At 44.0% G+C, this 50,066-nt stretch carries 41 protein-coding genes, 2 tRNA genes and 1 pseudogene; 24 read left to right on the top strand and 20 right to left on the bottom strand.

Annotation, left to right across the window (positions count from 1 at the left end; translation table 11 throughout):
- Nucleotides 1-49: 49 nt before the first annotated feature.
- Nucleotides 50-1,072: pseudogene (locus RT084_RS10500) on the bottom strand (D-amino acid dehydrogenase); the annotation flags it as partial.
- A 150-nt stretch (nt 1,073-1,222) separates the two neighbouring features.
- Between RT084_RS10500 and RT084_RS10495 the strand changes: the two are divergent.
- Nucleotides 1,223-1,693 (top strand): winged helix-turn-helix transcriptional regulator, encoded by a 471-nt coding sequence (locus RT084_RS10495; RefSeq protein WP_060996073.1) that lies wholly within the window; start codon nt 1,223-1,225, stop codon nt 1,691-1,693.
- A gap of 141 nt (nt 1,694-1,834) precedes the next feature.
- Here RT084_RS10495 and RT084_RS10490 read toward each other — a convergent pair whose 3' ends face one another.
- A complete protein-coding gene (locus tag RT084_RS10490; RefSeq protein WP_175405743.1) occupies nt 1,835-3,481 on the bottom strand; it encodes an NAD+ synthase in 1,647 nt (548 codons plus the stop codon).
- A 547-nt stretch (nt 3,482-4,028) separates the two neighbouring features.
- On the opposite strand from RT084_RS10490, the gene RT084_RS10485 reads away from it, so the two are divergent.
- Entirely contained in the window at nt 4,029-4,283 is a 255-nt protein-coding gene (locus RT084_RS10485; protein ID WP_312385976.1) for a hypothetical protein, read from the top strand.
- Nucleotides 4,284-4,309: 26 nt separating this feature from the next.
- Here the strand turns inward: RT084_RS10485 and RT084_RS10480 are convergent, their stop codons facing one another.
- Nucleotides 4,310-4,603, bottom strand: coding sequence for a cell division protein ZapA (locus RT084_RS10480; protein ID WP_060996063.1), 294 nt, complete (start codon nt 4,601-4,603; stop codon nt 4,310-4,312).
- A gap of 63 nt (nt 4,604-4,666) precedes the next feature.
- Nucleotides 4,667-5,071 (bottom strand): hypothetical protein, encoded by a 405-nt coding sequence (locus RT084_RS10475; RefSeq protein ID WP_312385974.1) that lies wholly within the window; start codon nt 5,069-5,071, stop codon nt 4,667-4,669.
- Between the two features lie 248 nt (nt 5,072-5,319).
- Here RT084_RS10475 and RT084_RS10470 point away from each other — a divergent pair, with 248 nt between their 5' ends.
- The 3 genes from RT084_RS10470 (at nt 5,320) to RT084_RS10460 (ending at nt 8,697) form a co-directional block, all read left to right on the top strand.
- Complete coding sequence (locus tag RT084_RS10470; RefSeq protein ID WP_282842265.1) at nt 5,320-6,060, top strand: UPF0149 family protein; 741 nt, start codon at nt 5,320-5,322, stop codon at nt 6,058-6,060.
- A gap of 77 nt (nt 6,061-6,137) precedes the next feature.
- Nucleotides 6,138-7,331, top strand: a complete 1,194-nt coding sequence (gene argE / locus RT084_RS10465) for an acetylornithine deacetylase (RefSeq protein WP_312385970.1) — start codon at nt 6,138-6,140, stop codon at nt 7,329-7,331.
- Nucleotides 7,332-7,347: 16 nt separating this feature from the next.
- Nucleotides 7,348-8,697, top strand: coding sequence for an aminopeptidase P N-terminal domain-containing protein (locus RT084_RS10460; protein WP_312385968.1), 1,350 nt, complete (start codon nt 7,348-7,350; stop codon nt 8,695-8,697).
- 105 nt (nt 8,698-8,802) lie between these two features.
- Here the strand turns inward: RT084_RS10460 and RT084_RS10455 are convergent, their stop codons facing one another.
- Entirely contained in the window at nt 8,803-9,276 is a 474-nt protein-coding gene (locus RT084_RS10455) for an arsenate reductase ArsC (protein WP_282842262.1), read from the bottom strand.
- 436 nt (nt 9,277-9,712) lie between these two features.
- On the opposite strand from RT084_RS10455, the gene RT084_RS10450 reads away from it, so the two are divergent.
- Nucleotides 9,713-11,107, top strand: coding sequence for a sodium-dependent transporter (locus tag RT084_RS10450; RefSeq protein WP_099807647.1), 1,395 nt, complete (start codon nt 9,713-9,715; stop codon nt 11,105-11,107).
- Nucleotides 11,108-11,197: 90 nt separating this feature from the next.
- Here RT084_RS10450 and RT084_RS10445 read toward each other — a convergent pair whose 3' ends face one another.
- Nucleotides 11,198-12,871 (bottom strand): aminotransferase class I/II-fold pyridoxal phosphate-dependent enzyme, encoded by a 1,674-nt coding sequence (locus tag RT084_RS10445; RefSeq protein WP_312536799.1) that lies wholly within the window; start codon nt 12,869-12,871, stop codon nt 11,198-11,200.
- Nucleotides 12,872-13,058: 187 nt separating this feature from the next.
- Between RT084_RS10445 and RT084_RS10440 the strand changes: the two genes are divergently transcribed.
- The 3 genes from RT084_RS10440 (at nt 13,059) to RT084_RS10430 (ending at nt 14,002) form a co-directional block, all read left to right on the top strand.
- A complete protein-coding gene (locus RT084_RS10440; RefSeq protein ID WP_159675923.1) occupies nt 13,059-13,550 on the top strand; it encodes a glutathione peroxidase in 492 nt (163 codons plus the stop codon).
- A gap of 263 nt (nt 13,551-13,813) precedes the next feature.
- A tRNA-Val gene (locus RT084_RS10435) sits at nt 13,814-13,889 on the top strand.
- Nucleotides 13,890-13,925: 36 nt separating this feature from the next.
- Nucleotides 13,926-14,002, top strand: a tRNA-Asp gene (locus RT084_RS10430).
- 535 nt (nt 14,003-14,537) lie between these two features.
- On the opposite strand, the gene RT084_RS10425 is transcribed toward RT084_RS10430, so the two are convergent.
- The 10 genes from RT084_RS10425 to RT084_RS10380 all read right to left on the bottom strand — a co-directional run bounded on the left by RT084_RS10425 (nt 14,538) and on the right by RT084_RS10380 (nt 28,332).
- A complete protein-coding gene (locus RT084_RS10425; protein WP_313099852.1) occupies nt 14,538-19,460 on the bottom strand; it encodes an NAD-glutamate dehydrogenase in 4,923 nt (1,640 codons plus the stop codon).
- A 25-nt stretch (nt 19,461-19,485) separates the two neighbouring features.
- Nucleotides 19,486-20,373, bottom strand: coding sequence for a universal stress protein (locus RT084_RS10420; protein ID WP_313099850.1), 888 nt, complete (start codon nt 20,371-20,373; stop codon nt 19,486-19,488).
- Complete coding sequence (locus RT084_RS10415; protein WP_313099848.1) at nt 20,370-20,708, bottom strand: amino acid permease C-terminal domain-containing protein; 339 nt, start codon at nt 20,706-20,708, stop codon at nt 20,370-20,372. Before RT084_RS10415 ends, RT084_RS10420 begins: the two co-directional genes overlap by 4 nt.
- A complete protein-coding gene (locus tag RT084_RS10410; protein ID WP_313099846.1) occupies nt 20,659-21,321 on the bottom strand; it encodes an amino acid permease in 663 nt (220 codons plus the stop codon). Before RT084_RS10410 ends, RT084_RS10415 begins: the two co-directional genes overlap by 50 nt.
- Complete coding sequence (locus RT084_RS10405; RefSeq protein WP_257619556.1) at nt 21,279-21,845, bottom strand: APC family permease; 567 nt, start codon at nt 21,843-21,845, stop codon at nt 21,279-21,281. Before RT084_RS10405 ends, RT084_RS10410 begins: the two co-directional genes overlap by 43 nt.
- Nucleotides 21,846-21,955: 110 nt before the next feature.
- Nucleotides 21,956-22,942, bottom strand: a complete 987-nt coding sequence (gene astE / locus RT084_RS10400; RefSeq protein WP_219330841.1) for a succinylglutamate desuccinylase — start codon at nt 22,940-22,942, stop codon at nt 21,956-21,958.
- Nucleotides 22,943-22,976: 34 nt separating this feature from the next.
- A complete protein-coding gene (gene astB / locus RT084_RS10395) occupies nt 22,977-24,323 on the bottom strand; it encodes an N-succinylarginine dihydrolase (protein WP_313099843.1) in 1,347 nt (448 codons plus the stop codon).
- A gap of 54 nt (nt 24,324-24,377) precedes the next feature.
- Nucleotides 24,378-25,892: a succinylglutamate-semialdehyde dehydrogenase gene (gene astD, locus RT084_RS10390; protein ID WP_409455605.1), complete on the bottom strand. Its 1,515-nt coding sequence runs from the start codon at nt 25,890-25,892 to the stop codon at nt 24,378-24,380.
- Between the two features lie 149 nt (nt 25,893-26,041).
- A complete protein-coding gene (astA, locus tag RT084_RS10385) occupies nt 26,042-27,079 on the bottom strand; it encodes an arginine N-succinyltransferase (RefSeq protein ID WP_313099841.1) in 1,038 nt (345 codons plus the stop codon).
- Between the two features lie 17 nt (nt 27,080-27,096).
- Nucleotides 27,097-28,332 carry a bifunctional succinylornithine transaminase/acetylornithine transaminase gene (locus RT084_RS10380; protein ID WP_312385954.1) on the bottom strand — a complete coding sequence of 412 codons (1,236 nt, stop codon included), beginning with the start codon at nt 28,330-28,332 and terminating at the stop codon, nt 27,097-27,099.
- Nucleotides 28,333-28,530: 198 nt separating this feature from the next.
- Between RT084_RS10380 and RT084_RS10375 the strand changes: the two genes are divergently transcribed.
- The 5 genes from RT084_RS10375 to cobA all read left to right on the top strand — a co-directional run bounded on the left by RT084_RS10375 (nt 28,531) and on the right by cobA (nt 33,530).
- On the top strand, nt 28,531-28,953 hold the full coding sequence (locus RT084_RS10375) for an Lrp/AsnC family transcriptional regulator (protein ID WP_219330845.1): 423 nt from the start codon (nt 28,531-28,533) through the stop codon (nt 28,951-28,953).
- 594 nt (nt 28,954-29,547) lie between these two features.
- Nucleotides 29,548-31,176, top strand: coding sequence for a BCCT family transporter (locus RT084_RS10370; protein WP_313099838.1), 1,629 nt, complete (start codon nt 29,548-29,550; stop codon nt 31,174-31,176).
- A gap of 207 nt (nt 31,177-31,383) precedes the next feature.
- Nucleotides 31,384-31,917 carry a molybdenum cofactor biosynthesis protein B gene (moaB, locus tag RT084_RS10365; RefSeq protein WP_312385952.1) on the top strand — a complete coding sequence of 178 codons (534 nt, stop codon included), beginning with the start codon at nt 31,384-31,386 and terminating at the stop codon, nt 31,915-31,917.
- 42 nt (nt 31,918-31,959) lie between these two features.
- Nucleotides 31,960-32,517, top strand: a complete 558-nt coding sequence (mobA, locus tag RT084_RS10360; protein ID WP_312385951.1) for a molybdenum cofactor guanylyltransferase — start codon at nt 31,960-31,962, stop codon at nt 32,515-32,517.
- A gap of 146 nt (nt 32,518-32,663) precedes the next feature.
- Nucleotides 32,664-33,530: a uroporphyrinogen-III C-methyltransferase gene (cobA, locus tag RT084_RS10355; protein WP_099807652.1), complete on the top strand. Its 867-nt coding sequence runs from the start codon at nt 32,664-32,666 to the stop codon at nt 33,528-33,530.
- Between the two features lie 64 nt (nt 33,531-33,594).
- On the opposite strand, the gene nirD is transcribed toward cobA, so the two are convergent.
- From nirD to RT084_RS10340, 3 genes are all read right to left on the bottom strand, one after another.
- Nucleotides 33,595-33,915 carry a nitrite reductase small subunit NirD gene (gene nirD / locus RT084_RS10350; protein WP_224053449.1) on the bottom strand — a complete coding sequence of 107 codons (321 nt, stop codon included), beginning with the start codon at nt 33,913-33,915 and terminating at the stop codon, nt 33,595-33,597.
- Nucleotides 33,916-33,982: 67 nt separating this feature from the next.
- The gene (gene nirB, locus RT084_RS10345) at nt 33,983-36,547 is read right to left on the bottom strand and encodes a nitrite reductase large subunit NirB (RefSeq protein ID WP_312385947.1); all 2,565 of its coding nucleotides are present in this window, start codon (nt 36,545-36,547) and stop codon (nt 33,983-33,985) included.
- Between the two features lie 195 nt (nt 36,548-36,742).
- Nucleotides 36,743-37,603 carry a formate/nitrite transporter family protein gene (locus tag RT084_RS10340; protein ID WP_313099831.1) on the bottom strand — a complete coding sequence of 287 codons (861 nt, stop codon included), beginning with the start codon at nt 37,601-37,603 and terminating at the stop codon, nt 36,743-36,745.
- A gap of 483 nt (nt 37,604-38,086) precedes the next feature.
- On the opposite strand from RT084_RS10340, the gene cynS reads away from it, so the two are divergent.
- The 9 genes from cynS to bfr (RT084_RS10295) all read left to right on the top strand — a co-directional run bounded on the left by cynS (nt 38,087) and on the right by bfr (RT084_RS10295) (nt 47,606).
- Nucleotides 38,087-38,536, top strand: a complete 450-nt coding sequence (gene cynS, locus RT084_RS10335) for a cyanase (protein ID WP_007116985.1) — start codon at nt 38,087-38,089, stop codon at nt 38,534-38,536.
- A gap of 127 nt (nt 38,537-38,663) precedes the next feature.
- Nucleotides 38,664-39,479, top strand: a complete 816-nt coding sequence (locus RT084_RS10330; protein WP_313099862.1) for an NAD(P)/FAD-dependent oxidoreductase — start codon at nt 38,664-38,666, stop codon at nt 39,477-39,479.
- A 39-nt stretch (nt 39,480-39,518) separates the two neighbouring features.
- Complete coding sequence (locus tag RT084_RS10325; protein ID WP_313099828.1) at nt 39,519-42,290, top strand: molybdopterin-dependent oxidoreductase; 2,772 nt, start codon at nt 39,519-39,521, stop codon at nt 42,288-42,290.
- A gap of 219 nt (nt 42,291-42,509) precedes the next feature.
- On the top strand, nt 42,510-44,534 hold the full coding sequence (locus RT084_RS10320) for a TonB-dependent receptor domain-containing protein (protein WP_313099826.1): 2,025 nt from the start codon (nt 42,510-42,512) through the stop codon (nt 44,532-44,534).
- Between the two features lie 506 nt (nt 44,535-45,040).
- Complete coding sequence (locus RT084_RS10315; RefSeq protein ID WP_282841459.1) at nt 45,041-45,706, top strand: MotA/TolQ/ExbB proton channel family protein; 666 nt, start codon at nt 45,041-45,043, stop codon at nt 45,704-45,706.
- Nucleotides 45,707-45,753: 47 nt separating this feature from the next.
- Nucleotides 45,754-46,155, top strand: a complete 402-nt coding sequence (locus RT084_RS10310; protein WP_099833573.1) for an ExbD/TolR family protein — start codon at nt 45,754-45,756, stop codon at nt 46,153-46,155.
- 76 nt (nt 46,156-46,231) lie between these two features.
- The gene (locus tag RT084_RS10305) at nt 46,232-46,435 is read left to right on the top strand and encodes a (2Fe-2S)-binding protein (protein ID WP_007116452.1); all 204 of its coding nucleotides are present in this window, start codon (nt 46,232-46,234) and stop codon (nt 46,433-46,435) included.
- 185 nt (nt 46,436-46,620) lie between these two features.
- On the top strand, nt 46,621-47,100 hold the full coding sequence (gene bfr / locus RT084_RS10300; RefSeq protein ID WP_007116451.1) for a bacterioferritin: 480 nt from the start codon (nt 46,621-46,623) through the stop codon (nt 47,098-47,100).
- A 35-nt stretch (nt 47,101-47,135) separates the two neighbouring features.
- Nucleotides 47,136-47,606 carry a bacterioferritin gene (gene bfr / locus RT084_RS10295; RefSeq protein ID WP_099833574.1) on the top strand — a complete coding sequence of 157 codons (471 nt, stop codon included), beginning with the start codon at nt 47,136-47,138 and terminating at the stop codon, nt 47,604-47,606.
- Nucleotides 47,607-47,881: 275 nt separating this feature from the next.
- On the opposite strand, the gene RT084_RS10290 is transcribed toward bfr (RT084_RS10295), so the two are convergent.
- The gene (locus RT084_RS10290) at nt 47,882-48,880 is read right to left on the bottom strand and encodes a zinc-binding alcohol dehydrogenase family protein (RefSeq protein ID WP_313099815.1); all 999 of its coding nucleotides are present in this window, start codon (nt 48,878-48,880) and stop codon (nt 47,882-47,884) included.
- Nucleotides 48,881-49,438: 558 nt separating this feature from the next.
- Between RT084_RS10290 and RT084_RS10285 the strand changes: the two genes are divergently transcribed.
- Complete coding sequence (locus RT084_RS10285) at nt 49,439-49,741, top strand: putative quinol monooxygenase (protein ID WP_312385932.1); 303 nt, start codon at nt 49,439-49,441, stop codon at nt 49,739-49,741.
- The last annotated feature ends 325 nt before the right edge of the window (nt 49,742-50,066 follow it).

Raw genomic sequence — 50,066 nt, 5'->3', positions numbered from 1 at the left:
TTGGGTTTGATTCTTTCATATAGCTATAATACTATATTTTATGGGTTTGGTATAAGTCCTGCGTGACCATTTCGAGTGTGGCACGGCGCTGGGGGTTTAGACTTACATCAACACCACTTAATTCTGCCATACCGCCTACGCGAATGCGGTTGTCAAAGCGAGTAATGGCGATTTTATAGGTTTCATCAAGCACCGTTGATTGGGGCGCTAAATCAGCATTGATAATCGGCACAGTCAGTGAGTAGCCTTTGACAGGGTACACAGGCAGATTAAGCTGCAGCGGTTGCAAAAGCGCCCGCGAATAACTGCCCAACGCCAATACATACTGGTCTGCCGTTAATAACTCACCATTTACCAGCACCCCTTTAATCGCCCCAGCATCGACTACCAGCTTTTCGATGGTTTGATTGTATAAAAATTTCACCCCTAGCGCTTTGGCTTGTTGCGCTAATGCTTGGCAAAACAAAAAGCAATCGCCTGTTTCATCATGCGGCAAATGCAATCCGCCAACCAGCTTATCAGTAGCATTTACTAACGCAGGCTCAATATCAGCCAACGCCTTGCTGTTATCAATCAGCTTAAAAGGCACGCCTGAATCTTGTAACACCTTAATATCTTGCTGTACAGCCTCTAGTTGGGCGGGTTTGCGAAAAACTTGTAATGTGCCTTGTGAGCGGTTTTCGTAGTGAATGCCGGTGTCTTGACGCAACTGTTGCAGACAGTCGCGGCTGTATTCTGCCACTCGTACCATACGCTCTTTGTTGATGGCATAGCGCTTGGTATTGCAGTTTTTGAGCATTTGTAGCATCCATTGTAACTGCCACAGACTACCATCTAATTTGATGGCTAAAGGGGCGTGTTGTTGGAATAACCATTTAACCGCCTTCAATGGAATACCAGGCGCTGCCCAAGGGGTAGAGTAGCCAGGGGAGATTTGCCCAGCATTGCCAAAACTGGTTTCTTGTGCGGCACCCGCTTGGCGGTCAATCACCGTGACTTCTACGCCTTGCTTGGCTAAATAATAGGCACTTGTCACCCCGATTACGCCACTACCCAATACCAATACGCGCATACCCACCCCCAAATATCTGCTTAATTATCAGTTGATTTCGCTAGTATAAGCAAAGTTTTGCAGTGAATTTTGCTGTTTTTATGCTAGAATTTTGCTGATATTATCGGTTTTATCATGCCAATCATCAAAAAACAGGGTTTTCATTTTGCTATGCGCACTTTAGACCGTACCGACCGTTTAATCCTTGAAATCTTGCAACAACAAGCCCGAATTTCTATCAGCGAATTGGCCGCCAGAGTTAACCTATCAACCACCCCTTGCTCAGACCGAGTTAAACGGCTGGAGCGTGAAGGTATTATCACAGGTTATCATGCGCGGTTAAATCCAAATTTGGTCAATAAAAGCTTGTTGGTGTTTCTGGAGATAAAGCTATCTACCAAGTCGGGCGATGTCTTTGAGCAAGTGAGCAAAAAACTGTCAGAAATTCCAGAGATACTGGAATGTCATTTGATTTCGGGTGAGTTTGATTTTTTGGTCAAAGCGCGGCTAAAAGAGATGAGTTCTTACCGCAAGTTACTGGGCAATATCTTAAAACAATTGCCAGCGGCGGTGGAAACCCACAGTTTGATTGTGATGGAAGAGATTAAAGAAAGCTTGCATTTGGATGTGACAATGACCTAACTGTCGTGCAAGCTTTACGATATATGCTTTGTGATACATAATTTCCGATACATGCTTTGCGACAGATAAAAAAAAGACTGCCAAATCGCAGTCTTTTTGTGTTGTGCCGCCTTAGAATTTTGGAAATTAGAGCTTTGGAAGTTAGAGTTTTGGAAACTCTAGCGACCAGTGATTGACGAGTGGGTAGCGACGCTCACGCCCAAAGGCGCGGTGGGTAATCTTGGTGCCAATCGCCGCTTGACGACGTTTGTATTCATTGCGGTCTACCATGCTGAGTACTTTTTTCACCACATCTTTATCATAACCGGCTTCTACAATCGCATCATACCCAAAGTCGCGATCGATATACAGCTCCAGCATTTTATCGAGGGTATCATAATCGGGCAGACTGTCTTGGTCCTTTTGGTCGGGTCGAAGCTCGGCAGAAGGCGGACGCGTAATCACACGCTCAGGAATCACCGGCGTTTCTTCTAGGCGGTTGCGATAGTTGGCGAGGGCATATACTTGGGTTTTATACACATCTTTTAAGACATCAAATCCGCCTGCCATATCCCCATACAATGTCGCATAGCCCACGGCCATCTCTGACTTGTTGCCTGTGGTGATGACTAGATGACCAAATTTGTTGGACAATGCCATCAGAATCATGCCGCGCGCACGGGCTTGGATATTTTCTTCCGTGGTGTCGGCGGTGGTGTTGCTAAACATCGGCTCTAGTGTATGACGCATGCCTTCAACGGCGGCATGAATCGGGCACACGGTGTAAGACACGTTGAGCCGGTGTGCCTGCGCCTGCGCGTCTTGCAGGCTGATTTGCGAGGTGTACTCATAGGGCATCATAACCGCATAAACTTTGTCCGCACCTAAGGCATCAACGGCGATACATAGCGTGAGCGCCGAGTCTATCCCGCCTGACAACCCAACCAATACGCCTTTAAAGCCAGAATGATTGACATAATCACGCAAGCCGACAACCAGCGCTTGATAAGTTTCAGCGATTTGGCTAAGTGCAAGCGGTGATTTGCGCTGTTCTGATAATATCACTTGACCGCTTTGGGCATCGTGACGAGCAACCACATACAGGGTATGCTGCAAAAATCTTGGCGCTTCTTGCACGATTTTACCTTGAGCGTTGACCACCATCGAGCCGCCATCAAACACCAAGTCATCCTGACCGCCCACGCTATTGGCATACACAATCGGGATATTGTGCTCAGTGGCACGGCTTTTTAATAAAGCCTTACGTTGTTCTTGCTTGTTTTGCTCAAAGGGCGAGGCATTGAGGCTGATGATGATTTCTGCACCTTTTTCTTTGAGTGCGCGAATGGGAGCGTCTTGCCATAAGTCTTCACAGATAAGTAGTCCAATGGTGAGTCCTTGATAGTCAAACAACACTTGGTTGTGACCGGTATTAAAATAGCGGCGTTCATCAAACACGCCATAGTTTGGCAAACATTGTTTGTGATAAAAGCCTTTTTGCTGACCATTGTGAATGATAGCCACTGAGTTAAACGTGCCATTGGGGTCAATGTGCGGATAACCCACTAGCATTACGATATCTTTGACCGTGTAGAGCAATTCAAAAGCAAGTTTCACACGTGAGGCAAGACTTGGACGTAATAACAAATCTTCAGGCGGATAACCCAGCAGTGATAACTCAGGAAAGACAATAATATTGGCACCCTTGTCACGGGCATCTTTAGCCAGTTCTACCATTTTTTTGGCATTATTGATGACATCGCCGACAATAAATTGCTGCTGTGCCACCGCAATTTTTAGCCCCACCATAGAATCTGCTTGGCTAGTCGATTGGCTTGATGACTGAGTGGTTGACTGAGAAACTGATTGAGAAGTTGGCTGAGCAGGTTTTTGAGAAACTGGCTGTGGGTTTGCTGGTTGGTTTGGCGTAGTAGCTTCGACGGTCATTGACTCACTCGGCAGCTGCGTTGCTACGCTATCATCTGGGGTTAAATCAAGGTGTGACATGAAAAATCCTTCAGTAAAAATTTGTTATGGGGTCGTCCCTTTAGTCATATCCGTCTAAAACGGTATGCAAGCATGATGCCGCTATTATAATTATGGGTGGCAACAGCGATGGCATTACAAGATAAAATTATTCTACATTATATCGCTTTATGATATGTTTACAATTGCAATCTTTAGACGCTACGACCGAAAGACGCTGCAACTGGTAAAATTAGCTTAAACATAGCATGAATAACCCATCAATGCGCGATTTTTTGCAGTATAATCAAACCTTACAATACTAATTAACAAGCAGTCATAATTCTTAATTGGCAACGATGATTCGTTCATTAGACAATGAGGTGAAGCGATGTTTACCGCAATTTTTGTAGTTTTGGTGATTATGGGGCTTAGCTGGGTTGGGATGAAATGGATGTATCCGCGACCACCGAAAGGCTATTTACAACCGCAGCCGGGCGAGAGTACCGAGCCACGTGCGTGTGATTTTTGCCATCATACGTTAGCAGAGTGGCGAGGGATTGTAGAAGGGGATAAGTTCTTTTGTAATCAAGAACACCAAGCGGATTTTCATGCTGGCAAACAATACCAGCGCGCTCAAAATTAGTCGAATTTTATTTTACACTACAGACATCAGGCAAAACGCACAACGTCTTCTAACATTTTACCCACCAGGTCTTGCGCTTGGCTTTCGTTTTCTTGATAGCGTTGTAAGTTTTCTGATTTTTCAAACAAGGTCAACGCGCATAGTACCAATAATTCTTCTTGGGGTAGCTGAGGCGCTTGGCGGCGTACCTCTTGCATAAACTGGTTAATATAGCTTGCCGCACGCTGCAACGCAGGCTCTTCCGATTCTGGGCAGTTAATGGTATAGCTACGACCATTGATCAGGATATCAACTTTTTTAATGCTTTGGGCAGATGCCATAAGATTTTCCTAACGTATTCAAATGTTTTAAACATCACTAAGGCTGGCTTAAATAGGGGCGGGTTAGTTTTCGCTGTCAATTTTTGCCAAGCGCTCTAACACAAGCTTGGTATGCTCTGCCGCAACGCGATTTTTTTCAATCAGTTTTTGATTTTGTGTGGTAAAAATCTGTAATTGGTTTTGGGTTTGTTCGTATTCGGTACTTAGCATGTTGTGAGATTCGGCAAGTGACTGATAGCGCTGCTCGAGGGCTTGATACTCTTCGGCTTGTCTGGCAAGTTGTTGTTCCAAATTTTGCTGCAGTTCTTTGCTGGCATCGAGCTTAGCTTGTACCGCTTGCAGTTGATCTGCGGTAACAGTTGGCTGTGCTTTAATACGGGTTAGCTCGCTACTGGCGAATTGATATTTATCGCGAAGCTTAGTCAATGCGGTTTGTAGCTGGGTCAGTTGGTCAATTAGGGTGCTCATGATATGATGTCTAGTCAGTAATCGAGTGAATAATCGAGTGAATAATCAAGTAAATCATCAAGAGCGACGTGATGGGCGCTCATTGACATGAATAGCAAAAGGCTTTTTTGGTATAGCTATAGCGTGAAGGCTTAAAATTTGAGTGATACTTATATTATTTTACCACTTTAATAATGCCATAGTTGACCGCATTAAGGCTAGTATTATCTCAATGTTGATATAATTTTTTGTGAAAAAAGGGTAAAGCGATGGATGATTATATTTCAGGTTGGCAGGATTGGACACAAGCATTTGAGGATTGGCATGACGTCACAATTAGTGAGTTACATGGGCTAATCTCAGGGGTGCTAAGTGTATGTGATGCGCCAACCGAGCAAGAGTGGCAACTGCTACTGACTGAGCTGAGTTTTACCGAGCTTGAGCCAAAAGCGTTAGAGATAGTGACTGAAGAGGGCGAGGATATGGTGGCGGTGTTAACCGATGATGCTGATAGCTACCAGTTTATGCCGTTGTTGCCTGATGACGACCATCCACTCTATGAGCGTTTGATGGCACTTAAGAACTGGGCAAATGGCTTTTTGACAGGCTTTGGTGTCACCGATAGTGCGCTACGTCCGGAAGAAAATAGCCTATTTAATGACTTGGCAAAAATCGGCGCGCTGCGGATTGATGCGTATGATGAGGCACTGCAAGGGACAGACAATGCTGAAGGTGAAGTTGAATATATGGAGCTACTTGAGTTTGTGCGCATGATTCCTGTGAGTGTGTCACAAGGGCGAGTGCGTAAATCAGTCGCCAAGTTGCCGCTCATCGCAGGATTTGCCATGAATCGCCCTGTGGGCAAAGCCCAAGAGATTGATGAGGAGCATTTGGATTTTATTGAGCAGCTACGTGATGATGAACTCGATTGGGAAGCAGAAAAAGATACTAATGATGATTTTGTTACCCATATGGTCATAGATGCCATGACCGGTAAAAAGCCGAATTGATGCTAACAGCCTATTTCGACTAAATTTACCCTGATAGGGTGTTTTAATGGTTTAAAATTTATAAAAATGGAACGACTATGGGCTATCCATCCAACGCCGTAGACTGGTTAACAAAACTGATTGGTTTTAATACTGTCAGTCGCTACTCCAATTTGCAATTGATTGAGTATGTGGCGGGCTATTGTGAGCAGTTGGGGTTGTCGCCACGTTTGACCTTTAATGCCGATAATACCAAAGCCAACCTCTTTGTGACTGTACCTGCAATGGGTAAGGGTGATACTGTAACGACAGGGGGTTTTGTGTTTTCGGGGCATACGGATGTGGTGCCCGTTGATGGGCAGGCATGGGATACCGATCCGTTTGTGGCGACCATTATGGAAGATAAGCTATACGGGCGTGGGGCTTGTGATATGAAAGGCTTTATTGCTTGTGCCTTAACCCTGTTGCCATCTGTGGTGCAAGCAAGCCGCAATAGGATGCTCAACAAACCGATTCATCTGGCACTGTCGTATGACGAAGAAGTGGGTTGTTTGGGTGCGCCATTACTGCTTGCAGATTTAAAAGCGCAAGGGATTAAGCCAGACTACTGTATCGTCGGTGAGCCGACCATGATGAAAATGGTCACCGCGCATAAAGGCATCCAAGTGTATCGCTGCCGCGTGCATGGCAAATCGGTGCATTCATCGCTGACCCCGCAAGGCGTCAATGCCATCAGCTATGCTAGTAAAATTATCAATTTTATTGATAAACTTGCCGAACAATTGCAACAACGTAACGACCAAGACATGGCGTTTGACGTACCATTTTCGACCTTGTCAGTGGGCACTATTACCGGCGGCACAGCAACCAATATCGTGCCCAACCTGTGCGAATTCACCTTTGATTATCGCAATTTGCCGCATATGAATGAAAGCCAAGTGATTGAGCCGATTCGCGCCTTTATCAAAACCCTTGAGCCTAAGATGCACGCCATTGACAGCGACACAGGGATTGAACTAACTCGCAACGAAAATGTCCCTGCGATGACCGATATAGATAGCCAAGCCTTGCAACAGCTCATAGAAAATTTGGTAGATGAACAGCAGCGCCATAAAGTAGCGTATGCCACCGAAGGCGGGCAGTTTACCAATGCAGGTATTCCGACGGTGATTTGCGGACCTGGCGATATTGGCAATGCCCATAAAGCCAATGAGTTTGTCAGTCTAAACCAATTAGCAAAATGCGAAAGCTTCTTACAGCAAATTCTTCAACAATGCTGTGACAGCCATTAAATTTTCTGGAAATATCATGTCAAATCAATTAACCATACAGTTGTTGCCAAAGCTTCCCCAAAGCCAATTTGCCAAACGCCGTGCCAAACTTGCTGAAGCCTTGCCAAACAATAGCATTGCGATTTTGCAAACGGCACCCGCTCATATCCGCAACAACGATGCTGAGTATAAATACCGCGCCGACAGCAGTTTTTTCTACCTGACTGGCTTTGCCGAGCCAGAATCCGTCATGGTTTTGGAAAAAACTGACCATGCTGTCAACTACACGTTATTTTTACGTGAAAAAGACAAACTACGTGAGATTTGGGATGGTAAGCGCGTAGGGCTTGAAGGTGCAACTGCAGATTTTGGCGTGGATAAAGCGATTGCCATTGGCAAAATTGATGAGGTGATGCCAACCCTGATTTTTGGTAAAAAACACGTGTTTGCCCGCTTTAATAATGAGCTGATTGACTGGCTTAATCAAGCCAAGCAACTGCAGCGCGGGGAAGGTATGGTCGATACCATCACCAATATTGATAGCCTTATCAATGAAATGCGGCTGATAAAAGATGAGTCTGAAATTGCACGCATGAAAGTCGCCGCCCAAATCAGTGCTTATGGGCATATTCGCGCCATGCAAAGCGTGGCACCCTTGATGCAGAAAAATCAAGGGAATGAAAGTAGACTGGAAGCTGAAGTTAATTATGCTTTTGCCCAATACGGCTGCGTACCCTCTTATAATAGTATCGTTGCTGGCGGGGACAATGCCAATATTTTGCACTATGTCGAAAACGACCAACCGCTGCACGACGGCGACTTGGTGATGATAGATGCGGGCGCCGAATACCAACATTATGCCGGTGATATCAGCCGTACTTTTCCTGTGAGTGGCAAGTTCAGCGACGTGCAAAAACAGGTGTATGACATTGTGCTAAATGCCAATATCGCCGCCATCAATAGCCTAAAAGCAGGCGAACATGGCAAAATCCATCATGAAACTGCGCTTAAAGTACTGACCCAAGGCTTGATTGAGTTGGGAATTTTGACAGGCGATGTCGAGGAGTTGATTGCTGATAAAGCCTACTTACCGTTTTATATGCATGGCACAGGGCATTGGCTTGGCTTAGATGTGCACGATGCAGGGCGCTACACTGGCGACGATGGTAAACCCAGAAAGCTTGAAAAAGGCATGGTGATTACCGTTGAGCCAGGCTTGTATTTTGCGCATGACAATGCATTGGTACCCAAGAAATATCGGGGTATTGGCATTCGGATTGAGGATGATGTGGTTATTACCGACGGTGAGCCGCTGGTTCTTACCCGTGATGTGCCAAAAACAACGGACGCGATTGAATCATTAATGCAGCAAAAAGTTGATTCATAGATAGATTGATAGAGGCACATCTACATATAGAGGCAAAGAAAAAAATAGAAAAAAGAAAAGCCCAAGACAGTTGGGCTTTTTTAGGGTCAATCGTTTACCGGGATGTTAGGCATCCGCTGATGGATGTGCCAAATGCTCGATTTTATCTTCGGGCAAGTTTGTCAATAAATGAATGCGCTGAGAAAGTTGGCGTAATACTTGGCTAAATGCGGCTCTTTCCATATCACTATCGGCTGATACACTGTCGGTATCATTGATATGCCAATGTGCGGTTAGTAGGAATTTACCATCAATGTCGGCATGTTGCTGTAAAGAATTGCACAGCCCAATCACCAAATCAATCTTTGGCGCGCTGTCTTGTAAAAACTGATTGACGGATTTGGGCGCTAAGCCTGTGACGTCATAACCTTCTTGTTTTAATACCTCAAGCGTGAATGGATGCGCGCTAGGGGATGGCTCAACGCCTGCGCTATAGGCTACAAAACGGTCACCACCAATTTTATTCAAAATGGCTTCTGCCATTAGGCTACGGCTAGCATTGTGCTTGCACAAGAACAACACGTTATAAGGCTGCGTCATCAATAAGTCCCTTGTCATCATTCTGCGAATGGTCAGCACGTTTGGGCGTGCAATTTTTGAAAATGAAATTTTACCTTTAATGGCAAAAAATTGCTATCAAAATCCCCACAATTGTGCGAGTTTAAACCGTTTACATTAACCGCTAAGTTTTGCCAGTAATTCGCCATCAAATAGGTGCAAAAATTATTGATTCCAAAAAGTAATATTTAGTATAAAAATAATTTGCGTTTAATGAATTTTAAAAATAACCATTATAAATATTTGATTTTATTGTGTTTTATATAAATTAAAAAAAATAATAACTTACTTGTATAACTTTTGGTTAGGTTTTATGAAAAGAAAGTTTGACATTAACTATTGATTCATGAAAAATCTACATACTGCAAGATTCTCGTTGCAATTTTTTCATTTATTTACATTCAATTAGGGAGGGATTATGAGCACTAATCACAAGTCGTCTCATTCCCAGTGGAGCTCAAAGATTGGGTTTTTAATGGCTGCCGTGGGTTCTGCGGTCGGTCTCGGTAGTATTTGGAAGTTTCCTTACATGACAGGCGATAGCGGTGGCTCGGCATTTGTTATCGTGTTTATTATCAGTATCGCGCTTATTGGTTTTCCAGTGTTGGTCACTGAATGGCTGATTGGTCGCCGTGGTCAAAGTAACCCAGCAGCAAGTTTTCGCAAAGCGGCGGTAGCCAATAACACCTCACCTGCTTGGAGTCTGCTTGGCTACTTTGGTATTTTAGCTGCTTTTATGATTTTGTCATTTTATAGTGTGATTGGCGGTTGGTCGCTTAATTACACCTTAAAAGCCGGTATCAATGCATTTGGTGGTCTCAATGCCGACGCCACTGGCAAAATTTTTGAGACGATGTTGGCAAATCCAACCGAAATGACGTTGTGGCACACGGCGTTTATGGGATTGACGGCGCTAATTGTGGCTGGCGGTGTATCAGCAGGTATTGAGAAAGCATCAAAAATCATGATGCCTGCGTTGGCTTTTATCCTATTATTTATCGTGGGATATAACGCGATTAATATGGATTTTGCCAAAGGCGCCGAGTTTTTGTTTAAGTTTGACTTGCAGCGTATGCAGGAAGTTGGTGTGGGTAAAGTGCTGATGGCGGCACTGGGACATGCGTTCTTCTGTCTGTCACTGGGTATGGCGATCATGGTGAGTTATGGTTCATACCTAAAACAAGATGTGGATTTATTGGCAACCGCGCGCACGGTGATTATTTGGGATATTATCTTTTCACTGGCGGCAGGTCTTGCGATTTTCCCAATTTTATTTAGCAATCATCTTGATCCAGCGGCAGGTCCCGGTTTGGTGTTTGTGACCTTGCCAATCGCCTTTGGTCAAATGAGCCTAGGTGTGGTGGTGGGTACTTTATTCTTCTTGTTATTGACTTTTGCGGCATTGACGTCGTCGATTTCAATTCTTGAGCCCATTGTCGAATTCTTGGAAGAAAAAACCCCGATGAGCCGTAAACTCTGCACGATAGTAGGGGCAGTGGCAACGTGGGCAGTCGGTGTACTTGCGTTATTGTCATTCAATAAATTGTCTGATTTTGCGGTATTTACTATCCACAAAAACGGTAAAGACATCCCACAAGGTATCTTTGACGCGCTCGATTATACTTCTAGTAAAATCATGCTACCTTTGATTGGTTTGGGTACCATTATCCTCATTGGCTGGTTTATCAACCAAGAATCGGTAAAACGTGAATTGGGGCTCGATGGCATGAAATGGACTATTTGGCAAATTGTGGTAAAATTTGTCGCACCGATTGGTATCATCGCTGTATTTTTAACGGAGTTACTGGGTTAATTCCAATGGCTTTATCTCAATAGCTTTAGTTAATTAATTGCTCACAATAAAAAACCCCGACGATTCGGGGTTTTTTGTTTCAATGAAACATTAATCAGTGCCATATTCTTGGCGTTTTGTGGCAAAAAAGCGCTCAAGTCGATCCATCGCTTCATGCAAATCTGATGCATTGGGCAAAAATACCACGCGAAAATGGTCAGGTGCATGCCAGTTAAAGCCCGTACCTTGTACCATCAAGACTTTTTCTTGCAGTAATAATTCCATCATAAACTGCATATCATCTTCGATTGGATAAATCTCACGGTCAATTTTTGGGAAACAATAAAACGCCCCTTGTGGCATGGTACATGAGATACCTTTAATGGCGTTTAGGCGCTCGATAGCGATGTTGCGCTGCTGATACAGGCGACCGGTTGGTGCGGTCAAGGCTTGCATACTTTGATAGCCACCCATCGCCGTTTGAATCGCGTATTGTGAAGGGACATTGGCACACAGCCGCATCGATGATAGCATGGTTAACCCTTCAATAAAATCAGCCGCATGGTGTTTTTTACCCGATAACATCATCCAGCCTGAACGAAAACCTGCGATACGGTGCGACTTTGACAAGCCATTGTACGAGATAACCAAGCAGTTTTTGGCAAGGGTGCACATCGGTACATGCACGGCATCATCATACAGCACGCGGTCATAAATCTCATCCGCCATCAGTACAAGCCCGTGTTTTTCTGCTAGTGCCACGATTTTTTTTAAATTTTCGGTAGAATAAAGCGCGCCTGTTGGGTTGTTTGGGTTGATGACCACAATGCCTTTGGTGCGCTCATTGATTTTGCTTTCGATATCGGCAATATCTGGCTGCCAGTTGTCGGCTTCATTACACAGATAATGAACCGCTTTACCCCCTGCCAAATTCGTCGCCGCTGTCCAAAGCGGGTAGTCAGGCATAGGAATCAGCACTTCATCGCCGTCATCCAGTAACGCTTGCATGGTCATCACAATCAGTTCAGAGACACCATTGCCCAAATACACATCGGCAACGTCTACCGCTTCTAACAATCCTTTGGCTTGGTAATACTGCAAAATCGCTTTACGCGCGGCAAAAATCCCTTGAGAGTCTGAATAGCCAATCGCATTGGGCAAATTCATCGCCACATCTGATAAAATCTCTTGCGGCGCTTCAAACCCAAATGGGGCAGGGTTGCCAACATTGAGTTTGATGATTTTATGACCTTGTGTCTCCATGCGGTTGGCAGTTTGTAGCAAAGGACCGCGAATGTCATAGCACACGTTTTGCAGTTTGTTGGATTTGTTCAAAGTTTTCATGGTAGATACATCACTACTAGGTTTGGGATTGGGTTTGGGATTAGGTTTAGAATGGTTGGGTTGAAAATTGGTAGCAGCAGGCGTCGTCGGTTGAGCCGTTTGACCCTGCCACGGATTCGCTTGATTGGCATCGCTTGATGCTTGTGCTACAGTAGTATCATTGACCGTATTCGCCGCTAACGCTTGGGTGCTGACGCTTTGACTTTCCACCCCAGTACCCGATAGCAAATAGCTTTCGCTGCACCCTAACAGACTGGCAAGCACAGGCAGTTTATTGGACACGATGCCATTGGAGCCGCGCTCCCAATTAGAAATCGCGGCACGGCTAACTTTAGCACCAGCTTGGGTCATTAAATCGGCAAGTTCGGCAGTGGTCAAACCTTTGCTTTTACGCAGCTGCGTCAAGCGTTGTCCAGCCGATAGTTTAGCGTCAGTGAGCATAGCGGGGGAGTTCCGTTTGAGTATTAATAAATCATATCAGACTTTTGTCAGAAATACTGACATTTTTAGGCGTAAGTGAGGCTGAATAACTGCCAATAGATAAACTACGCTTGTCAGCATAATAATGCAAGAAAAACTTACAATTTTTTAACTAACAACTTTTTAACTAACAATAAGGAGATTTGCTATGGAAGATTTTTACCAATTGTCCGCGACCGATATTCGAGGTCAGCTATTTGATTTTGACACCCTTAGAGGTAAAGTCGTATTGATTGTGAATACCGCAAGCAAATGCGGCTTTACCCCACAGTTTCAGGGCTTAGAAAAGCTATACCAAGCTTACAAAGACCAAGGGTTGGTGGTGTTGGGGTTTCCCTGCAACCAATTTGGTCAGCAAGATCCTGGCAGTGAAGCGCAAATTAGTGAGTTTTGCCAAATCAATTATGGCGTGACCTTTCCGATGATGGCAAAAGTTGACGTCAATGGTAAAGATACCCATCCTGTTTATCAGTTTTTAAAATCACAGCCACAGGGCAAGGGTATGTTGGGTGACGCCATCAAATGGAACTTTACCAAGTTTTTAGTTGATGCACACGGCAGAGTCGTAGATCGTTTTGCACCGACCAAAGCCCCCCAAGACCTTGAGGTGGATATCAAAACACTACTGGCACAACAGTGAGAAAAGGCGGGAGAGAAAAAAATAAAAAGGATTTAATTGGGGGAATTAAATCCTTTGGGTGACAAGCGATAGAGACATTGTTATTATTGTTATCTTATTATTTTTATTGTTAGCTATGACCTTGCTGGCCATGTAGGTATGATAGGGTTTTTATGTGACAACCACATGACATGCTCAGCAAAATTTTTTAAAAATTTTAATATTTGCCAAAAAAAATCATTGACAGCAAAAATAAATTCTCTATAATACCCACCACAGACGATGGGTCGTTAGCTCAGTTGGTAGAGCGTCTGCCTTACACGCAGAATGTCGGCGGTTCGAATCCGTCACGACCCACCAATTTGACAAGTTTGGGTCGTCGTCATCAGCTACCGTGCAGTGGTAGTTCAGTTGGTTAGAATACCGGCCTGTCACGCCGGGGGTCGCGGGTTCGAGTCCCGTCCGCTGCGCCACTTATTTTAGTGGATTTAAAAACGAAATTTTTAAAGTTTTATGCCTCAAATCTCCCCTGATTTGAGGTTTTTTTTGGCTTGAAATAAATGATAAGTTATTGATTTTAAAAAATTTATTATTTTACGTATTTCTCTCTTAATGTGATTAGGAAAATTGGTTTTAATTGCTAAGTTCAAAAGATATCTATTTTTAATATTTAAGTAAAACTAACGTGAGCGAACGCTTGTGACCAAAAATTTTGGCTTACGGCTTTCAAGGTTACAAGCCGTTACCTGTCAGGAGGTAATGTTATCTTACTTGAACTTAGCAATTTTAAGATAACGCACACTCACGTATGCCCAATGTCGAGACTAAATTCTCATAAAATTAACATAGAACTAGGTTGATACATTTGAGCACTAGCAAAAAAGCTTAAAAAAACAAAAAAGCCTAAAAAACTGATAAAACCGAAGAATGTATATACAGCTAATTCTCAGTATGCCAGTTTTTTAAGGCTCTTGTTTTATGCCTCTTTAGTGTTGAGAGATTACAAGTTTAGTCAGTAATGCCTTCTTTTAACTGATTCACTAACACTGACAAAATGGCGAAGGTAATGGGTAAATCGCCTTCTTTGGCTTGTACCAATTCTGCCAAGGTATCGCCACGTTGGCTAGCAAACGCCTCAATCGCTGAAAGTGGGTCAGGCTGTGCTAAAAACTGACTGACATAACGGCGAAACGTGGTCATGATATCTTCACGCAGGGCATGAGCGGCGCGGCGTTCCCAGTAGCTAGTCTGTGGTAAGGATTCAACTTGCATCAATAGCCAATCTATATGCAGTAGCTCATATGCCTTAAAGTAAACTTTCGTGACTTGCTCGACATCTTGGCTATTTTTCTTGGCAAACCATACCGCATCTAGCACCTGTGGTGAGACAGGCAAGGTTGCAGAATGCGACTGCAATAACGAGATATCGCTGTATTGGGCGGTGAGTTTATCGAGATAATCCCTAAAGTAACTGGTACGAGGCTGATTGTCAAAGGTTTGACGGGTCAAGCTTGCCATGCCATCGGACAACTGGGTCGATACCGCAGTCACATCAAAGTCTTCCCCAAACTGCTGAATCAGCCAGTACATACTTTGGGTCAAGTCCTGACGTAAGCATAACTCAAGGGTTAGCTGGTGCTGTGAGTCGATTTGATTGTCTAGGGCTTCAAACAACTGCCAATACTGCGAAATATCAAACACATCTCGCATCACGCTATAGGATTTGACCACACTAGAAATCGATACACCTAACTCATCGACCATGCGATAGATATCTTCGATACCTAAGCGATTGACCAAGCTGTTAGTCAAATAAGTGCTGATAATCTCTCGGTGTAATGGATTTTGCTGCATTTGCTCAAAGTATCGCTCAGACAACACCGTGGGGAAATATTTTCGCATTTCTTGAATAAAGTAACCATCATCAGGGACATCGGATTCTAACAGATGGTCATACACCCACATTTTGCCATACGCCAACAACACTGACAGCTCAGGATTGGTTAAGCCTTGTCCCGCTTTTTGACGGCGAGCGATTTCCTCATCACTTGGCAAAAATTCAATCGCTCTATCTAAGCGCTCTTCGCTTTCAAGATACTGCATGAATTTTTGTTGTAAGCTAAGATTGGCGGTTGCCTGCATGGCGGATAGTTCGATGGCTTGCGGTTGAAGATAATTTTGACGCAACACCAGCTTTGCGACATCATCGGTCATACTGGCAAGCAGTTCGTTGCGTTGTTTGACGGTCATGTCGCCTTGTGCCACGATACCATCGAGTAAGATTTTAATGTTTACTTCGTGGTCAGAGCAATTAACCCCTGCTGAGTTGTCGATAGCATCGGTGTAAAGTCGTCCGCCTGCTTGAGCAAACTCAATGCGCCCACGTTGGGTCATGCCCAAATTACCGCCTTCACCAATCACTTTGGCTTGCAGTTCATGCCCATCAATCCGCACCGCATCGTTGGCGCGGTCACCAACATCGGCGTGGCTTTCTTGGGTGCTTTTGACATACGTGCCGATACCACCATTCCAAATTAAATCAACAGGCGATTTTAGTAAGGCGTGAATTAATTCATCAGGAGTAAGGCTGTCGGCTTCGATGGTAAATGCTTGTTTCATAGCAGAACTAATGGCGATTGCTTTGTCTTGACGAGAGAACACACCGCCGCCTTGGCTAATCAAGGCTTTGTTGTAATCGTCCCATGTTGAGCGGGGCAAATTAAACAGACGTTCACGCTCGCTTAAGGCTGCCGCCACGTCAGGGGTTGGGTCGATAAAAATATGCAGGTGGTTAAAGGCTGCCAACAACTTGATATTGGGCGATAGCAACATCCCATTGCCAAACACATCGCCACCCATATCACCAATACCGACCACGGTGAATTGATTATTAGGATTGTTTGGGTTTTGGATGTCTTTGCCCATCATTCGGAAGTGACGTTTTACCGATTCCCACGCCCCTCTTGCTGTGATACCCATCGCCTTATGGTCGTAACCGACTGAACCACCTGAGGCAAAGGCATCCCCTAGCCAAAAGCCGTATTCAGCCGATAAGGCATTGGCAATATCGGAGAACGTCGCTGTGCCTTTATCAGCGGCAACGACCAAATATGGGTCATCACCATCATGACGCAGGGTATTGGCAGGTGGTAAGACATGACCATCAACCAAGTTATCGGTGATATCAAGTAGCCCGCGGATAAAGGTCTGGTAACAACGCACACCTTCTGCCATATAGGTTTCTCGTCCGTCTTTCATCGACTTGGTTTTGACGATAAAAGCACCCTTTGAACCCACAGGCACAATCACGGCATTTTTGACCATTTGGGCTTTGACCAACCCCAACACTTCGGTGCGGAAATCTTCCATGCGATCTGACCAGCGCAGTCCGCCCCGAGCTACTTTGCCACCTCGCAAGTGCACGGCTTCAACTTTTGGCGAATACACAAAAATCTCAAACATCGGCTTGGGTTTTGGTAAGTTTGGAATGTCTTTGGCAGAGAATTTAAACGACAAGCGGTCTTTACGCTCGCCTTGTTCGTCACGCTGATAATAGTTGGTACGAAGTAAAGCATGCAGTAAATCAAGTATCCAACGCAAAATACGGTCTTCATCGAGCGTTTGCACGGATTTGAGCGTGTCTTGAATGGTTGCTTCAATATTTTCCACGGTTAAAGTGGGGTCAGACATCACTTCACTTGCCAATATCACGTCTTGTGGGCACATTTTGACGTGAAACAGTTGTACAAAGCTGATACACAATTGTGGGTATTTAATCAAGGTTTGCTTAATATAAGGCAATGAAAATGGGGCTTTTGCCTGTAACATATAATGGCTCAAGGCTCGCAGAAGCACCACTTCATGAGCATCGAGTGGGGTGGTCAGAATCAGTTGGTTTAGGCTGTCATTTTCGATAGCGCCTTGCCAAATCAAACCAAGCCCTTCTTCAACCTGTTTTGCCACCACTGCCATATCAACATTGGCGGCATCGGTGCTGTGTTTCAGTTGCAAGGCATACGCCTGCATCCACAAGTCCAAATTTTCTAATTCATAACTTTGAGAACTGATGACATTTAGGCCAAAGTTTTCCAAAATTGGCAAAATGTGTGACAAGGTGGCAGGTTGCGATTTGCCATACACTTTGAGGTGCAGGTTTTGGGCAGGCTCGTTGGTCTTTTGATACAGATACCAGCGCATCGGTAGGGCTTGCTGGGTAGCGATGCTATCGAGTCGTTTGAGGTCTTGTAAAGCGACACGGGGCGTGTAATCTTCTTGATACGCCAAAGGGATACTTCTTAGATAGTTATCCGCCAGCTGCGTGCCTTGAGCCTCGCCTAGTTCATCGGCAAACACTTGTCTTGCTTCGTCTTCCCATCCTTGCATGGACTTGTTGAGTTGCTCCTCAAGGCTCGGTAGTAGGCTATCTATGTCGATGTGATTGAGGTTTTCTGGCTGAGTGCGAACGTGTACGTGCAGACGTACATGATGCAACTCATCAAAATCGACCTTAAACTGTGACGATTCACCGCCAAAAGCGTCAAGCAAAATTTGTTGAATCGCCCTACGCAGTTGGGTGTTAAATTTATCCCGTGGCACAAAAATAAGGCACGACACGAAGCGTTGATAATGGTCAATACGGGCAAACAACCTTAAACGGTGTTTGTTGTGCAAATTGGCGATGCCCATCACCATCGGATACAAGGCTTCGCTACTGGCTTGAAACAGGTCATCGCGCGGCAAAGTGTTCAAAATATGCTGAAACTTGTGATAAGCGTGCCCATTGGTCGGCAAATGAGCCATTGCAAGTACACTGGCGACTTTTTGACGAAGCATGGGGATTTGGGTGACACTTAATTGATAGGCGTTGGCGGTAAGCAAGCCAACAAAACGGTGTTCGCCAATCACTTTGCGGTTATCATCAAATTGCTGAATCCCCAAAAAATCCATGTACGCAGGGCGATGCACAGGCGATAAGTGACGAGATTTTGACAATAACAGCACTTGCGGTTCATTCACCAACGCTCGCAACGTTTTTGGCAATTGGTTAAAACTCTCAGACGGTTTTTCATGATCCAGGTTTTGGGTGCTAACAGCTGGAATATTAGAGGTTTTGCTATCATGGTCATCGCCAAGTAGCCCAAGACCTGTTTGGGTTTGTTGATAAATTTCGATGCCATCGGGTTCATCTCGATAATGGTATTCTCGATACCCTAAAAAGATAAAATTATTGTCTAAAATCCAATCTAAAAACGCTTGAATTTCGGGGATTTCGGCTTGTTGTTGTGCGGGTAGCTGGCTAGTTGCCAGTTGTTGTTTGACATCAATCAGTTTTTGTCGCATGGCTTGCCAATCATTGACCACCTTATCGAGCACTTTGATTTTATCCAAAATCGCGGTCTGGATCTCAGCAAGTCTGTCGGCTGACTGCTGAGAAATTTCACAATAAATCAATGAGATAAACTTGGTGTCGCTACTTTGACTGACGCTGACATCTATCACTTGCTGCGCATCGTCACGGCTGACTGCCATGATGGTGTGATGCAAGCGATGTACGGTGATATTCATCGACTCTAAGCTCATCAGCAAGGTATCGACCAAAAAAGGGCGGTCAGATGCCACAATCTGAATAACGCTATGCGCTGAGTGAAAGTGTTGACTTTCATAATCGGGGTTAAACGCTGCCACTTGCGGGGTTCCCAAGCGATGGCGTTGTAATAGGCTAAAATGGTTTAATGCAATCCCTGCCAAGGTTTCACTAGTCAAGGGCTTGTCCGCTCCCTGCCCAAAGTGTTGCTGACTGTTTTGGTAATAATTATCCACAAATTTGTCGAGTACTGGACTGTCACTCACATACTTGTGGGTAAACTGCTTGATGTCGTCCATGTCCAGGGCGGCAAGGGTTGCGGTAGTGACATTTTTTTTAGTATTCATGGTGATTTCTTCTTGTTTATTTCAGTTATTTATCGAGTCGAGGTAAAACCAATCTAGGCACAAAAGCATAGCGCACGATTTTGTCAAAATCGTGACTGGTGAATAAATGTTTGAGTTTTTCAGGTTTGTTAAAGCCAATCAGCAGTATTTCATTGGGTGACCACGTCACCGAGCGAATAGATTTTTTCCAATTATCACCATCGCCAATCTCTAGACTAATTGGCACCTCGCTTTCCCAATGCTCGGTAGCGTGGTCAAAACCTGCCTGAAGCTGGTCACGCCATTCGTTGATGATGATATTCTCTGCATCAAACCCTGCTGCCGTAGGCGTAATATCCGTGTCTCGTACCCCAAAAGTGACAAACCGCAGCTTCACATCAAACATTGCCGCCCATTCTGCGGCAGTTTCTGCCAGTTCGTAAGATTTTTTTGAGCCAGATACTGCACAGCTTAAACGGGTGATTTTCTCACTAAATCCATGATTTTTATGAAATCCTTTTGGGGCAAGTGCTAAAGGTATCGTCGCATGATTGAGCAAATATTGCGTCACTTTACCTAAGATAAATTCGCCATTGAGTGCCATTTTGTCACTGCCGATGACAATGATATCGGCGTACATATCCTTGGCGGTCTGCAGCAAACCTTGAGCGGGGGATTCAGCGCAACGAATCACATACTGTGCATCAATGTGGCTAGGTACTTCAAGTTTGACTTTATCCAATGACTTTTTGGCTTCTTCATGCAAAAACTGGTGATATTCCTCATCAACTTTGGAGGATTTTTTGGCTTTGGCAGGTTTGGGCAAAATTTGACATATCACGAGCTCGCTTTTTAGCATTTCTGCCAATACTATGCCAAGTTTTAACGCATCTTTGCCAACTGCGTTATCCAAATAACCGACTAACAGTTTCATACTCGACTCCCTGAGTGTTTTTCTAATGCTGAATTTTTTGAGGCGACAAAAAAGTAGTAACAGCCCGCTATGACTACCCAGATCCCTGCAATCACATACACAATGATAGCTAAGCTTGAAATCAAATACAAACACGCCAAAATGCTTAATATCGGTAATACAGGAAACAGCGGTACTTTAAAGCCACGAAGGGCATTGGGCATGCGATAGCGTAGCAAAATCACCCCAATCGACACCACGGTAAAGGCAATCAGTGTGCCCATACTGGTCAAATCCCACAGTACGTCAGCAGGGATAAAACCGGCAATCAATGATACAATGATACAATGATACAATGATCGCCACAATCAAGGTGTTGGCATTGGGCGTCAAAGTGCGTTGGTTGACACGGTGAAAAATCTTGGGCGCAAGTCCATCTCGAGACATGGCAAACAAAATCCGAGTTTGACCGTACAGCACTACCAACGTAATCGAAAACACCGACACCACGGCCCCTGCTGCCAGCACGATGGCGGGCCATTTTGAGCCTGTAATGTTTTGCAAAATCACCGCCAAGCCCGCTTCTTGTCCTTCAAACAAGCCTTGAGCCTGAGCGCCTAGGGCAGTCAACGCCACCAAAATATAGAAAGTAATCACCACAAACAAAGCGGCAATAATCGCCAATGGCAGGTTACGGCGCGGATTTTCGACCTCTTCGCCAGCGGTAGACACCGCATCTAGCCCGATAAAGGTAAAAAAGATAGACCCTGCTGCCGCCCCAATCCCTGCTATGCCATGTGGGGCAAACGGTGTGAGATTGCCTGCATTAAATGCACTGCCTGCAATGGCGATAAATAGCACCAACACCGCAAGCTTGACCACTACCATGATGGCATTGACCTTGGCAGACTCCGCCACCCCACGCATCAACAGTACACAGCACAAAAACACCAAAACCGACGCAGGCAAATTGATACCCCCATCACCGCCAAAATACAGGCGATACCGTCCGCCTGTAGGGGTGCAGACAGCATCCAACTCGGCAAATGCACACCAAACACATTGACAATCAAGTTATTTAAATACTCACTCCAGCCAATCGCCACCGCCGCCGCTGATACGCCGTATTCCAAAATCAAACAGGCTGCCACCAAAAACGCCACCCCCTCACCAAGCGTAGCATAGGCATAGGAATACGACGAGCCAGAGGCAGGAATCATCGAGCTAAGTTCAGCATAACACAGTGCGGTCAAACCTGCGGTAATCCCCGCAATGATAAAAGAAATCAACACGGCAGGGCCTGCTACAGGAACCTGTTGACTTAATACAAAGAAAATACCCGTACCAATCGTTGCTCCCACCCCAAACATGGTAAGCTGAAACAACGAAATCGAGCGTTTAAGATGTTTGCCTTCTTGGCGGGTTTCCTCCACCAATTGGTCGATGGGTTTTTGGCGCAATAAGCGGTGGGTTAAACTTGGCGTCCGTTCCATAAGTTATCCTGTAAAAACAATATCCCTGAGTCCTACCTTAAAAACTGGCTTTGACAAATGAATACATGAGTTGAAATGGGTAAATAGTTTTTCCTAGTAAAAGTGAGTAGCTAAACAGCCATTCGCTCTTTTAACACCAAACCCGCGCGCAGTCCTTTTGCAACATTGGGATTGGGAAACAAAATATAAGCCGTGCCATCGTGCATTACGTAGGTCTGACCGCCATCAGTGGCAAGCGGTGTGCCTGCTTCAAAGGCGGTAAAATTAGGGGCAGTCGGCTCGACATATAGTACAAATTCATCGCTTTGCTTGATGATAGAATCGCTGACATCAAACACCCGTATCGCAGCTGTTTGTCGAGTGGGTAATGTCTGACCGCTGATGATCGCTCGGAGCACACGGTCGATAGAAGCAAACTGCCGCAAATCATTTTGCCCAAACGGCTTGGCTTTACCCAGCTCTAGCGTGGCACTAAACGCTTGGTGCGCTGAGCAACTAAACTGGGTGAACGTACCACCTTTGGTATTGTGATACACCAAGGCATCAAGTTCTGCTGCCGCTAGGCTGCTGAGCAAAAAATCATCCACCGCGGTTGCTGGATAGGGAAATAACGCAAATGTGGGCAACAGCGATGAGCGAATCGCGGTGTGCAAGTCATAATGATAACGAGGAAGGCGCTTATCCACCGTAGCAAAAAACTGGCCAACCCATTGCTCAAGTAATTTTGCCCGCAGGGCTTCTTGAGAGGTGAGCGAGGTTTTGTTTGGTTGATACGACTGATAAAACAAGCGGTTCATGTCAAACCCGATAAAACGCTTGTTTTGGCGAATGGCTTCAGGATTGCCCAAAATCAACAGCAATCGGCTATTGACCGTCAACTCACCTGCAAATATATCTTGATAAATCTGCTCTAACATCTCAATTGGGGCAGTTTCGTTGCCATGAATCCCTGCCGAAATCACCACCGATTTGTCATAAGTAGCAGGGGTAATACTCACCACACCTTCACCCAGCCATTGCCAAGTGATATTGTGGATTTTCCCTGCTTTGGTGGTGGGGCGTGTTCGGCTTAACACGTCTTGCAAAAAACTTGGCATAACAAGCTATCCTTTGATAAAACCTTGGTCAATTTTATTGCTGAAAATGATACACCGAGCCTAACTGCAAAATCTGGGTCAATTCATCCAACGCCTCATAACTCTCTTGTACTAACGCAGGGTCGCCGATATCCGCTTGGCTTAACGAATCACGGTAATGGCTATCCACCCATTGATTTAGACGCTCAAACAATCGATCATTCATCAACACGTGTGGATTGACCGCCTGTAGCTCGGTGTCGTTGAGGGCGACCCGCAGCCGCAAGCACGCAGGACCACCACCGTTTCGCATACTTTCTCGTAAATCAAACACTTTGATATCATCAATCGGCGTACCCATAGCAATCATGTCGTTTAAATACGCCCATACCGCTGGGTGCTGACGAGATTCTTCAGGCACGACAATAGTCATGCCACCATCAGGGCGGGTCAAAAGCTGACTGTTAAACAGATAAGTTGCCACGGCATCGCTTATCGTCACTCGATTGCTAGGCACTTCAATGGCAATCAATTCTCGCTCAATGACTGCCATCTTACGGCGAATCTCATCCAGCGCTTGGGCTTGATTGACAAAAGCGGCTTCATGGCAAAATAATACTTGCTGATTGCTCACCGCAATCACATCATTGTGAAACACGCCTTGGTCGATGGCATCGGGGTTTTGCTGGATAAAAGCGACTCGCTGCGCATCTAGACCATGCAAACGGGCGATGGCTTGACTGGCTTCGAGCGACTGACGGGCAGGATAGCGTTTGGGTGCAATGTCACCACCTAAAAACTGCTGACCATACACGAAGACTTGTACCGCAGGGTCAGCATAGTTTGCCCCCAAGCGATTGTGATTGGCAGCGCCTTCATCGCCAAACATTGCCACAGGCGGCAGGGCAGGATGATGAACAAAGTGATTAGGGTTGTTAAACATCGCTGCGAGCACTTTGCTTGTAGTGTCGTGTTCAATCGAGCGATGAAATTTGTTATTGAGATTGGCGGCGGTAAAATGCACCCGCCCATCGTCACTGTCTGCTGACGGTGAAACCGTTGCCGCATTGGCGACCCACATCGAAGACGCTGAGGTCAAGTTAGACAGCAAACTAGGCGAGACTGTCATCGCTTGACGAATCACATTGGCGTCATCGCCTGTGAAGCCCAGTTGGCGTAGACTTGGCAAGTGAGGACGAGCTTGCGGGGCAATCACGCCTTGTTTTAGCCCCATATCTGCTAAGGCTTTCATCTTGATTAAGCCTTGTTTGGCGGCAAGTTTTGGGTTCGCGACATGGTTACGGTTGCTGGTTGAAGCTTCATTGCCAAATGACAACCCTGCGTAATGGTGTGTCGGCCCCACTAAGCCATCAAAATTGACTTCATATCCTGTTTTTGACATCCCTATATCCCTATGATTAATTTAAAAAATTCGCTTCGATAATATTTTAGTAACTTACAACACAACCCCTGGCGATAATTTCTCAGGCAAAGTTAATTGCTCACTCTCAAGCGACGCCATCGGCCACGCACAGTAATCAGCCGCATAAAACGCGCTGGCACGATGGTTACCCGATGCGCCAACCCCGCCAAACGGTGCGGCACTCGATGCCCCTGTCAAAGGCTTGTTCCAATTGACAATCCCCGCGCGGGCTTCCATCAATAAACGCTCAAACAAGTCACGCTTTGGCGATACCAAACCTACCGACAACCCAAACCGCGTGTCATTGGCAAGACGCAACGCCGCATCAAAATCGTTGTAGCGATAAATGCACAACAAGGGTCCAAAGTATTCTTCATCAGGGATGTCTTTGACATCGGTCACATCCAAAATCGCAGGTGATAATAGACTGCTGTTGTCTTTAACAGACCGCATGATTAACCGCGGTTTTGCCCCCAACTCAATGAGTTTTTGTTGGGCAGCTAGCATATCGTTGGCAGCTTTTAGCGAAATCACGCCGCCCATAAATGGCTGGGGCTTAGCGTCCCATTCGCCAATTACCAGTTTTTTACTGGCATCAACCAAGCGTTCAATAAACGCATCTCCCGCTTTGCCATTTTTGACCAGTAAACGACGGGCACAGGTGCAACGCTGTCCTGCCGAGACAAACGCCGATTGAATGGTTAAATTCACTGCCGCATCTAGGCTGTCTGGCTCACTGTCATCCAAGTCATCAATAATCAAGGCGTTATTGCCACCCATTTCAAGGGCAAGGATTTTGTCAGGACGACCTGCCAACTGCTGATGTAATTGATAGCCTGTGTTGGCACTGCCTGTAAACAGCAAACCATCGATGTGCTTGGATTGTGCCAATGCCACCCCTGTGTCACGTCCGCCTTGCACCAGGTTGATAACGCCATTGGGCAAACCTGCTTGTTGCCAAAGCTTGACGGTTGCTTCAGCAGTCCATGGGGTCAACTCACTGGGCTTAAACACAATCGTATTGCCTGCAATCAAGGCAGGGACGATATGCCCATTGGGCAAATGTCCTGGAAAATTATAAGGACCAAACACCGCCAGTACCCCGTGCGGGCGATGGCGTAAGGATGCCACGCCATCTGCCATTTTGGTTTCGCTCGCGCCCGTGCGCTCGTGATAAGCACGAATCGAAATCGCCACTTTACCTATCATCGATTGTACTTCGGTGAGGGTTTCCCATCGGGGTTTGCTGGTCTCTTGGCTGATGATTTCGGCAAGGGCAGTCTTGTTGTCTTCTAGCAATTTGGCAAAGCGTTCGATAATCGCAATTCGCTCGCTAATCGGCTTTTTTGCCCAACTGAGGAACGCTTGACGCGCCGCTTGACACGCCGCTTCAACATCCTCCGCCGTCGCTGCGTTGCCTTGCCAAATCACCGCTTGGCTCACCGGGTTGGTTGTTTGCCACACGTCACCGTGAGCTGTGACCCATTCACCATTAATAAGTAGCGTCGCCTGCAGGCTGTTTGGGCGTTTGTTGTCAACGGTTGTCATCTTATCTTCCTTAAATGATTGATTGCCATTTTTTACAAAAACATAGCTTTTATAAAACTATAAATAGTTGGGTAAAATGCTTTATCGGTCACGCGGTGCTGTTAGGCTGATGTTAATTAACCTAATGTTAATCGACTTTTATAAACCCATTAACGCGTAGGATTGAGCGGTAACACTCGCACATTCTGACCGTCTGTGAGATGAAGCTGTTTGGCTTGTTCTGTGGTCAACGATAGGGCGCCGTTAAGCTCGCTCGGTAATTCAAGCAAGCACGCTCGGTAGTCCAAATAATTATCATTGCCACACAAATATGGCTGAGTATCAGACGGGTTATCAGCGGTTGAATCGCTAATAGTGACGGTCACAAGCTGACTGTCATGCACCGCTCGAAGATTGCAAATTTCGGCTTCTAAGGTCGGACCTGCATCAAAAATATCGACATAATTTTGATACTTTAATCCTTCGCTTTCTAGGACTTTACTAGCAGGCAAAGTTTTTGGGTGGGTTTTGCCAATGACGGCTTGGGCTTCAGCGGTCAGCAAGTCCACATAAATGGGGAAGCGGGGCATCAGCTCAGCGATAAAGGCTTTTTTGCCAATGCCTGTAAGATAATCAGCTTGGGCAAAATCGATATCAAAAAAATGACTACCCACCGCATCCCAAAACGGTGAGCGCCCGTTTTCATCTGAATAGCCGCGCATTTCAGCAATCAATTTTTCTTCAAAATACTGCGAAAAGGCAGCGATAAACAAAAAGCGGATTTTTGACAATAATTTGCCGTTGTGGTTTTGGCGGTAGTCTTCGTCCAAAAACAAGGTACAAAGCTCGCTACTGCCCGTCAAATCATTGCCCAAAATCAAGGTTTTCATGATGTTATGGGTGTCAAGACTCTGTGAAGAATGCACCTGTTTGCCGACGTGGTAGGTATAAAACGAATCACCCAAACCAATCGCCACCTCAATTCCGCTAAGTCCCACGACTTTTTGGCTGTCGGTGTCTTCAAGCACAAACAAATAGCCTTGCTCACACTTTTTGGCATCGCCTTTGAGGGTTTTTTCGATGCGTTTAAGACGGCTTAATAACACTTCTTTGTTGGCAGGCAGGGTCGTCATACCAATACCCGATTTTTCTGCCAACACAAAAATATCATCCAAGTCATTGACGCTTGCGTGTCGAACGATAAACATAGCGGTCACCTATCGACTTAATTGGCTTGATTGGCATTGGGTTGATTGGCGACAAAGCGAGCAATCGCACGCGCTAAACGGTTTAAGCCCTCGTCAATTTCGTCATCGCTAATAATCAGCGAGGGGGCAAAGCGAACGACATTTAAACCCGCTACCAAGACCAACACGCCTTCTTCACTAGCAAGGGTAACGATGTCTTTGGCTTTGCCTGCATAGGCAGGTTTTAGTACCGCCCCCAGTAACAACCCTTGACCTCGCACGGTCTCAAAAATAGGATAGGTTTGGTTGATGGCGTGTAGTCTATCAATGATGCGCTGTGAGCGAGTCTTGACCCCTGATAACACCTCAGGCGTATTGATAAACTCAAACACCGCGCCTGCAACCGCGCTGGCAAGTGGATTGCCGCCATAGGTGGTGCCATGGTCGCCAACCGCAAATTGACTGGCAAATTCATCCGTCGTAAGCATCGCCCCAATCGGGAAACCGCCACCCAGCGCTTTGGCGGTGGTCAAGATATCGGGCACAACCCCTGTATTCATATAAGCATACAGCGCCCCTGTACGCCCCACGCCAGTTTGGACTTCATCAAAAATCAGCAGCGCCCCTTTGTCATCACACAATTGACGTAAGCCTTGTAAAAACTCAGCATCCGCAGGCAACACACCGCCTTCACCTTGAATTGGCTCAACAATCACTGCACACGTTTGCTCATCAATCACTGCTTTTGCCGCCGCTAAATCATTGAACGGCACGTGAATAATACCGCCAGGTAGTGGGGCAAAGTCTTTTGAATATTTTGGTTGACCACCTGCTGCCACAGTAAACAGCGTACGACCGTGGAATGAATTGTCAAACGCCACGATGTTGCTTTTACCCTTGGCAAGCCCGATTTTACGCGCCAGTTTGAGTGCCGCTTCGTTGGCTTCTGCCCCTGAATTGGCAAAAAATACTTTGTCGGCAAAAGTATGATCAACCAACTGTTTCGCCAGTTTTAATACAGGCTCATTGGTATAACCGTTGCCGATATGCCACAATTTTTGACCTTGTTCTATCAAGGCTTTCACCGCCACAGGGTGAGCATGACCTAGAGCGTTCACGGCAATACCGCCAGCAAAGTCAATATAGTCTTTGCCATCTTGTGCCCACAGTTTTGCCCCGTCGCCTTTAACCAAAATAAACGAAGCAGGGGCGAAAACAGGGACCATGTATTGATCAAAATCTTGGCGGGTTGGTGGGTTCGATTGCGTGGTCATACGATTTCCTTATCAAAAAAATGGTAGAAATAACTATGTATAAAAGGTGTTAAACACTAAGTATTCATTGGCAAATTGCTGAATATAAAAATATTCAAAGCTTGTTAATTAGTATAGACAATCAAATTGCCAATAAAAAAGTTACAAAGTGACTATAATTAATTCATAATGAGCAAATTGCTAATAGGAAAAGTCAAAATGAATGATAATGACGAAAAGATTCTGGGTTTATTACGAGACAACGCCCGCTTGTCGATTAGCGCGATTGCTGACGTACTAAAGCTGTCTCGTACTACGGTGCAGAAGCGTATTGAATACATGGAGAAAAAAGGTATCATCACAGGCTATACCATTCGAATGAAGCCGACTGCCGAAAAAAATTTGATTCGAGCGTGGATGAGTATTCAAGTGGAAGGTAATAAGGCAAGTTTGGTGGTTCAACAGCTGCGTCTCAATCCCGCGGTTCATGAACTGCACACAACAAATGGTAAATGGGATTTATTGGTAGAGCTCACGGCAGATACGTTACAAAATTTTGATAAGGTATTGGAACAAATTCGCAAAATTTCAGGGATTTATAATACCGAAACGAGCATTTTATTGACAACTTATAAAGTCTGATGTTGTGCGTCATGATGGTATAGCTAGAAATGGCATAGCTAAAAATTGCGTGTTTATGTACAAAGTGACTATTTATAAAAGGGTTATAAAATGGTTATAAAATGGGTACAAAATCGGCATTATCTCGCTTTATTTTGCGGTGAAGTAGCTGGCATGGTCGGGGGATTACCATCTATCTATGTTATTATCTATGGCTATTATCTATGCTATTTGTTGTAACCAAAATCCACTAACGCCTTAACGCGTTTTACCTTTAAGTCCGTCATTTAAGCCCATCATTGAAATCATCCTGATTATCCAATGGAGTAGCAATCCAGACGAGGCGTCAGTTAACCAAATTAAAGTAGATAAACCGATGATGTATGTTGAATCAACCCCTGCGTAATGATATTGGGTTATTAAATAAAATTAATTAATCCTATTTTCTCGGCTCTACTGAAATGTTACAGTATGTTAAGATATATATTCTTCATAATCAAAAACTTAGTTTTGTTTTTGTAATATATAAGCCCTGTTAAATCTTGCTGTAATTTGAATTATTGTAAATAATTTGTTAAGGTTGCTTTCCAGTTAATCTAATGAAAAGATATCTTTATGAGTTCTGTGAAAGTCGAAAAATTCGGCCCTTTCCCACGGGTTAATCGCCCTGTTTTTATTGCCTCTGCATTGCTGATTGTCGGATTTATTATTTTTGGTTCGTTATTTGGTGAGTTGGCAGGTGAGGTTTTTAACCAACTGCAGTCTTTTATTACCCACCGTTTTCGTTGGCTTTTTATCATTTTAATGAATGTCGCGGTGGTGTTTAGCCTATATATTGCCTTGAGTCGTTATGGCGATATTCGGCTTGGCCATCAGACAGAGCATCCTGAGTATAGCTTACTGTCATGGTTTGGGATGCTGTTTAGTGCGGGGATTGGGATTGGTCTGTTGTATTGGGGGACGGCAGAGCCGTTATATCATTTTATGTCGCCTCCGATGGGGCAAGCCGAAACCGTAGAAGCGGCTAAACAAGCGATGAGTATTTCGTTTTTGCATTGGGGGATTCATGCGTGGGCGTTGTATTGTGTCGTGGCATTGTCATTGGCGTATTTTCATTATCGCCGTGGCTTGCCGTTGTCGATTCGCTCGGTACTGTACCCATTGATTGGTCAAAAAATCTATGGCAAATGGGGGCATGTGGTCGATACCCTTGCGGTGTTTGGCACGATGTTTGGGGTGGTGACATCCTTGGGGCTGGGTGCGATGCAAATCAACACAGGCTTTAGCAATGTGTTTGGTATTCCCAATAATATTCCGGTACAGCTTTGTTTGATTGCAATTATTACCGCGATGGCAACGTTATCAGTGATGATGGGACTGGATAAAGGGATTAAACGCTTAAGCGATATCAATATTGTACTGACTGTGTTGCTGCTTGGTTTTATGTTATTGTTTGGTCCGACCCAGTTTATCATCGATAGTTTTATTGAAAATATCGGCAATTATGTCAGTCAACTTATTCCACTAGGATTTTGGAGTGAGGCGTATAGCAATACGGATTGGCAGGCAAATTGGACGATTTTTTATTGGGCATGGTGGGTGAGTTGGTCGCCATTTGTGGGAATTTTTGTGGCGCGCATTTCTCGGGGTCGTACTATCAGAGAGTTTATTTTTGGGGTGTTATTTATCCCGATGCTGTTGTTGTTCTTTTGGTTTACCACTTTTGGCGGCAGCGCGGTACATATGGAATTGATGGGCAATTATGGGCTGATAGAAGCAGTCAAAGCCGATTATGGTAGTGCGATTTTTAAACTGATTGAATATTATCCTTTAACCAAGCCTGTGACGCTGGTGATTGTGGTGATGATTATGTTGTGGTTTGTCACTTCGTCAGATTCGGCAAGCCTTGTGATTGATATGCTCACCGCAGGCGGCGATACCAATCCGCCAAAAATCCAGCGGTTATTTTGGGCATTGAGCCAAGGAGTGATTGCTGCGGTGTTATTGGTGGCAGGGGGGTTATCTGCGTTGCAAGCGGTCGCGATTATTGCAGGCTTTCCGTTTGCCATCGTGGTGTTTGTGATGATGTATTGTTTATGGCGAGGGCTGACACGTGATAGATTGACCTTGTACCGTAATCAACAATGGTATATCACGGCAGAGTCTGCTGAGCATAATTCAGCAAATGAGTTTATTGATGAACATTTATTGCTCGGTCCGCCCGTGGTGGCTAAAGATGACTAATATTGTTTTTCTTGATTAACATAAATGCACGGGTGCAAGCGTCGCAAAGCTGATGCCTGTCTACGCAGTCAACCACTGGGCGTTAATTGACAGAGTGACAGCCTAGACATGCGTTACAAAGAAAAACGCTATAACAAACGCCTAATCTATGGCAATATTTGATATGCCCATAAAATTGTATGCCCATCAAATAATGAGGAAACCCCAATGAGCAAGCCTGAAAAACCTTTTATTGCGCTTAATATCGCAATCTTAACTGTATCAGACACCCGAAGTTTAGAAGAAGATACCTCTGGTCAATACCTAGCCGATAGCCTTGTCGAATCAGGGCATACTCTGGCGGAGCGAGCCATACGCACCGATGATATTTATCAAATCCGTGCGATCGTGAGTCAATGGATTGCCGACCCTGCGATTCACGCTATCATTACCACGGGCGGGACAGGTTTTTATATCCGTGACCAAATCCCTGAAGCCCTAAGCCCGCTGTTTGATAAAGAAGTACAAGGGTTTGGTGAGATGTTCCGCGCGTTATCTCGTGATGAAATCGGCATGTCAACTTTGCAATCTCGCGCCCTAGCAGGCATGGCGAATAATACGGTGATTTTTTGTTTACCTGGCTCCTCGGGTGCCTGTCGCACAGGCTGGAAAGGCATCATCAAAGAACAGCTCGACAACCGTACCCGTCCATGTAACTTTGTGCCCCATCTGATGCGTGAAAATCCAAAACATGACCATTAAATTGGCAGGAGTGGTGATTTTGGCGGGGGTGAATCATCTCGAATGGGTTCGCCCAAGGCGCTATTAAGCTTGCCAAATGGCGAAACTTTGCTTGATTTTCATATTCGTCATGCCAAATGCTTAAATGTCCCTGTAATGGTGGCGGATAATGGTAAGGGCTTATGTCATGATACAACCGTCAAAATCATTGATGATTATCTGCCAAATCAACAAGATGGCAAAGGGGCAGGGGCGTTATCAGCCATGGCAAGTGCCATGAATCAAGTCATGTCTCCTTACCATTATTTACTGGTGATAAGCTGTGATAGTTTGGTTCAAGCCAATCAAGTTTTTGATAAGTTGCATTATGCGGCAACCGATAATGAAGCGGTGATTTATTTAAAAGCTGAAAAAGATTATCCATTGTTGGGTTTGTATCGTACGGATTTATTAATAAAATTAAAGGATTATTTGGATAAGGGTCAGCGCGCAGTGATGAAATTTTTGGCGGATAAAAAAATACAAACCGCTGCACTGCCGAATGAATGGATAACTTTAGCAAATTTTAATACCAAAAATGAATTTGATTTGGCGTTGAACTCACTCAATGAAATAGGATAAATAGGTCAAATTTTGGGAAATTATTCACATTAACAGGATATAAAATAATTTCATCAGTTAAGGGTAGGATTAAGGGTATGAGTTAAAATTTAGGCATGGTAATTGCATTTTTAAATTACCTTGTTTGATTATGTTGGAAAACTGCTATGCCTTCAATCAGTAGCCCTGTGAGTGTTGAATTTTTTCCCCATGACACCGTGAAAGAAAATCGTTTTGACCTTCCTATAACCACCAAACATGCAAAAGCTGTACAAAATCAGGGCAAAGTGTATCTGGTTGGTGCAGGTACAGGCGACCCCGAACTCTTGACCATCAAAGCCTATAAAACCATCTTGCAAGCGGATGTGATTTGTTATGACAATCTGGTGAGTGATGAGATTTTGGCACTTAACACAACGGCAGAAAAAATCTATGTCGGTAAAAAATGCCACAAGCACAGCATGTCCCAGCAAAACATCAATGGCTTATTGGTCACCCTAGCGCAACAAGGCAAAACTATTGTACGCTTAAAGTCGGGCGACCCGTTTATCTTTGGGCGGGGCGGTGAAGAAATGCAAACCGTGATTGGTGCAGGGGTGGCGTGTGAATCGATTGCTGGCATTACCACCGCGCTAGCAGTCGCCAATAGCGTCAATATTCCGCTCACCCATCGTGACTATGCGCAATCCGTCAAATTTGTGACAGGATTCTTGAAGGCAGACACGCCAAATGAGCAATATGCAGAGCTGCTTGCCGATAATCAAACGGTGATTTTTTATATGGGGTTAAATACCTTGCCATCGCTGACACAAGGCTTGTTGCAAGCAGGTAAATCAGCCGATACTCCATTTGCCATTATTTCCAATGTCAGCCGAGAGAATGAACAGGTATTAATCGGGACACTTGATACCATTCAAACGCTACAAAATATTGCCAAACTGCCTTCCCCTGCAGTGATGATCATGGGCGAAGTCGTATCACTATATAATGAGTTAAATGCCAGTCGGCAATATTATCAACAATTAGTGGTGTAGTTTGATTGGGGTAAAGATAAAGGGGCATGATTTCTATACCCCTTTATATATTGTCGGCATTTAGTTAAATAAACACCACGCCATGATTGACCTTAACTGGATACGATCTTAACGAAACTCGCTCATCATCAAGACACTTACCTGTTGCCAAGTCAAAACGTTGTTTATACATAGGTGACGCGACATATCGTACCTTTTGTCCATCAATTTCACAGCTACCGAGTAGTCCCCTGGAAATGACATTAGCCTTGCTAAATGGGTCAAAGTTATGCATGGCATATACTTCGTCATGATGGGTCCGAAAGATAGCCACTTGCTCACCGTTTACCAGCGCACACACGCCTGTCTCGGGGATGATATCGTCAATTTTACAGATTTCATTCATAGTAATTTTCCATTGTTTTGATTGAAAATGGCAGGCTAAATTAGCGCCATTTTGCTATGGTTAACCATTAAGCAAGCTCGATGTCCGCTTGGGCGGCAATAGCGTTGTAAGCTAATCCTTGCTTTTCCTCAGCCGTTGCAGGGCGAATTTGGCTCCGCTCTTCGACAAACACCACGTTGTCATCGACTTTGTCACTGTTGATAAAGTGCTTAAAACGTTTTAAACGTTCTGGGTCAGAAAGGGTGGTTTTCCATTCACATTGATACGCGTCAATGTCCGCTTGCATTTGGGTTTCAAGCTCATGAGCAATGCCCAAGCTGTCATTGATAACCACGTCTTGAATATACTCAAGACCACCTTCCATTTTTTCACGCCAGACTGACGTGCGTTGTAAGCGGTCGCCAGTTTTGATATAAAACATTAAGAAACGGTCTATATATTTAACCAGCGTGGCTGTGTCCAAATCACTGGCAAATAGTTCAGCATGTCTAGGACGCATGCCGCCATTGCCACAGACGTATAGGTTCCAGCCGTTTTCGGTGGCGATAATACCGATATCTTTGCCTTGGGCTTCAGCACATTCACGGGTACACCCCGATACCCCAAATTTGATTTTATGCGGTGAGCGTAAGCCTTTATAGCGGTTTTCCAGTTCGATGGCCAAGCCGACGCTATCATCCACGCCATAGCGACACCATGTGCTACCGACGCAAGATTTGACGGTACGCAAAGACTTGCCATAGGCATGCCCTGTTTCAAAACCTGCGTTGATTAAGCGTTCCCAAATATCGGGCAATTGGTCGCTGCGAGCCCCGAACAAATCAACACGTTGACCGCCAGTGATTTTGGTATACAGTCCAAAGTCGCGTGCTACCTCACCTAAGACAATGAGTTTTTCGGCGGTAATTTCACCACCTGCAATCCTTGGTACGACTGAGTAAGTACCATCTTTTTGGATATTCCCCAAGAAAGCATCATTGGTATCTTGTAGCGCAACCAGCGGTTTATCTAAGATATAGTCATTCCAGCAAGACGCCAAAATCGAGCCAATCGTTGGTTTACAAATTTCACAGCCATCACCGTGTCCGTGTCTTTCAATCATCTCTTCAAAGGTGTGGATATTGCTGACGCGCACCAAGTGATACAATTCTTGGCGAGAGTAAGCAAAATGCTCACAGATATGATTTTTGACTTCGATACCGCGCTTTTTGAGTTCTGACACTAAGGTATCTTTGACGATTTGGGCACAACCGCCACAGCCTGTACTGGCCTTGGTGCAGCTCTTGATGTCTTCATAAGTCATGGCACCATTGTCCACTGCTGCGCAGATTTGACCTTTATTAACGTTATAGCATGAGCATAGGGTAGCGGTATCAGGCAGATTTTCAACGCCCATAACGGGCTTTTCGACATTTGGTAAAATCAAGCTTTCAGGTTGTAGGGGTAAATCAATACCATTTAAAAATAACTGGAGCAAGTTGCTGTAATCTTCGGTATCACCCACAAGTACCGCACCGAGCAAGCGTTTGCCATCATCCGAGGTGACTAATTTTTTATACACGCCTGTTTTTGGGTTTTGGTAGACAAAGCTTAAACTGTCTTTGATTTTGCCATGGGCATCGCCAATACTGCCGACATCGACGCCCATGAGTTTAAGTTTGGTACTCATGTCCGCACCGTCAAATAGGCTGTCATGCTCACCTGCTATTTGTGACGCACACACGCTTGCCATGGTGTAGCCTGGAGCAACCAGCCCATAAATTTTGTTGTCCCATAACGCACATTCACCAATGGCATAAATATCTGGCTCGCTCGTTTGACACATATCGTCAATGGCAATTCCACCACGTTCACCAAGTTTGATTCCAGAATCTCGTGCAATGGTATCTTCAGGGCGAATCCCTGCACTAAATAAAATCAAGTCGGTATCGAGCAAAGTGCCGTCAGCAAACTGCATGGTTAAAAAACTGGCATCATCATCATGGTTGTCGATGATTTGTTGGGTGTTTTTGCCTGTCAAAACGGTGACGCCCAAGTCTTCGATTTTCTTTTTCAGCAGCTCACCACCGGCAGCGTCAAGCTGAACGCCCATCAATTGTGGAGCAAACTCGACCACATACGTGGTTAACCCCAAAGTGACCAAGGCTTTTGCGGCTTCAAGTCCGAGCAGACCGCCACCCACAACCACGCCACGCTGTACTCGAGAATTGGCGGCGGTGGCGATGATGGCGTCTAAGTCATCAATGGTGCGATACACATGGCAGTGGGCATGGTCATTGCCCTGTACTGGGGGTACGAACGGATACGAGCCTGTTGCTAACACCAATTTTTCAAATTCTAAGGTGTTGCCCTTGCTGGTGATAAGGGTTTTGGTTTGCGCATCAAAACTTGCGACGCCTTCACCCAAATGCAAAGTAATGCCCGCTTGCTCATAGTTTGCCAGATCCACTAAATTAAGCTGACTGGCGTCTTTATGTTCAAAATAACTGGATAAATAGACACGGTCATAGGCAGGGCGACTCTCAGCACTAAACACATGGATTTGGTAAGTTTGGTGTAGGCGTTTTTCAATCGCTTTTTCGATAAAGTGGTGCCCGACCATCCCATTACCGACGACGATAAGATTTTTCATGCTTTGTCCTTGATTTAACGCTGGTTTATTCTTCATAAAGCCATCATGATATTAAATGGCTATAGATTAAAATTTTGGAAATAGTGAATTAGAAGTTAGTTGCTTTCGATTTAGCAGTCCCTTAAAAGTAATCTTGCGAAATGCTTCTAAGGGATTTATTAGGGGTAATTACATTCTTAAAAATGGTGATAAAAACTATACAATGCGTTTGGTTAAGCTTTTATTCACTGTAGTATTATCCATGGCAACTAAACTACGTTTTGCACCTGTTTTATAGTGAGTTGCATAAAGGGTTAAGCCAGTAAAGGTAATACCACCAACCAAGTTACCAAGTGCTGTTGGGATTTCATTCCAAACTAAGTAGTCCATGACAGAGAAGTTGCCGCCCATAATTAAACCAAATGGGAATAAAAACATATTTACGACTGAGTGCTCAAAGCCCATAAAGAAGAACAACATGATAGGCATCCACATCGCGATAACTTTGCCTGAAACGCTACTTGATAACATGGCACCAACTACGCCCATTGAGACCATCCAATTACATAAAACCCCGCGTAAAAAAATAGTAAGCCAACCTGAGACACCATATTTAGCATAGCCAAGAGTACGGGCTTCACCAATATGAGCAATCTTGTCACCTACAGGTCCAGCAGGTGTATTGAAGCCAGAGGTAAAAACAAAAGCCATAATAACTGCGACAGTGAGTGCGCCTGCAAAGTTACCCAAGAATACCCAACCCCAATTTCGAAGGATTTTATTGACTGTGACGCCTGAACGTTTATCAAGTAGGGCTAGAGGAGTTAACATAAATACGCCCGTTAAGAGATCGAAACCCATTAAATACAACATGCAGAAACCCACTGGAAATAATAATGCTCCTAATAAAGGTACCCCTGTTTGTGTGGCTACTGTGACGGCAAATACTGCTGCCAATGCTAAAATAGCACCAGCCATGTAAGATCGAATCAATGTATCGCGTAAAGACATGGTTAGTTTTGATTCACCCGAATCAACCATTTTAGTGACAAACTCTTTTGGGGATAGATAAGACATACCAAAACTCCAACATAACTGAGAAAAATAGAATTCACTAAACTCACTTTGCAATCATTAATTAATAATTACAAAACAGTGGATGCAACTGGTGTGCCAAATTAAAATGTATAGCTAGAATACTTATTAAATAATTGATTAAAATATTGAATTACAAGTAAATATATTTTTTTAATATTTTCATAAAGTTTATATGAAATGATTAATTTAAAGATTAATATTTAGAATTATTACTTAATTTTTTAAAATATAATCAATCCAATCTTGTGCATCCATATCTTTTTGGTGCAACTTATCAATGATGTTTCAGCAAATTTTCAATAATTTCCCCATAACTTTTCTGTAGTTTAGAATTACGGTATTTAGAACGTAAAGTCATTTGGCATGGCTTTTGCTTAACTAAATTTGAAGACTTTTTCTTCATAAATCGCTTATACATTTAAATGACACAAATTGCTTTACCTAATTTAGCAGGAGACTATGATGATTAAAAATCGCCTAGAAGTAACAGAAAAAATTATTGCAACCAAAGTTTCTAAAGGTCTGACCTGGGAAAAAGTTGCTAAAGAAGTGGGACTTAGCAAAGAATGGGTTACTGCCGCTTGCTTAGGTCAAATGACTTTAAATGATGAACAAGCAAATAAAGTAGGTGGCTTATTTAATTTAAATGAAAATGAGATAAAGTGGTTAAAGGTTGTGCCTTATAAAGGTAGCTTGCCAACAGCGGTGCCTTCTGATCCATTGATTTACCGCTTATATGAAGTAATCAGTGTGTATGGCTTAACCATAAAAGAGTTAATTCATGAAGAATTTGGCGATGGGATTATGAGTGCGATTGATTTTTCGATGGACATTCAACGTGAAAACAATCCTGCAGGAGACCGCGTCAATATCCTGTTATCAGGAAAGTTTTTACCTTATAAAACTTTTTAATTGATTAAAGACCTTTGCACAAACCAGCGACCTTCTATCGACACCAATTTCAAACTCAACTAAAAACTGGAATTGGTGTTAAAAGATAGAAAACGTCACCGAATTGGCATAAAAATCTCCAAAATGCCTGGTTATCGGCGGTGGGTTACTCGGTCTTGAGGCTGCCAATGCCTTAGTACAACAGGGAGCGAAAGTCACTGTGGTACATGGGGCAGGCTATTTACTCAATCGCCAACTGGATAAAACCGCTGCCGATTTACTGCAAACTTACTTTGAAAACAAAGGTATTGAGTTTGTGCTCAATGCCAACTCCCAAGCGATTTGTGTGGATGAGGATAACCAGGTTACTGGACTGACTTACACGGATAATGTCGACACATCCGTCCCTGCCAAAACCATTGACAGCGATTGCATTATCATGACCGTCGGCGTGCGACCCAATATTGCCCTTGCGCAACAGGTCGGTATCACTTGCGAGCGAGGGATTTTGGTTGATAACCAAATGCGAACCCATATCCCAGACGTGTATGCGATTGGCGAGTGTGTACAGTTTGACAACCAGCTATTTGGGCTCGTCGCACCTGTGTATGAGCAAGCCAATATTCTGCTACATACCTTAAACGAGCAGCCAGGCAGCACCTTGCCCGTGTTTAGCATACAACCAACGGCAACCAAGCTAAAGGTCTCGGGCGTGGCGCTATTTTCGGCAGGTGATATCGATGTAATTCACGACTGCGAGCAGTTGATTTATCAAGATCCTAGCCATAGCATCTATCAAAAAATCACCGTAAAAGACAAGCGTATTTTATCTGTAGTGCTATATGGTGATGTACAAGAGGGCGGTTGGTTTTTTGAACTGATTCAAAATCAACATGATATTTCAGCCATCAAAGATAAATTACTGTTTGGCAAAGCGTTTTGTGAAGAGTTGCTGGCGGGCTGATCTGACTGGTAGAAATTAAAAATAGTAAAAGGTTAACGTGTGACAACAACTATACAACATTTAGCACCACAAAAATCCCCCCCGACACAAGTCAAGACCACCTGTGCCTATTGCGGTGTTGGCTGTGGCGTGTTGGCGACGATTGATGAGAATACCCAACACGTCAGCATTGACGGTGATCCAACCCATCCTGCCAACTTTGGCAAATTATGCTCCAAAGGCAAAGCGTTGGGCGATACGCTTGATCGTGACCGCCGTTTGGCACATCCGATGATTCATGGCGAGCCAGTCGATTGGGACGCCGCCACCGATTTTGTTGCTAAATCATTGCAACAGACCATTGATGAATACGGCGCCGACAGCGTTATGCTATATGTATCGGGGCAACTGCTCACCGAAGATTATTACGTGGCAAACAAATTTACTAAAGGTTTTTTGGGTACCAATAATTTGGACTCCAATTCTCGACTGTGTATGTCATCAGCGGTGGCTGGCTACAAGCGAGCATTTGGCTCGGACACTGTGCCTTGTAATTATGAAGACATCGAAAACAGCGACCTATTTATCATTATCGGTTCGAATATGGCGTGGTGTCATCCGATTTTATTTGGTCGGTTAAAATCCAGCAAACAAGCCAATCCCAATAAAAAAATCGTGGTGATTGACCCGCGGGCCACTGACAGCACCGCGATTGCCGACTTGCATTTGCCGATTCGCTCTGGCACAGATACCCATTTATTTGTCGGACTACTCAATTACTTGCACCAAAACGGCTATGCCAATCACGATTATCTCAGGCATTGTGACAATCTTGCTGATGCGCTTGCAGCCAGTGACAGTTGGACGATTAAAAAAGTTGCCAAAATCTGTGGTGTCAACGAAAGTGATTTAACCGAGTTTTACCAATTGTTTGCCACTACCAAGAAAACCGTGAGTTTTTACTCCATGGGCGTCAATCAAGCCAGTAATGGCACTGATAAGGTCAATAGCATTATCAATTGCCACCTTTATACAGGCAAACTGGGTTATCAAGGGGCAGGGGCGTTCTCAATTACAGGACAGCCCAATGCCATGGGTGGGCGAGAGGTCGGGGCGTTAGCCAATCTGCTAGCCAGTCATTTTGAGCTCAAAAACAACGACCATCGTCAAACGGTAGCCAACTTTTGGCAAGCACCGACTAGCATTAGTGGTAAGGATGGTGTCAAGGCAACCCAATGTGCCGATGCTATTTTGGAGGGGCAAATTAAAGCGATTTGGATTATGGCGACCAATCCTGTGGTCAGTCTGCCAGAAGCAGACAAATTTGCCATGGCGTTACAGCAATGCCCACTGGTCATCGTGTCTGACTGCTCAAAAGACAGCGACACCCTCGACTTTGCTCATGTAGCTTTACCCGCGCAAGGCTGGAGTGAAAAATCAGGCACGGTCACCAACAGCGAACGCCGTATCTCTCGTCAGCGCCGCTTAGTCACCCCATTTGCTGATGCCAAGCCCGACTGGTGGATAGTCAGCCAAGTAGCACAGAAAATGGGTTTTGTGGGTTTTGATTACACTCACGAATCGCAAGTGTTTGCCGAACACGCTCGGCTTAGTGGCGAGAAGAATGGCGGTGAAAAAAATACAGATAGCCGAAGTTTTAACATCAGCCATTTAGCCAATATTAGCCAAAACGAGTATGATAACTTGGCACCGTTTCAGTGGGGTCAACCGCATTATTTTGGACTACAAAAACAAGACGCACACACCACTATTGGCACCACTTATACCGATACCCAAAAACTGCATTTTGTCACCGTTAATCCTGCGGTACCCAAGTCATTGCCTGATGAGCAATATCCACTGGTGCTTAACACAGGTCGCTCGCGTGACCAATGGCATACCATGACCCGTACAGGGATTGCCCCACAGCTTAATCAGCATTTACCGCACCCACTGGTTGCGATTCACCCGAGTGACGCCAAACCTTTAGGTGTACAAAATAACGATTTTGTGCAAGTTAACAGTCCCAATGGTACTATCTTAGTGCGGGCTGATGTGACTGAAAAGCAACGCCAAGGCGATGTGTTTATACCTATGCACTGGAATCAGCACTTTGCCGCCAATGCGCGTGTCGGTAAGCTTATCAGCAATCATCATGACCCCTTTTCACAGCAACCGCAGCTCAAGCACCAACCTGTCAGGCTGCAAAAGCTAACCATGCAAGCATTTGGATGGTTATTGATTGATAAACATTGTGATGAAAACCTGCTAACTTGGCTCGAATCGCCAGATATGACTTATTGGGTGCGTAATCGCCAGTCAAACAGTAGCCAGTATTTTTTTGCCATTGATAATCAGTCTGCGGTCATGACCACTTGGTTTGATAAGCAATATTGGCAACAGCAGTTAAGTGTATGGCTCAATCAACAGGCGCAAGCCTACAACTTTGATATTATCCATTATCAACATATTGATACCGATAACACCAGCCAAGATTTACGCCTTGCGATATTGCAAAACGGGCAAGTCCATGCGCTAGTATTTTTGAGCACCCACGAGCATAAACTACCTACCCATAACTGGCTAGATAGCCAATTTGGCAGAAGTCTTGATAGCCATACGCGTAAATGGCTACTAATGGGCAAACCTGCCACGGGTTTTATTGATACAGGGCGGATTGTTTGCTCTTGTATGTTAGTGGGAGAAAATACCATTGTTGAGACGATAAAAAAATATCACTGCAAAACCGTCGTTGAGGTTGGCAAACATTGCAAAGCAGGCACCAATTGTGGCTCCTGTATAGGAGAGATTAGCAAAATTTTGGCGGGGTGAAATTGTTATAACTTGTTGAATGGATTATTGGGCGAACTTTAAGCCACTTTATAATTTCGTTTAATACTGCCTGATTTTACTTGGTTACTTATAGATAACTAGCGTTAGATATTCGAAAAAAGGGGAAATAATTGGAAAAATTAATTGATAATGATTATCATTTATATTATTCTTGCCGCTTTGTAACGCTTCTCTTTTTTTATATATCTGAGTGATTTTATGAATACTGCCAATGCTAGTTTACCGCCGCGTGGTGCTTTGCGCTATTTAAGTCTGTGTGTATTAACCACCCTTTATTCACCGTTGGCAACAGCGAGTGAGCCAGAACCCGTCACTACTTTGCAGACCATTACTTTTAATGCCCGTCAATATACCCCAGCCAAACAAACTGAGAATGTCCGCCATGAGAGCTCAGTCAAGGTACAGCAAGCTGATTTACTCAATCAATATTTACCGACGGTTGCTGGGGTGAATGTCGGTGGCACGTCGGGGATGGATCAGCATATTTATATTCGCGGTTTGGGCTCAGACAATGCAGGCAGTGCCTTAAAAATCACCGTGGATGGGGTGCGCCAACCGGAAACGCGCGGCTTTCACCATGCCGGGATTAGTGGACTTGACCCAGATTTGTATAAAACAACAGAAGTGTCAGTGGGTAATAACTCAGTGACTTTGGGCAATAATGCCATCGGTGGCGGTGTGGCGTTTACCACGGTGGATGCACAAGACTTGCTACTACCTGATCAAAAAATGGGGGCAAAGGTTAAACTGGGCTATGCCAGTAACGATCAGCAATTTCAACGAAGCCTAACGACCTATGCCAAACCCAATGAGCAATTGGACATGATTGTGTCTTATAGTGAGCGTGACAGCGATGGCGGCGAAGATGGCAAAGGCAACCATATCCAAGGTGATGATATTACTATCAAAAGTATACTAGCCAAAGTCAATGTGATGCCGGCAGAAGGTCACAAAATTACTGCCAGTTACCAAAGCTATGACAATGACGGCAACTATCCGTTTCGCCCCAATATCGGCTACCAAGCCAATTTACCCGATAATATTCATCCTGGCTACACCAATAATGAAACCTATGCACTCGGCTATGAATATAAACCGCATAGCAATTTTGAGCTAAACAGCAAAATTTATCATTTAACCAATGAATCGCTGTCACAAGGACTACGCGGAACGACCCCCATGCGTATAGCCACGTCAGGCAAAACCGATGGCATGACGGCAAGTATCAAACAGCAACTGACGCAACATCATGGTGATCATGCTTTGACCCATACGCTCAACTATGGGGTAGAAGGCTATAAAAAATCAGCGACCTTAGAGAGTAGTGATATCACAGAAGACGCTACCAGCGTAGGGGTGTACTTACAAGACCGAATCGAATTGGGACGATTTGCGCTGACGCCTGGCGTGCGCTTTGACCACTATAAGCCATCAGAGCGCTTAAGCAGTGACGACTATAATCAAGTGTCGGGCGCAATAGCAGGGGAATTTAAACTAACGCCAAACCACAGCTTATTTGCCAGTTATACCCAATTGTTTAATGGACCACCCTTGCCAGAAACCATTCACCAATCTGGGCAAACCTTCGTCAATAAAGACCTCGAAGCAGAAACAGGCGCAAACGCAGAGCTGGGTATCAGTAGCCGTTTTCAGGGGGTGTTTGACAGTCAAGACAGTATGTCGCTGACCGCCAAAGTCTTTGATACCCAGTATGACAATAAAATCGACCGCATAACAGGCATTGACTGTACCACAGGTAACTCAGTGACAGACGGGCAATGTGCTAGCTACATCAATGCCGGCGAGACTACCGTCAAAGGCTATGAGCTGAGCGCAAAATATCGGCTAAATAATATGCGCTTGAATGCAGGCTATGCCCATGCCAAAAGCGAAACTGAGCAAGGTTACCAACTCAATAAAGACTCAGGCGATCAGTTAAACCTTGGCTTTAATTATGACATTAATGATAAATTCAGCCTTGGAAGCGCCATCCGCCATGTCAAAGGTTTAACGCGTCGCACCAGCGCTACTGCCGTCGCTGATTTGCCAAGTTTTACCACCTATGATGTATTTGGTAGCTATCGTCCAAGCACTTTACCACAATTAACTGTGGATGCTGGCGTGTATAACCTTACAGATGCCTACTACTATGAGCACGTATCCAATACCGGTGATAAAGCCATGGGACGCAATGTCAAAGTAGCGCTAAGTTATCAGTTTTAAACTCAATGGGTGATAACCATCAGCATGATGGATTGCCCATTGCGGTTTAATATTTTCACAAAATATTGCAGAAAAATTTTAATTATGTCCAAAATCCAATTTTTTACTCGCCCTACTTCCACAAGGTTTGGCGGGGTATCAAGACAATTGCCTAGGGTCTTCATCGGTGTAACCGAAAACGGCATTTTGCGTAAGGTAGTCATCCTACTCGATACTGTAGGTTATCAATAACCTTGTGCTAGTTTTGCCCAAGGTAAAGCTAACACAAAGCGAAGATAAAAAAGTATGAGGTTTTAAAGTTACTTAATTTTAAAGTTACTTTATCTTAAAGTCATTTGATTTTAAAATTATTAGATTTTAAATTTGCTTAAATTAAAGTCGTTGGATTTTATTGTAAAGTCGCTGGTTAAATTAAGCCTAATTTTTAATATTTTTGTTGATAATGATTATCATTTATACTAACATTTAAAGTTAGTTTTTATATTTATCGTGTTATAGGAATGATTATGGATTTTGCAAATTACTGGCAATATACAGATGTAGTGACCAAGACGTTATTTTTTGTGTTAATTGTTTTATCGATGCTGTCTTGGATTACAGGTATTTTACGTATCTTAAATAGCCAAAAAATTGCTAAGACAGTGTCGCAAGATTTGACTCAGCAAATTTACCAACAGCAATCTCAACTCGCCACCTTATCTCTAGACAATCAAAAATTGGTCACTGAGCAGCAGTTACTGCAACAGCTCAATCGCTACCGTTTTGCCAGTGAGCAGGGCTTAAATATCCTTGGCACGACCGCTGCCATTGCCCCTTTTATTGGGCTATTTGGTACCGTGTGGGGGATTTTTCATGCCTTAGATAGCATTGCTAAATCAGGTCAAGCCGGACTTGGTCAAGTCGCAGGACCGGTTGGGGAGGCTTTGATTATGACTGGGCTTGGGCTTGCGGTAGCGATTCCTGCGGTCATTATGTACAATGTCATAGTACGAATTAATCGCAAAGCCATGCACCAAGCGAATGACACGGCGCATACCTTGCTTGCCAACGTGTTGATGAATTCTTCCAGCCAAGTTACGCAAACTAGTTTAGCCGCTCAACCCCATTTGCAAACCAGCTCGCAGCCCAAGCAACAAACTAACGCCGCTGACTTAATGCTGAAAAACGCCTAACCTTGACCCATCGCTAAACAGATAAATGAATAAACAGGGAATAACTTATGGCATTTCAACTCGGTGATGACGCTTCGACGGGCATGAATGAAATCAATCTGATTCCACTGATTGATATCATGCTGGTCTTGATGATTATTTTTTTGGTCACGGCAACGGTAATCAATCCCAGTGTGCCGCTAAATTTGCCCAAAACCTCGGCACAAGTCAATGAAGCCCCGCCCAAAGTGATACAAGTAAGCATTGATAAAGATGGCAAGATTTTTTGGGATGATGCCAGTGTCAGTTTGGCGCAATTAAACACGCGCTTTGCCGAACAAGGCAAATTAAGCGAGACCCCAAGCATTCAGCTGCGAGTCGATAAAGACAGTCGATATGATACCGTCGCGCAAATCCTAGCAACAGCGAGCGAAAACAAGCTAACCAAGATTGCGTTTGTCAGTGAATAACCTGACTGATAAAATTTTTATTGATAATAAGAATAATTATCATTATTATATAAGAAAATTTATCAACGAGGTGCGTATGTTTGTGTGTATCTGTAATGCGGTCAAAGAAAGTCAAATCAAAACAGCCATTGAACAAGGTCATGACAGCTTAGAAGCATTACAAGCTGAGCTTGATGTGGCTACTTGTTGTGGCGGCTGTCAGCCAATGATTGAAGGTTATCTCGAAGAGTACGCCCAGAGCATCAATAACTATACGCACCTATTTATTGAAGTTGCCTAATGTATTAACGTTGCCTAATGAGCTGTTAGCGTACACATCCAAACTTATTCATTAATCTCAATGAATGAGCGACTGACAAATATTGTAAATTATTTGCTGCGATGAATTGTTTTTAACGTCACTTTAATTTAGTATTTCAGATAATACCCAACCTTTGTTTCTGTTCATTTTTCAAGGATATACCCATGAAAGGCAGCCAAGCTGTTATTGATTATCTAAATTTCTTAATTAGTGGTGAACTGGGGGCTCGTGACCAGTACTTTATTCATGCGCAAATGTATCATGAATGGCATTATCCAAAACTTCATACGCGTATGCATCATGAAATGGAAGAAGAAAGCGATCATGCGCGTGCCTTAATCAATCGGGTGTTGATGCTAGAAGGCACACCCAATATGAAAGTTGCCGATATCAACATCGGTCATGATGTGCCAAGTATGCTAAAAGCCGATCTGCAGCTTGAGTATGCAGTTCGTCAACATCTCAAAGACGGCATTGCGCTTTGTGAGCAAGAGCAAGACTATGTAACCCGTGAGATTTTGGTCGCCCAATTGGTCGATACCGAAGAAGACCATGCGCATTGGTTAGAGCAGCAGTTAAGACTGATTGATATGATGGGACTACCTAATTATCTGCAATCTCAGCTCGGTGACATCTCTGAATAAGGCGACAAAGCAATAAGGCAACTAAGGTAAACATTATGCAAGTCGATAAAGAAATTCTAAGAGCGCTAAACCAAGTTTTGGGTCAGGCATTGATTGCTATTAACCAATACTTCTTACACGCACGTATCGCCAAAAACTGGGGACTGAGTGAACTTAACGAAAAATTGTATCATCAGTCGATTCATGAGATGAAATGGGCAGATGACCTCATTGAGCGTATTTTAATGCTAGATGGGCTGCCAAACTTGCAAGAGCTTGGCAAAATTTTAATCGGTGAAAATGTCGCTGAAATTTTGCGTTGTGATTTGCAACTAGAGTATCAAAAAACTGACATCATCAAAAATGCGATTGCTTTATGTGAGCAGAAAAGCGATTTTGTCTCTCGCAAATTATTGGTCAAACTCAAAGACGGGAGTGAAGAGCACATTGATTGGCTAGAAACGCAGATGGAACTAATGACCTCGATGGGTATCGAAAATTATACGCAAAGTTTATTAGATTCATAAAGCGTATTAGCGTGTCGGAATAACTGTATGAACCATCAATATACCCAAGCCGCGTTGATTTCTGTCATCTCTATATTGATGGCATGGCTTGTCATCATCTTAGTGGCAGTACTTTATTGATTATCGTTTTAGTTATTGAGTTTGGCATATTGGCACAGCCAAGATGATGAGTGATTTCGGCTGGCAGTTTTCGTTCCGCCAGCCGTTTGGTGAGTTACTTTAAGGGGCTTTTTACCCAAGATATGTTTTAAAATATGAGTTTTACAAGGTGTGTTTTAGAAGTTTTCTAGTACAATTTTGCCTTTTGACTTACCTGATTCAAGCAGCTTATGTGCTTTTTCCAAGTTTGCAGCGTTAATATTGCCTAGATTTTGGTTAAGCGTACTTCTAATTTTTTGCTGGTCAACTAACTGGGCAACCTGTTGCAGCAATTCACCTTGCTTTTCAATATCATCGGTTTCAAACATTGAACGGGTGAACATCAACTCCCAATGGATAGAAATAGATTTAGTCTTAAACGGCATAATATCAAATGTTTGTGGATCATCGATCAATCCAAGCTTGCCTTGTGGTGCAATCAGAGAAACTATTTGGTTGATATATGTTTCTGTATGATTTGTAGAGAATACGTATTTTGGTTTTGCAATGCCTAGTGTCTCGATTTGTGCATTTAAATCTTTGCTATGATCAATGACATGGTCGGCACCAAGTGATTCCACCCAAGATTTCGTTTCTTCACGCGAAGCAGTTGCTATAACCGTCAGATTTGTTTTTGCTTTTAGGAGTTGGATAGCGATTGATCCTACACCGCCTGCACCACCAATAATTAAAATACTGCCAACTTCTGTTTCTGAAATTTGAAACCGATCAAAAAGCATTTCCCATGCCGTTATTGCAGTTAATGGCAATGCTGCTGCTTCTGCATTAGATACTGTAATTGGTTTAAGACTGATAATTCGTTCATCGACTGCTTGAAACTCAGCATTACTACCATCTCGGGTTAAATCGCCAGCATACCAAACAGAATCTCCTACTTTAAACGAGGTAACTTTTGAGCCAACTTCGATAATTTCCCCAACGGCATCCCAACCTAAAATACGATTATTTGCTTCAGACGAATTTTTTCTCACTTTGGTATCAACTGGATTCACAGAGATTGCCTGAACTTTTACCAGTACATCACGCTCCTTAAGCGTAGGCTTCGCTTTTTCAATATCTACCAATGAATTTTTAAAATCATCCTGGTTATTGATAACATATGATACGGCTTTCATGGATTTATCCTTTTGTAATAGTGAGTGGGTTTAATAGCGGGTTAGTTTAATTAAATGCAGTGTTTTTAGTGTATTGCAGACAGGCTGGCTTGGGTCAGTCAGTCTAATCTGATAGAATTAATGAAAGATAGTCGATATTCTGAGGCTACGCTAGGCTAGGCTAAAGGTGCAAGGTCAAGGGCGCAAGGTTGAAGATACAAGCTAAGCTTACATTTTGCGGCTGTAGTTGCGCGAATGTGTTTGCGCGAAAAATAGCCCTCGGTAAAATGCCGTCATTCATCGTTTTACCAGTGTACCCAATCAAGGGTAGCGAGTGCAACATCATTTACACCTTATCACTTATGCTTGTTTGTTATGGTTAAAGCAAGCATAAAGGAAGTAATATCAACCTCAAATTTAGGCGGATACAGACATTCCCCACGACTTAAAGCATAAATGTTTATGTAACCTATATACAACAAAGCTATGCGGTAAAGCCGTTTGACATGAATATAACAGTGGTTTAGACTCAATTTTAATGCTAGTCAATGTCGGCTAGTCAATATTGGAGTATTAGTGATGGTTAAAACCGCTTTATATGTCCGTCTTGAAGCTAAACCAGGTAAAGAACAACAAGTAGAAGATTTCCTAAAAGCTGGTCTGCCTATCGTCAATAATGAACCCGCTACAATTGCGTGGTTTGGTCTACGCCTTGGACCTTCAACCTTTGGTATTTTTGATGCATTCCCTGATGAAGCAGGTCGCGAGGCTCATTTATCGGGCAAGGTTGCCGCCGCGTTGATGGCCCAAGCAGATGAACTATTTTCAGAACCGCCTTCTATTGAAAAAGTAGATGTGTTGGCAAGTAAACTACCAGCTTAGATTAAAGCCCAATTCTCTTAAGTTGAAATTTTTTAAGCTCAATTCTCTTGAGCTTAAGCTTCTTAAAGAGCTGCCTAAAATATTAATTAAAAAGCAGCTCTTTATTATATCAATTCACTTAAATCAGTCACTTAGCTAATCGGTTATCTCATACTGTATCATTGACGATTATTTGACTACATATATCCAATTACAATATATATCCAATTACAATATTTTCTTAACTTTCTGCTAGCAAGCAGTGTGCAAATTTAGACTTTGTGCCATTTAATTATACCAAACCCATAAAATATAGTATTATAGCTATATGAAAGAATCAAACCCA

This window comes from Moraxella sp. CTOTU48717, assembly GCF_032057165.1.
In the GTDB taxonomy this organism is placed as follows: Bacteria; Pseudomonadota; Gammaproteobacteria; order Pseudomonadales; family Moraxellaceae; genus Faucicola; species Faucicola tetraodonis.
This window is presented reverse-complemented; position numbering and strand designations above follow the sequence as displayed.

What these genes read in the sequence shown, in the direction of transcription:
- RT084_RS10495 (WP_060996073.1), top strand. Translation starts at nt 1,223, where the DNA reads ATGCGCACTTTAGACCGTACCGACCGTTTAATCCTTGAAATCTTGCAA.
- RT084_RS10490 (WP_175405743.1), bottom strand. Translation starts at nt 3,481, where the DNA reads ATGGTGGGGCTAAAAATTGCGGTGGCACAGCAGCAATTTATTGTCGGC.
- RT084_RS10485 (WP_312385976.1), top strand. Translation starts at nt 4,029, where the DNA reads ATGTTTACCGCAATTTTTGTAGTTTTGGTGATTATGGGGCTTAGCTGG.
- RT084_RS10480 (WP_060996063.1), bottom strand. Translation starts at nt 4,603, where the DNA reads ATGGCATCTGCCCAAAGCATTAAAAAAGTTGATATCCTGATCAATGGT.
- RT084_RS10475 (WP_312385974.1), bottom strand. Translation starts at nt 5,071, where the DNA reads ATGAGCACCCTAATTGACCAACTGACCCAGCTACAAACCGCATTGACT.
- RT084_RS10470 (WP_282842265.1), top strand. Translation starts at nt 5,320, where the DNA reads ATGGATGATTATATTTCAGGTTGGCAGGATTGGACACAAGCATTTGAG.
- argE (WP_312385970.1), top strand. Translation starts at nt 6,138, where the DNA reads ATGGGCTATCCATCCAACGCCGTAGACTGGTTAACAAAACTGATTGGT.
- RT084_RS10460 (WP_312385968.1), top strand. Translation starts at nt 7,348, where the DNA reads ATGTCAAATCAATTAACCATACAGTTGTTGCCAAAGCTTCCCCAAAGC.
- RT084_RS10455 (WP_282842262.1), bottom strand. Translation starts at nt 9,276, where the DNA reads ATGACGCAGCCTTATAACGTGTTGTTCTTGTGCAAGCACAATGCTAGC.
- RT084_RS10450 (WP_099807647.1), top strand. Translation starts at nt 9,713, where the DNA reads ATGAGCACTAATCACAAGTCGTCTCATTCCCAGTGGAGCTCAAAGATT.
- RT084_RS10445 (WP_312536799.1), bottom strand. Translation starts at nt 12,871, where the DNA reads ATGCTCACTGACGCTAAACTATCGGCTGGACAACGCTTGACGCAGCTG.
- RT084_RS10440 (WP_159675923.1), top strand. Translation starts at nt 13,059, where the DNA reads ATGGAAGATTTTTACCAATTGTCCGCGACCGATATTCGAGGTCAGCTA.
- RT084_RS10425 (WP_313099852.1), bottom strand. Translation starts at nt 19,460, where the DNA reads ATGAATACTAAAAAAAATGTCACTACCGCAACCCTTGCCGCCCTGGAC.
- RT084_RS10420 (WP_313099850.1), bottom strand. Translation starts at nt 20,373, where the DNA reads ATGAAACTGTTAGTCGGTTATTTGGATAACGCAGTTGGCAAAGATGCG.
- RT084_RS10405 (WP_257619556.1), bottom strand. Translation starts at nt 21,845, where the DNA reads ATGGAACGGACGCCAAGTTTAACCCACCGCTTATTGCGCCAAAAACCC.
- astE (WP_219330841.1), bottom strand. Translation starts at nt 22,942, where the DNA reads ATGCCAAGTTTTTTGCAAGACGTGTTAAGCCGAACACGCCCCACCACC.
- astB (WP_313099843.1), bottom strand. Translation starts at nt 24,323, where the DNA reads ATGTCAAAAACAGGATATGAAGTCAATTTTGATGGCTTAGTGGGGCCG.
- astD (WP_409455605.1), bottom strand. Translation starts at nt 25,892, where the DNA reads ATGACAACCGTTGACAACAAACGCCCAAACAGCCTGCAGGCGACGCTA.
- astA (WP_313099841.1), bottom strand. Translation starts at nt 27,079, where the DNA reads ATGTTTATCGTTCGACACGCAAGCGTCAATGACTTGGATGATATTTTT.
- RT084_RS10380 (WP_312385954.1), bottom strand. Translation starts at nt 28,332, where the DNA reads ATGACCACGCAATCGAACCCACCAACCCGCCAAGATTTTGATCAATAC.
- RT084_RS10375 (WP_219330845.1), top strand. Translation starts at nt 28,531, where the DNA reads ATGAATGATAATGACGAAAAGATTCTGGGTTTATTACGAGACAACGCC.
- RT084_RS10370 (WP_313099838.1), top strand. Translation starts at nt 29,548, where the DNA reads ATGAGTTCTGTGAAAGTCGAAAAATTCGGCCCTTTCCCACGGGTTAAT.
- moaB (WP_312385952.1), top strand. Translation starts at nt 31,384, where the DNA reads ATGAGCAAGCCTGAAAAACCTTTTATTGCGCTTAATATCGCAATCTTA.
- mobA (WP_312385951.1), top strand. Translation starts at nt 31,960, where the DNA reads ATGGGTTCGCCCAAGGCGCTATTAAGCTTGCCAAATGGCGAAACTTTG.
- cobA (WP_099807652.1), top strand. Translation starts at nt 32,664, where the DNA reads ATGCCTTCAATCAGTAGCCCTGTGAGTGTTGAATTTTTTCCCCATGAC.
- nirD (WP_224053449.1), bottom strand. Translation starts at nt 33,915, where the DNA reads ATGAATGAAATCTGTAAAATTGACGATATCATCCCCGAGACAGGCGTG.
- nirB (WP_312385947.1), bottom strand. Translation starts at nt 36,547, where the DNA reads ATGAAAAATCTTATCGTCGTCGGTAATGGGATGGTCGGGCACCACTTT.
- RT084_RS10340 (WP_313099831.1), bottom strand. Translation starts at nt 37,603, where the DNA reads ATGTCTTATCTATCCCCAAAAGAGTTTGTCACTAAAATGGTTGATTCG.
- cynS (WP_007116985.1), top strand. Translation starts at nt 38,087, where the DNA reads ATGATTAAAAATCGCCTAGAAGTAACAGAAAAAATTATTGCAACCAAA.
- RT084_RS10320 (WP_313099826.1), top strand. Translation starts at nt 42,510, where the DNA reads ATGAATACTGCCAATGCTAGTTTACCGCCGCGTGGTGCTTTGCGCTAT.
- RT084_RS10315 (WP_282841459.1), top strand. Translation starts at nt 45,041, where the DNA reads ATGGATTTTGCAAATTACTGGCAATATACAGATGTAGTGACCAAGACG.
- RT084_RS10310 (WP_099833573.1), top strand. Translation starts at nt 45,754, where the DNA reads ATGGCATTTCAACTCGGTGATGACGCTTCGACGGGCATGAATGAAATC.
- RT084_RS10305 (WP_007116452.1), top strand. Translation starts at nt 46,232, where the DNA reads ATGTTTGTGTGTATCTGTAATGCGGTCAAAGAAAGTCAAATCAAAACA.
- bfr (WP_007116451.1), top strand. Translation starts at nt 46,621, where the DNA reads ATGAAAGGCAGCCAAGCTGTTATTGATTATCTAAATTTCTTAATTAGT.
- bfr (WP_099833574.1), top strand. Translation starts at nt 47,136, where the DNA reads ATGCAAGTCGATAAAGAAATTCTAAGAGCGCTAAACCAAGTTTTGGGT.
- RT084_RS10290 (WP_313099815.1), bottom strand. Translation starts at nt 48,880, where the DNA reads ATGAAAGCCGTATCATATGTTATCAATAACCAGGATGATTTTAAAAAT.
- RT084_RS10285 (WP_312385932.1), top strand. Translation starts at nt 49,439, where the DNA reads ATGGTTAAAACCGCTTTATATGTCCGTCTTGAAGCTAAACCAGGTAAA.